The sequence below is a fragment of the Paenibacillus sp. J22P15 genome (assembly GCF_056269345.1).
Genome location: NZ_JBWDNT010000010.1, coordinates 1 through 57,671, shown reverse-complemented (window position 1 = coordinate 57,671; position 57,671 = coordinate 1). Strand labels below are relative to the sequence as shown.

Below are 57,671 nucleotides of genomic sequence, written 5' to 3'. Positions count from 1 at the left end.
GGTGGGGACCCTATTTTATTTTTACAAAGCAATAGCTGGTTTCGATTTGTTATTGTAACGAGTGATGTATGGAAGGAATTCGGCTTTAGTACGATTATTTATATCGCAGCACTTACTTCTATCAATATGAGTCTATACGAAGCTGCTGCGATCGATGGAGCAAATCGGTTTCAAAGGCTGCTCAATATTACGATTCCCGGAGTATTAACGACAGTTATACTGCTAGCCACTTTAGGTTTGGGTAATGTACTGAATGCTGGGTTTGAGCAAATTTTAAACCTTTACAATCCAATCGTCTATGAATCTGGTGATATCATAGATACTTATGTCTACCGTGCAGGATTGCTTGAGATCCAATATGGTTTAGCAACGGCAGTCGGCCTGCTTAAATCTATCGTTAGCTTTATTCTTATAGCCATTTCCTACGGATTAGCTGCCCGGTTTGCCAACTATCGTATTTTCTAACAGAGGTGAATTAAATATGGTTCGTGGGAATAATCGCGTTGTGGACTTGTTGATCTATATGGTCCTCACCTTTATCGCCCTTTTAGCTATGGCTCCCATACTGAACACGCTGGCTATTTCTTTTAGTGGCAAAGTAGCGGCGATGTCCGGAGAAGTGTTTTTCTGGCCTGTTGACTTTAATTTGAGTGCTTACAAATCAGTGATTAACGATCGAAGCTTTTTCGTTTCATTCGGTGTTTCCGTACAAAGGGTACTTCTAGGCGGAGCAATCAATTTTGTAATCACTATATTAATGGCGTTTCCATTATCAAAATCCGCGAAATTTTTTCCGGGTCGTAATATCTATATGTGGTTTATTATCTTCTGCATGCTTTTCAGCGGAGGGCTAGTTCCCTGGTATATGACGATTTACACATACGGACTTCTGGATTCGATATGGGCACTGGTTTTGCCTACGGCTGTTCCAATCTTTAACGTCATTCTATTAATGAATTTCTTCAAGGGAATTCCTAAAGAACTTGAAGACTCTGCCAATATAGATGGGGCTGGTTCTTGGAGGACATTGATAATGATCTATATCCCAATCTCACTACCTTCTTTGGCAACGGTCACTTTATTTTCAATTGTGGGACATTGGAATGCCTTCTTTGACGGAATGATCTTGATGAACCATAAGGAAAACTGGCCATTACAAACTTACATTCAACAGTTAATTATTAGCTTAGATTCTATTATGAATACCACCGACCCTGAAGAAGTAAAGAGATTATCCAATATGTCGAGCCAACTACTCAATGCGGCGAAGGTTATGGTATCGATGATTCCGATCATGCTTATCTACCCTTTCTTACAAAAATATTTCGTGAGCGGAATTGTGCTTGGTGCGGTTAAAGAGTAGTGTCCTAAGAAATTGTTCCTGTCCATATAGATTTGTACGGATATAATAAATCTATATGGAAGGAAAGAGGGCTGGAGCTGACAGTGAAATTAGACTTTATCAATGACCTGAAGATGAAACATAAATTGTTCATTTCATATTTATTCGTTATCATGATTCCGCTTACAATTCTAGGTGTTTATTCTTATCAACAATCCAAGCAAGTACAAATTCAACAAGCTAATATCGTCTTGCAGGATAGTTTGAAGAAGATGGAAGATAATCTAAATTACAAGCTGCAACGATTTAATGCGGCTATTGATTTGATAAGCTATAACCCAAACTTTGCGCATATTTTTAACGAGGAATACAATGACTATTATGCAATGTATATTGATTTGCAAGAAATTGTTGATCCTTTGCTCAATACAACTCTCTTTTTGAACAGAGAGATTCAGCGGATCACGATCTACACAGGAAATAATCTTACCGAACGAATGAATTCGATTATGCCGATATCGACTGTAGAAAATGAGGTTTGGTACAAAGAAGTTTTAAATTCGACAGATACGCATTGGTACGCCCAAGAAGGAAAAATATTCGGAGTAAAAAGAATTTTTGGAGATATTAATTACGAAAAGAACAACCTGATTCATATGGAGCTAATCCCTGAGTTGTTCTTCGATTCTCTTTATGAATTAGATATGAAGGAAGCAACGATTGTAATAACAGATTCGCAGATGAATATTGTGTATTCAAGTAATCAATCTTCTATTCAACAGACAGTAGTTAGTCAATTGACTCAGCAGTCCAAACAAGATCCGAATGTGACCAACTCCGAATATGTATGGCACAAGAGGTTGATGAGGGAATCTGGTTGGACCATCTCCCTTATCGCATCTCCAGATGCCTTAACGATAAAACCTTGGAATATTATACGCGCCACAATCATTATCGAAGGAGTAAGTTTAGTTATTCTATTATTCATTATTTGGATGTTCTCTCAAGTGTTCGTGAGAAGGATTCAGCGATTGAATAATAAGATGAGATTGGTTGAGGAAGGAACATTTACGATTAATATGAAAGTGCATTCCAGGGACGAAATTGGTGAGCTGGAGCTTAGATTCGGAAAGATGTTGGCGAGCATCAATCAGTTGATCGAGGAGGGCTACAAAAGCAAAATCGTTCAGAGGGAAGCTGAGTTAAGAGCTCTTCAATCGCAAATTAATCCTCATTTTTTATATAACTCTCTGTCCATTATTAACTGGAAAGCGATAGAAGTCGGTGCCGAGGATATTAGCAATGTTGCAGGAATATTGTCCACTTTCTATCGAACGACGCTAAATATGGGCAACGACATTCTGTTTGTTAGAGACGAACTATTGAATATGAAGTCGTATCTTGAGATGCAATTGATTATGCATGACTACAATTTTGATGTGAACTATGACTTTGATGACGAGATATTGGATTGTCAAATGATCAAGCTGCTTCTACAGCCGATCGTAGAGAATGCGATTGAACACGGAATTGATCTGAAACGAACAGGCAGGGGTATATTGGAGGTTAGCGGAAAGTTAGATGCTGATGCCATTCTGTTTACCATACAAGACAATGGCCCCGGGATGGATATGAAATTGATAGATGAGGTACTTGTTAAACAGTCTAAGGGCTATGGACTTAACAATGTGAATGAGCGAATTAGAGTTAAATATGGTAGCGGATATGGGATTACAATCGAAAGTGAGCTTGGTGTTGGGACACGAGTTAGATTAAGAGTATCCAAGTAGGGCGGTAAAGAATTGTAATATAGTTGGCGAATTGTGGTTTTGCAATGGGGATAAAATTGCCGGTACTCACAATTTTCTATAGGGCCCATTCAACCTTTCGATACAACGGATGAGGGCTGCATGAAGCTTTGCAGAATATAAGGACGCTTGAGCTGCTTGAAAATTTCGATTACATGCACCATATTCACGCCATTTCATGGCTCTTAGATAGGGTGTTTTTTTATGGCAGAAGAAGAGGATTTGGCTAAGCTTTAGTGAATATTAAAAAATGAAATCATACATAATCACATGCTTAATAGGCAGCTGCATTTCGGAATTCCCGCTAAAAAGGATCAATTGATGAAAAAACGGACTCAGGACTTATTACGGGAAGAGGGGGTTAAAAATCAGTTTGGCATGCTCGGCATAGAAAATAAGGAAAATCAACATATAAGCTGCTCGCAATGTCATTGAAGAATTGGTTTTGAATAAGGGCTATGTATTCGAATTGAGTTCGTAGGTTATTTTCTAGTGCAAATAAAAATACTCCATTCCTAAAGAAGAGGTGCTTATGATGACAGCAAATTCTAATATTAAACCAACCCCGAAACAGCTTGAGTATCAATCCTGGGAGTACGGATTATTTGTGCATTTTGGTCTAAGAACGTTTTATGAAGGGTACGTAGACTTTGATCCAAGAGAGATGTCCCCTGCTTTGTTTAATCCGCAGCAATTGGATTGTGAGCAATGGATACGTACGGCGAAGGAAGCTGGAATGAATTATGCTGTACTTACAGCTAAGCATCATGATGGGTTTTCTAATTGGCCGTCGCAGTATAGCTCGTTCTCTACCAAACAATCCCCTTGGAAGGATGGGGAGGGGGACGTTGTCCGAGAGTTTGTTGATGCTTGTCGAAAATATGATGTGAAGCCTGGTTTATATTATTCTCCTTTTGACGGATCTGCGGATTTCTATAACCAGGATGCAAAGGCCTACGATGATTATTTCGTCAATCAAATTACAGAGCTGCTTGGTCAATACGGAGAGATTGATATTTTGTGGTTTGACGGCTGTGGCTCGGAAGATCATGAATATGATTGGAAACGGATCATTGGGGAGATTCGCCGCCTTCAACCGAATATCTTAATTTTTAATATGGGAGACCCTAATTTCCGTTGGGTGGGGAATGAGGATGGCATTGCGCCGATTCCTTGCTGGAATGTTGTGGATTCGCTTGAGTTTTCGATCATGACCGAGGAGAAGGAATCATTGCCGGATAAGCTATGGCTGCCTGCGGAATGTGATGTGCAGATGCGAGCAAATTGGTTTTATAGCGATAGCGATGAGCATACGGTCAAAAGTGTGGATCAGCTTATGGGCTTGTATTATTATTCCGTAGGGCGCGGTGCGAATTTGCTGCTGAATATCGGTCCCGACAGGCAAGGCTTGCTGCCTTCGATAGACGTAAGCCGCTTGAATGCAATGGGCGCAGAAATACGAAGAAGATTTGACAACCCGATCGCGACCTTGGAGCAATGTATTCAGAAAGAGAATGAATGGATTTATGAGCCAGCTCATCCACATCTGCTTGATCATATTGTTATTCAAGAGGATTTATCGCAGGGAGAACATATTCTGAATTTTCAAATCAATATCATGACAGAAAAATCGCATCGAATCCTAACGGTTTACGAGGGACAGAACATCGGCCATAAGGCCATTGTACGTATTCCGCCGGTTAAAGTTCGTGGTGTTTCTCTAATAGTGACAAATGCGCAAGGTGAGCCTTCTATTAGGGAGCTGTCATTTTATTATGTAGGGGAGAAAGAAAATGGATAGCTGTTCATAAGGCGGGGAGATAGAAAAGGTATGAAAACAGGCAATCCTACTCGGTGAATTGTCTGTTTTCATTAGGGATTCTCCCATTTCAATTTTATAATGTGTCCATCTAAGTGGACGATATTTTTTGTTGGTATCCTAATGAATAATGTAGTATTATTTGGATGTATTTGCCTTATTGATTTTTATAGCGAAACGGACTTTTACGCTTTATCTTCTGGGTAATTTTTAGCTGAGTTATTATGAACTTGCTTTAGTTTTGTCTTCGTTATCATTAATAGGTTGTCACTGCATTATATGAATACGCTTTCATATCATGCATGCGAAGTTCGATCAAGGGAGAAGGGATTTCTTGACGGCTGCGGAACGGAAAACAAAGGAGTGAAGAAGTTGGACCGTTACAGACCGAGGTATCACTTTACACCGCCACGCAATTGGATGAACGACCCCAACGGCCCTTTCCAATCGGGCGGCGAATATCATTTGTTTTACCAACACAATCCTTCTGCACCGGAATGGGGCGATATCCACTGGGGACACGCCAAAAGTCTCGATCTGGTCAACTGGACGCATTTGCCGGTTGCACTCGTCCCTTCGCGCGAGCTCGGAGAACTTCATTGCTTCTCAGGTTGTTCAGTCGTAAACGGCGACGATGTGACTTTGTTTTATACGAGCATCGGTGAAGGAGAACGAAACCCGACGAATGGAGCGCAGCAGTGGGCGGCCAGTGGGAAAGACTTACGAAACTGGCGCAAGCCGGACATCAATCCCATATTGACCGCGGACCTGCATGGAGATCTTCGGATTACGGAATGGAGAGACCCTTATGTATGGCAAGAGCATGACGGATGGCGCATGCTGCTAGGAGGCAAAGAGGACGACAAAGGCTGCAGCATGATTTATCGTTCCGATGATTTGGAAAAGTGGAGCTTCAAGGGGATTTTCCATCAGGGAGACGAGTCGATCTGGGAGTGCCCTCATCTGTTCCGCTTTGGCGATAAGGCCGTTCTGTTCTATTCCCCGAGCGGACCGGTTCGCTACGTTTCTGGAACAATAAGCGAGGATCGGATGACGAACGTGCTGAGACATGGCACCGTCGACTTTAGCGGATGGGAAGGCTATTATGCCTCGACAGGCTTCGTTGACGAGAAGGGTCGCCGTATCCTGCTCGGATGGGTTCCGGAAGGAAGAGGAGAGGATTTCCCGTTGAGCTTGGAATGGTCGGGGGCACTGGCGCTGCCGCGTGTTGTCAATCTCAAGCCGAATGGCGCGCTCGCGATGACGCCGGTTCCTGAACTAGAGATACTGAGGGGCGAGAGCCGAAGCTTTACAGGCGCTAGCATCGGGCAAGATCCGATGAATACGGGCGTACATTCGACGTCATTTGAGTGTTTGGTAGAAATCGATCGACAGACCGCAGGGACGGACAAATTGATCGTTTCCATATTTGCTTCGGCGTGCGGCCTTGAGTATACGGACGTGTGCTTGGATTTGGCGGCGAATGCGATCATTATTGACCGTACAAATTCGAGCTTATTCCCGAACGTACATAAATCGCCGATTAAGGGAGATTTGCCGCCCGCTGATGACGTCGAGCCGCTAAGGCTGCGAATATTTGCGGATCAATCGATCGTCGAAGTGTTTGTCGATGACGAAACGGCCCTTTCGGCGAGAGTCTATCCTTCCTTGGATGGCAGCGATGGCATCAAGCTTCGTTCAAGCGGTGACACGCTTGTCTCCAAGATGGAAGTCTGGGAGATGAAGGCGGCGGAAATCCATACCGAAAGGCTATAGTCGACAGCTGCTTTGATATGCTAAATTCGTCCATCGAAGGCGGGAGGAAGATATGGCAACAAGGAATATAGTTACAATAAAGCAACGTTTTATCCATATTCCCATTCACAACGACGCTCCGCTCAGCTTAATCAGATTGATCCGTGACGGAGTTGAAATAAAGCAATTCAGACTAAAGCTTGCGGATAAAGAAGTTCATTCCTGGTTTACTCTGGATCTGAAAGATTACACAGGGTGCGAATTGGAAACAGAATTGAGTAACGAAGTGCTCCGCGCGGAGCACCTCGTTTTTCAAAACGATCAAGCGGGAGAAGGAGAATTGTACCGGGAGAAATATCGTCCTCAGTTCCATTTTTCAATGAAAAAGGGCACGATTAACGGGCTGATCGACTTCTATCATGAGCATGGACAATGGCATCTATGGTATGAGCATAGCCTCTATGAAAATAGTGATTCTGATAAGTTTTTAGGATATGCGGTCAGCAAGGATTTAATCCACTGGAATGAAGCGGATGCGGATTACGATCTACTACAAACGCAAAACAAGAAGCGTAATAGGAAGTACGCTTCCCGCTTATTGGAGATACCGGTGGACGGCCATAAAGATCAATCGAAATGGCTTTGTGTTCATGAAGATAACACATATTCGATTGGACATTTGTCAGGTCATCGTTTCATCGCCGAGAGTGAACGCGCTTGGTTATGGTATGGACTTCATTCCGAATTATTGACTTATAAGGCTGATAATAACCGCTGTTTACTTATCGGTTTTAGTCAAGGAACGAGTTGTCTGGAAATGCCGTTCAATCAACAAATGCTCATTACAGAGTTGAACTTGCGAAAGACGGAGGATGGGATCAAGCTTCAAGCTGCGCCAGTCAAAGAACTTCAAAATTTACGCGTATGGCAAAGATGCTGGTCAGAAATCACATGTAATGATGGGCAAAGCTTTGAAGAGGACTTACGTTTTAGGATCGCTCCTGATGAATGGCCGGGCATTCGTATTTTGCCAGCCGAAAGAAAACCGGACGATATTTTCTCGGATATGCTGGAAGTACAGCTGGAGCTAGAAATAGAAGCAGATAGTCTTCTTGAAGTTCAACTCTACGGAATAAGTATTGTATTGGATAGGGCCCAGCAATCGATCGAATGTCGAGGCGTAGTCGCTCCGTTAACACAAGATAGTGGAAAGATTAAGCTGCAATTGCTGCTAGATAAAGCATCCATGGAGATTTTCGCCTGCGAGGGCGAAGTGGCGATGTCAATTGCCGTAGAACCCTTATATGAACAACGGAAAATTCGATTGCTGTGTCATAGAGGGAAAGTACGGGCGGATTCCGTGGAGGTATTCGGGCTACGTAGCATTTGGTCGAATTCGGAAGAAAGACTGCTGATAAACGAGGCGGTTAAAGACAATACGATTGTCTATCGATCGGATAGCTACACGATTTTTAAGCATCGAGTAGAAGACTCTATTTATGGAGAACCACCTGCTTACGTGCCCGATCGTGATACGATTATTTCTCCAACCCGTGCAATCGAAGAATTTAGCTGGCGCCGAACCGAGTGGAGTGATATGACGCGCGTCATTGATCGCGACAATGTGTGGCAACCTCAGCATGGAATTGCGAAGTTGCCGGATATTCGTACGGGTCATGCGACGATCGATGCAGCGTACCGTCTGGCTTCCGACATTTTTTACCGATGCGGTTCGAAAGAGTTTGCCCGGCCAGGCGAGGAAGGCATGTGGACCGCGGGGCAATTCCAGGGCCCGGGCGATGGCTTCGGCGTGTGGGTAAGGGATACCGCGCATGTTGCCATTCGAACTGGGAATATCTTGGACCCAGTAGGGGCCAGAAAATCGTTGCTCTTTACGACAAAGGGCGGCTTTGATAATGGCGTTGATGGCACAGCGATGCCCATTGTCGGGATATGGGATTATTATTTGGCGACGGGCGATTTGACGTTAATCAAAGAAACCTGGCACAGCCTCAAAGTAAGGATTGCCAAGCTTGAAGAAAGCTTTGACCCGGATCAAGGATTAATTCCTGCCGATCAATCGACCTCTAACGATGCCTTTCCAGAGCCGGAGTGCGGCGGATTCAGCCTAGCGACCGAAATTTACTTCTTGGAAGCTTTCCGTGCGATGTCGCGCATGGGAGCATATATGGGGGAACCCGAGAGTCAAATTAAAGATTGGGCCGATAGAGGTGAGTTAATTCTTGGCCAGATTCAAAGCCAATATTGGAAGGCAGAGGCAGGCTATTTTACAAGCGGTCCGATCGGCAGCGAGAGCCATCAACTTAGCTATTGGGAATCAGCCGGACAAGAGATCGCTATGTGGCCGCGTTACGGAGTGGCCACTCGGGAGCAGAGGCAGAGCATTCTGAATCGGCTTCCCGAGGTTGCGATGAACGAATTCGGGGTCAACGTATTTCCTTATCGTCAAGAAACTAACCACTTCTGCAATTCGGCGTGGGTGGTTTGGACAAGCGGGATGGCAGCCGCCGCAGGGCGAGAAGGGAGATTGGATCTTCTCATGACATTTATTGCGCAGCAGACGCGCAATAGCGTTATGAATAAGACGTTTTATGAAGCAATAGATTATCAGACAGGAAAGGCTTGGCGCTGGCCGGGTCAGCTCTGGCATGCCGCCGGTTTTATTTCCTATTTTCACTTGGGTGTCTTGGGTATGGAATATGACGAAACAGGCCTTACTTTTGCACCAGCAGTGCCCGAGACTATACGTGATCTGAGAGTAGAGAATCTTCGTTATCGGATGGCGAATTTCGATATCTTTGTCCATGGTTGGGGTACAAAATTTGTGATGAAATGCGACGGCAATCAAGTGGATAAGCTTCCTGCCGAAATTAAAGGCAAGCATTTAATAGAGTTCTGGGCTGTACAATGAAACATTATGTTCATAAATAAAGGATTAAATGGTTTAATTAACCGCCTTACATAGGGCGGTTTTTTTTATTACAGTGTATTTAGTTTGATCTATGTGTTGGTTATTGTATTATGATAGTGGAATGACTGCCTCAATAGGTATTTATTATATAGAACATTGGAGGATGACATGTCCTGGAGTAAATTGAAGCAACAACTGGAGAGTTTTCTCTGTCCTGCGTTATATGGAAGGGTCGAATACCGTGCAACCAGCTACCGTTATTTACCTGATAAAGCAGGACATTGTTATATTGCGGTAGATAAAAAGAACGTACTCAATATGAGTGATACAACTACCTTAATCAGATGGTATCAGACGGAACTGGAAATTAAGAATGATTCAGATATCCAAATTCCTATCACCAATGAAGAAATTGAAGCGGTTAGAAAAGTTACCAAGGGGACAGTTCCGGAGGATCGTCTAAAAGTAATTGCAAGAGGTAGAAGAATATCAGATTATGCAAAGGAGCTTATGTCAGCACAGTCCTCATTAAGTAAATCAAATTTTATCGTTGTAGCTAATAAGTTTTTATCCATTTCTATAGAGGAAAGCATAGAGAGCAATGATATCTTATTGAATATTTTAGCTTTGGTGGACAGACGAGTTGGGAAAAAACGAATTTTGAACATGAGTGAGAAGATGAAATTAAAGCATCCAAGTGTGCAGTTTTTTTATGAACTACGGCTTAGTACCTTATGAAAATAAATAACTCATACTGAGATTCAAATAAATGAATTAACGGGTATAGTGCCGCCGCTTACTTCCAATAATAAAAGTGAGCGGCGACACTATACCCGTTTTAATTATGTATAAAAATCGATTACAAAATTTGATAGGTTTTTATAAAGTGATAAATAATTAGATGAAATTGTGCATTTAACAATTTTTAAGGGTTATAATAAAGGTTGGTCTACCGATCATATTACATAGGAGGGAGATAAAATTGTATGGATCATATGATTTTCGAAGTTGGAACCGCATTGTTACTTATAGCGATATTTTCGCTGATAGCAGGTAAGTTCAAGTTTTCAATCATACCATTCTTAATAATTTTAGGGATGTTAGTTGGCCCACATGCTCCGACTGTTGGTTTGATTGATTTAACCTTCATTGAAAGCAATGAAGTGATCACATTTTTAGGACGTATGGGAGTTCTCTTTTTATTATTCTATATTGGACTCGAGTTTTCGGTATCCAAATTAATTAAATCAGGCCGCAATATTGTGTTTGGTGGAACGGTATACGTTCTCTTGAATTTTGTAATTGGTTTAGCCTATGGTTTCTTAGTTAGTTTCCCACTATATGAAACGTTAATTATTGCTGGGATGCTGTCCGTTTCCTCTACGGCTATTGTGGCGAAAGTATTGGTTGATTTTAGACGGACGGGTAACTCCGAAACAGAGCTCATCTTGGGCATGATCTTGTTTGATGATTTATTTCTTGCCGTTTTCCTTTCTGTGATGTCAGGTCTGCTGCTTGGAGGAGCAACGTCAATTGGTGGAATTCTGCTCTCCGTAGCTATCTCCATGGGTTATATGCTGCTGTTCTTCGTCATCGCAAGGAAAGGAACACCTTTATTAAACAAGCTGTTAAATATCACATCCAATGAGATATTTATTATCGTTGTATTCGCATTGTTGTTCTTTATCTCAGGTTTTTCTGAGACTTTGCACGTGGCAGAAGCCATCGGAGCTTTATTATTTGGACTTGCGTTATCGGAAACAACACATAGTAAGAGGATCGAACAGCTTGTAATTCCGTTCCGGGATTTCTTCGGTGCCATATTCTTCTTTAGCTTTGGTCTAAGCATTGATCCATTAACACTTGGTGATGCTGCATGGATTGCCATCGGGGCAATTGTACTAACAATTTTGGGGAATATCATAGCGGGAATGATTGCAGGTCGAAAAGCTGGGCTATCCCATAAAGCTTCAACTAATATTGGACTTACGGTTATGGCTCGTGGAGAGTTCACGATCATTGTAGCTAATTTAGGCATATCCGCAGGGCTATTACCGATTCTTAAACCATTTTCGGCGCTATATGTGTTAATATTAGCTATTCTAGGCCCGTTACTGGCGAAAGAGTCGAAACATGTCTATAATGGCTTAAACAAACTATTTAAATGGAGCAAGCCAAAAGAAAAATCTGAACAAGCAAATTGATATATATTGATTGGAGGATGTATAAGTAGATGGGAACAATAAGAGAATCTGATCTACCTGGAATAGGTAAAAAGTATCAAATGGAAACGAACTCGGGCGGCAAGATTGTAGTTGTCATTCATGATGATGGAAGAAGAGAGCTCTATCATTTTTTAGATGAGGATCCAGATGAATGCATTTCACAAGTAAGCTTGGATGATGATGAATCTAGACAGATCGCATCAATTATCGGAGGTATGCATTACAAGCCTAAAGCGTTGGATACCATTCAAGTGACGCTCGATGAGCTTATAATTGAATGGTGCAAAATAGAACCACACTTTAAAAGTATTAATAAATCAATTGAGGAATTACAAGTTAGAGCAAGAACGGGAGCAACGATCCTTGCATTTGTTGAGAAGGGCAAGCAGAAGATTAATCCTGGACCAGAAGATAAATTGATGGCGGGTATGACTCTTGTTATCGCTGGAGAGAGAAAACAAATTAAGCTGCTGAATGATTTGCTGCTAGGTGGATAACACAAGTTTGTAGTACTGATACGTAATATTATAAGGGCTTAGAATCTGTAAGATGATTCTAGGTCCTTTTTTTGCTTCAGCAGCTGTCTTATGTCGCCTACTTAAATCCAAAATGAATTTATTAACTTGGTTTATACATTTTATACACATTATTTATAGGGAAGTAACTGATACTTAAAGCCAAAACGGATAAAAGATGTTATACTGAACTTATCAGATAAGGGACGGTGGTCTCCATGGTTAGTTTAGTAAAGTCATTATGGATAAGATGGCTGCAATTATTTTGGACATTCTTCTGCATTGGACCTTCTACCTTTGGCGGTGGATATGCGATGATACCTATAATCGAGAAAGAGGTTGTCGGTAAGCGTGGATGGCTCGAGAGCGCAGAATTAAACGATATTCTCTCTATTGCAGGATCAGCTCCTGGGGGAGTGGGCGTTAATGCAGCGACTTTCATTGGTTATCGATTAGGCGGGGTTATGGGAGCCATTGCAGCTGTAATTGGAATTACCCTTCCGACTTTCGGAATCGTCTTTGTACTTAGCTTTGCATATAGTTGGATGGATATGAATCCTAAGGTAATAGCAGCTTTAAAAGGCATTCATGCTGCAATTATCGGGTTAATTATTGTTGCTGCATTAAAAGTAGCCAAAACCTCATTGATCGATAAATCGACTACAGGTATAGCCGTAGCAACCTTAACGTTACTGCTGTTTGTCGATATTAATCCTTCATTAATTATTATTACAGGTTTGTTTGTTGGAATTGTTCTCATGCAAGTGAAGAACTGGCTCGGACTAAGAGTGCATACTGAAAGGGTGAGGAACAACAGCTTCCAGAGTGAAATAACCTATCCGGAATATTACATTTAGGGAGGTGAAAGGATGTTAGCATTGGAGCTATTTGTTACCTTTCTAAAAATCGGGCTTGTATCGTTCGGGGGAGGCTATGCGGTCATACCATTAATTCAATTCTCCGTAGAAGAAAAGCAGTGGATGACCGTTAGTCAATTTCAGGAAACCGTTGCTTTGGCAGGGATGGCTCCCGGTCCCATTGCCACGAATACAGCTACATTGATCGGTTACCAGACATCTGGGATATGGGGAGCCATTGCTAGTACACTAGGTATCATTATTCCTTCTTTGCTGATCATTATTATATTAGCTGGAGTATTTAGCCGAATGAATCAGAATAAGTGGTTCAAGTCATCTTTTTATGGATTACGTCCTACTATCGTAGGCTTAATTGCATATGCTGCTATCCATTTTGGTTTCTCTGGTATTTCCATCCAGTCTTTTGACTGGACGCTGGCAGCGACTATGCTGCTATGCGCCGCTGTGGTCATCGGGATTATAAAGTATAAGCTGCACCCTCTGATGGTCATTGCACTCTCAGCAGGAGCTGGAATTATTATTTTTTAGATGCTCATCTGTTTCCACACCATTAATGCAGCACCAGCAGCAACGGCATCCTCTTTCAGCTCGCCTTTGGTGAAAACCGGCACGTATTCAGGAGAATAATAGGTATGTTTCTGTGCGACTTCGATGGCTGTCTGGAAAAAACGCTCCGTGGAATTAATTAATGCGCCGCCAAGAATAATCATCTCGGGGTGAAAAACATTAATGAGATTGGCAAGTCCAATTCCAAAGTGTCTGGCAGCTCGAAGAAAAAGCTCATGTACGTGAGGATTACCCATGCTTAATTCGGTCAAGAGCAGATCAAATTTTATGTTATCCACACCGAAAGGATATCTGGTAACAAACTCTTCTCTGCCCAGCTTGACCTCAGAGCGGGCTTGCTTCTCCAATGCATGAACGGAGACGAAGGCTTCCAAAGCGCCATAATTTCCTTGATCATTCAATCTTGGCCCATCCGTATGAATGATCATTTGACCGATGGAGCCTTCCCTGTCTACGGTACCGTGAACGATTTGACCATAGGACATCATAGCTGAACGAAGGCTTACTCCGGCATGCACATAGATCATATGCTGGATATTTAAATGTCTAATATACCAATGTTCTCCTAGCAATGCGGTATTTGCCCCATTATCTAAATAGGTGGGAATGCCGGTTTCCTTCTGAATGAGGTTACATATCGGTACGTTGATCCATCCTTTTGCTGGAAAATAGAGTGGTTTAAGGATAATTCCGTTGTCTCGATCAAGCGGGCCTACAGCGCCGATACCGATACCAAGTAGTTGGCGCTTATCAAGTTGGTGATCTTTGAGTAACGATTTCATTTGTTTGGCCACATACTTGACGAAGACTTCGGGGGTCATATCTTCATCCATTCTCCATCTAATAAAAGACTTGGGGTTCATTTGCGTATCAAAAAGACCTAACGAAGAATAGAAGCGAGAGATTTCCAAACCGAAAAAATAACCATAGGATGCATTAATTTGAAATAAAATAGGCTTTCGACCTCCATTGGAAGGACCGAAACCTGATTCTTCTATGAGATTATCCGCAAGAAGCTCATCAAGCAAGCGGTTCATTGTACTTGTAGGTGTATTAAAGTATGTAGAGAGTTCCGCTTTTGAGATGATGCCTTTCTCGGCAATATAGTAATATAGCATATTTCTTGATGTTTGTTTATGTAATGATTTGTCCATCATAATCTGACTAATTCTCCATTTCATAAGCAAGAGTTTATTAACGTATTAAATATCATAACCCAAATGGCTGATGCAAGCTACAATAGGGAAAAAACATTAAATTTTTCGGAATTGTAAAAAAAAGCATTTATAATAATGATATTGCATTCTAAAATCCATATATGATCTGAGGTAATGAAATGGAAAATAAACTTCCTTGTTGTTCAGCATCAAGAGAACAAACGAAAATAGACAATGTGCTATTGCCGGCGAAGGAAAAGCAAATGAAAACTGTGAACAAACCTTTGTGGGACACAATGGTACAGATACCCAAGGGGAAATTTAAGATGGGCACCGATTCACAGGATGGATTTCCTTCAGATGGAGAAGGACCGATTAGAGAGGTAGAAATTGACGCGTTCCAGATGTCGCCTTATGCGGTAACTAACGCAGATTATAAGCTTTTTGTTGAGGCTACTGGATATGTAACGGAAGCGGAACGTTTTGGCTGGTCTTTCGTTTTTCACTTGCTGGCTTCCGATGAGATGAAGAAGCATGTTGTTGACGTTCCTCAAGGCGTGCCTTGGTGGTTAGTTGTAAATGGAGCGTGTTGGTCTGCGCCTGAAGGGCCTGACTCCAACATTGACGATCGAATGGACCATCCAGTTGTTCATGTTTCATGGAATGACGCCGATCAGTATTGCCGCTGGGCTGGGGTAAGCTTGCCTACGGAAGCAGAATGGGAGTTCGCAGCTCGAGGAGGACTAGAAAGTAAAACGTATCCATGGGGTGATTTACTGAAGCCTGATGGTGAGCATCGCTGTAATATATGGCAAGGGAAGTTTCCGATTAAAAACAATGCAAGTGATGGATTTGTCGGCACGGCTCCTGTTAATACATTTCAGCCGAACGGATATGGACTTTACAATATGTCAGGAAACGTATGGGAGTGGTGCCAGGATTGGTTTAGCCCGGCGTATCATCGTCAAACGACGAGCAAGAATCCGCTGTTCAACCAGCCAACAGAAAAACGCTCGATGCGCGGTGGATCGTATCTTTGCCATCGATCCTATTGCAATCGATACCGGGTAGCGGCTCGAAGCTCAAATACCCCGGACAGCTCTACGGGAAACAGTGGTTTTCGTGTCATTCGACGAATGACTTAATGAATAGACGGACATATCGGTTTTGTAATACTGCATGCCGATAATGAGCGGCATGCAGTACACAAACATTGTGTATCGAATGGAACGGGGCGGAATATATTCGGATCACATAACGATAGTTACCAAATGAACAGATCATTACCTTTTAACTTGAAAATAGCTTCCATGAAATAATAGTCACCATATATGATCGATGAATGTTTATCATCATTATGATAGGCGGACGAACCATTGATCAACAGGCAATCGCAATCTGTTGTCCAGTCACAGCGGGACTCATCTAACGTTTTCAAAAGCTTCAACGCAGCGTTAATATAAATATCCTTTTCGAGCTCACCGACGACTTTAGCGATTTCGATGAGTCCACATGCCGCAATAGCCGCTGCGGTGGAGTCTTCGTAGGCGGGTTCTTTCGGTTGTCTGAAATCGATTGGAATGACGCCATTGTCCGGAATATTCGCCATAAAATAATGCGCGACGCGTTTGGCCGCATGCAAATATTGTTCTTTCTCTGTATGAATATAACTCATCACGAAGCCGTACATAGCCCACGTTTGTCCTCGAGTCCAGGAGGAGCCTTCTTCGTAGCCCTGACCGCCGTAAGTTTTGACCACGCCGCCATTAAAGGGATCAAACTCTACGATATGATGAACAGAGCCGTCCGGCCTGATAAAAGTCTCAAGAGCGGTGTCCGCATGCTTCATAGCGATTTGTTTGAAGCGTGGATCGCCGGTTTCTTCTGTCGCAAAGTACAAGAGAGGGAGATTTATCATACAATCCACGATCGCCCAGCCCCTCGTTTTCGATCCCTCATCATCGTTCCATGCGCGAATAAACCCGCCGGCCAAATTAAAGCGCCCGGCAAGCAAGTTGCTCGCGTGCATCGCTCTCTTGCGGGATTCCGGATTTCCGGTTACTTTATAGTTCGCAACGCTTGTAGGGAGCCACATAAATCCGACATCGTGATGAAGACCGTAATATTGACGGAAACATTCATCCAACTCATTTTCTGAGAAATTGGCAATCTCCTTATACTTTTCATTGCCTGTTTCGTGATACATGAGCCACATCATACCGCCCCAGAACCCGTTCGTCCACCAGTTAATACCATCGGTGACCACGCCTCGCGGATTATCGACGATTCGGTTGTCATGCGTACCGTTAATTGTAGTGTATGGAATTTTATTTTTCGATTTTTCGCTGACCCAGTCCATCTTCTTCGTGAGTTTGCTTATTACATTGTCTAACCAAATTTGATCCGGTGCTTGTAATGTTGTCATTGTTACACTCCTGTCATCATTCATAAATTTGCGAAGGTTGTCTCAGCCTTATAGTTTATAAAAAAAAAGAATATCTATCGATGAATGTTGAATATGCGTCTTCTGGCAATTTCAACAAATCGCCAGTGGATTGCATATGTTCATTTAAATGTTCAAGCAGTGAAATGATTAAATCTTGGTGATCGTCTTCGAACGCGATATTGACAAGCTCCTTAGGGTCGACAGCTGTGTCATACAGCTCAAGGAATAGCTCGTCTTTGAAAATGTCCACGATCAGCTTATGGTTTCCTTCGATGACGCAGCGTTGGAAGTTGCCTCTCGCGCCGTTGCCGTCAAACTGAATGAAGAGACGTTCACGGTCCATCTGCTCGCCCCGCACGAGCGGCATTAACGAAGATCCCGCAACACTCTCGGGAACCGGAATATTTAAATAATCGCATAACGTAGGTACGATATCGATTGCGCTGACTAGAGCATCTGTTTCACCAGCCGCACTTTGGGAAGCGCTCGGAAATTTGAAGAACAAAGGTGTTTTCACTGATTCCTCGTACATGCACATTTTTTGCCATAGGCAGTGGGAACCGAGCATTTCTCCATGGTCACTCGTGAAGATCAGAACCGTATCGTCATAGATGCCCTGTGCTTTCAATTCCTCAATAATTCGGCCTACGCAGTCATCCAGCAGCTTGACAAGCCCAGCATATACCGCCCATATCCGGTGCCACTCTTCTCTAGAGTAGCGGGCGCCGATCGCGCCAGTCAGGTTGTACAGCTGTAGAGGAGACTGGTTCTTCGACCATCTTCCCACATTCTCAGGAAGCTTTATTTCTGCCTGAGAATACATCGAATACCATGGCTCCGGGATTTCCAGCGGAGGATGGGGGGCCAGAAACATGGCGCTTAAAAATAGCGGTTTATTCTGATCCCGCTGCTGCAGGGCATGAAGCGTATCATTCAGAATGAATCCATCAAAGAAAGCGTCAAATCCTTCTTCATAACAACCGGTCGTAGGAATGGAGTACGCTTTGGCGCGGGTTGTGGTTCCGCCTGCCATCTCCGGAACAATACCTTGAAAAGAAGCTCCCCCAGGTTTGCGTTTTCCTTGCTCTTTGAGCTGCTGCTCATACCTTCCTTCGAGCGGTAACCAATGGGTAAGCGAGTGTTCGGAAAGGTCGAATCGTTCTTCGGTCAAAAGATGCTGCTTCCCCGTATGCCAGCCATCCCAATCTGTTTCTAGCAATTGATATAGATTCGGGATGTTGTTTTTTACATAACCGTGAGCTGCATCCTGTTTCTCCCACGGATTGATGAGACATCCGGTCTGATTCGGATACCGACCGGTAAAAAAAGATCCGCGGGCGGGAACGCATAACGGAGAGGCGCAATAAGCTTTGTTGAATCGGAAGCTTTCTTGCGACAGGTTGTATATATTAGGTGCGTATTCGGGAGATATCATGTCGGCACGCAATTGATCGGCCATAATCACCACCACATGCGGTTTCGTTTGAGTGTTTAGCACTCGAATCAACTCCTAAAAAGATAAAGTATGACCGCTCGATAATCAGGAGGATGCAGCTATATAAATATAGTTGTCGCGAACGGTAAATTCAGTCATGTTTTCCCCGTTCAATCGTATAATTGCTGCTGCCTGAGCATAGATCGCAATAGCTGAAGCTGCGTAAATATCGTCGGCAATCACGAGATTGGAGCCGGTGATTTCAATGGTAGACTCATTCCACTCTATGGAAATATCATTTATGGTCAGGCTGGAGGAGATTAACTTTAGCGAGCGGTGTACTAGTGTTTGGCCGGACTTAATCATAGCCAATCGGATATCGTCATTGCTTCTTGTCTCGACATAAGCCATTTTTCCGTCAAAAGCAAATGTATCGAATTGGCGTAACTGCTGCGGTTCCTCTTCATGCGATAAATAGTAATATCCCGTGTAACTTTCTTCGCCAATATTATCAATTTTTAGCGCACTGGCAGTTGTAGTTGGTACTGCAGGTGCGAGATCAAGCCGATGGACTTCAATGTTGCATATTTCCCCGCCTGCGGCCGGATAAAGGACGGTGTCGTACGTAATATCGCCTTGCACATTTTCCTTCGTATAGGCCGCATACTTGGCGTTTGACACGGTATAGAACGCACGGGAGTAGTATCCATCTTTCAATTTCGCTTCTGTCAATTGTTCCGGATCGGCAGGGATGACATGAATATCTCCTAGATGATCATGAAAGGCCGTTCGCACCTGTCTAGTGATTGGATCGAGCACTGGACTCGCGGTAGGCAGGAAGTGCCAATTTTGCCGATACTGATGTTTGCCTTCCGGCGCGCATATATAGTCCGAAACGATTGTAAAGGCTGATTTTAAGAAAAGGACGTCACGATAAAAGGTAAAACCAGGCACATTATAGATAACGCCTTCTAAAAAACTGAATTTCTCATTATCAACCCAGTGCCTAAACTCACCTTCAGTTAAGTTCTGCGATTGCTGGTTGATTTCAACCGTGTTATGCGCCTCGGTAGAATAGCGCAGCCAATTGGAGATAGGCTCATCACTATAAGAATAGGTGCCGGGATCGACGAGCAGCTGCCTGCCATTCGCATAATAGATAATACTGTTGTCATCGGAATGTCTGTGTGAATACTGTTGCTTTACATTGATAAACAAATAGCGAGCATCATCGGTCCAGCCGCTGCGCATTGTAGCGGATTTGCTAACAGGATAAATCGATGAGGTATGTGTTGGGGGAGTGCCTTTCTCTCCTGCCGTACCTACATAAAGCAATATATCGTCTTGATAAAGCTCGCCCAGTTTTTTAATTGCAATTCTGCCATCAAGGCTGCTGCCATCCCCGAAGAGAGGAAGAAACCCGTTCGGAAAAGTCAGATCGGCGATATAATAGCCCATCTTTCTCAGGGAGGTGTCGAAGGTCTCGCTAAAGCTCTGCCGGTTCATTCGGCCTAACTCTTTAATGGACATACATGCCTCTGCCGCGCCAATCGAATAGCTGGAGCTAGACTCGGAATAGGAACCATCACTAAAGTTTAATGAAGTAATTAAGAGGTCTAGGCGTTGATTTACTAAATCAATCCAGTTATCTGAATCTGTAAACTCAGGGAAATAAACGGCAATGCTATAAAAGCCATTTGTTTCATAGAGGCCATGATTATTGCGAGGATCAAAGCCAGCTACCGTCGATAACGCCGCCGCTTTTTTCCAAAGTGCTTTGATTATCATCGTGTGATCGTCGGCATTCATAGATGAGCTGTTTTTGAGAATGTGATAGGCTTTGACCCAATTTGCCGCCCGCATCGAAGCTTGAAAGCATTTCGGGAATGTGGCTGATCCCATGCTGATCGCGCCCGGTGTTACGTATTGCTCTGAAACTCGAATGAAGTCGATCATATAAGCGATATATTTGGTCGCATAAGCTTCGTTATTCGATGCGGCATATTCGGCAATCAGCGGATTAAGCCAAGTAAAGTTCGTAATCTGCATCGGATATTGATTATCGGATATCGTTGCCGGCGGTCCGATCCAATCCGTACCTTCGGGCAGCCCCTGCCATGAGAAGGTCTTGCCGTTGTGATTACAATAAGTAATGGTGTTTTCATCCCAGGCATTATCACCAGTATGGAAAATCATGACGCCCACGGGTTCCTCGGCATGAGTGTAACCGGATAACCGGAGAGTTGCCGATATAACGGCGCCGTTAATCTGAGATAAATCGAATTTCAGATATGCTTTACGTGTATGTTCATCATAAGGAGAGCCTGATTCCAACACTACCAATAGCGGTTCATGGCTATGATTGGCGTCATCATTTCCCTGAATGTACGTATCCATGCTCGGAACGAGCTGAACGGATTTCGTCCCGAGCTGATCCGTATATTTAATACTTAGTAATGGCTGGCACTGTTCAAGCGGCAAAGGGGAGGAGTCATAATCGCTGCTGTAAATGTAAGCAGGCTCAGTCCCTTTATGACGCCCCATGAGCATTAAGCTAATAACTTTGTCAGAGCTTACCGCTGCCTTGACATTGGCGAGCAGATCCAATGAAAAGGCAGACGGTGTTTTTGAGACATTAAAGGTATCCAAATAGGTTTCTTTTAGTACAGGAATGATCTGATCTGCAAGTAGAGGCGCTAGTTTCTCGTTTGCCGCGTCCTGATCATAAGGCTGAGCGATTCTCGTGATCCGCTGTTTAAAATAGTGAAGCAGCGCGATTTGAGAGTTCTCGTAATCCCCTAACTTGGCAAAGTGTTCAATGGGGCTCAATTCAGGGAAATCGGCATATCGTAATTTTCCCTTAATAGACCACCCACCGGCTGCCTCGTCCCAGACACCAAAGAAATCAGCATGACTTATAGGCATTCTCATCATTTCCTTTGCTATTATTCTTTTATTGCGCCTACCAATACACCTTTAGCAAAATATTTTTGTAGAAACGGGTATACGAGCAAAATAGGTACTGTAGCGATAATAATAGTTGCGTATTTAATGCTTTCGCCAATGGAAAAATTATCATCGGATCCGCCGGCAGAGTTAGTCATTGAATCAACACTATTTTGAATTAGTATTTCTCGCAATATAAGCTGAAGAGGATACAACTCTCGGTCGCGTAAGTAAATCATCGCTGAGAACCAGGAGTTCCAGTGGGCTACGCCATAATACAAAATCATGACCGCAATAACCGGCATGCTAAGGGGCAGTACGATTCTAAACAAGATCGTAAATTCCCCTGCACCATCGATTCTGCCTGATTCGATCAAGCTATCGGGAACGGCTGCAAACGATGTACGCATCACGATCAGATTCCATGTAGAGATAGCGGTCGGCAGTATAAGCGCCCACAAAGAGTTACCTAAATTCAGTGTATTGTACACGAGCAAATAAACAGGAATCATGCCTCCGGAGAAAAACATCGTAAATACGATTCCCATTGTTAGCGGACGGACAAGCATAAGTCCTTTGCGTGACAGACCGTAAGCGCCAAGCGCCGTAATAAACAAGTTGAGCAGGGTACCGCCGACTACGATAATTAATGTGTTTCCGTATCCTGATAAAATATTTGGGTTCGAAAATACCATTTTGTAAGCTTCGAACTGTAAACCGATTGGCTGGAACAATAAACCAGTGTGACTGACAAGTAAATCAGAATCACTAAGTGAAGCAAAAATAACGTAAACAAAAGGGTATGCTGCAATGATAATGAGTAAGCACATGAAGATGACGTTAAACATATCGAACAGCAAGGAGCCTAATGACTTTTTATGCACGAAGATTCCTCCCGCCTAATTTTCTGTAAACTACCATAAGCTTGTCTCATTTAGCTTGCGGCTAATATAATTAGCACTAATGAGCAGGGTAAAGTTGATGACGGATTGGAATAAGCCGACCGCAGTCGTAAAGCTATACTCGAAGCTGCCTCCTAAACCTCTGCGATAGACGAATGAGTTTATAACATCTGCTGTTTCATATGTGTTCGGATTATAGAGCAAAATGACTTTTTCAAAGCCGACATCCATCATATGACCGATCTGTAAAATAAATAAGATGACGATAACCGGCATGATTCCTGGTAATGTAATATTCCATAGTTTTCTTAATCTGCCCGCGCCATCGACCGTAGCCGCTTCGTATTGTTCGGGGTTGATACCGGACAACGCTGCAAGATAAATGATGGATCCCCAGCCTATTTGTTGCCATATGCCGGAGGCAACAAAGATGGTACGGAAATTTTCAGAATGTGCCAGCAGCGCGGTTCGTTCACCGCCAAACCAAACGATGATATCCGTAATAAATCCCTCGCGCGATAAAAATTGCGTAATCATACCGCCAACAACGACTAGAGAAATAAAGTGAGGCATATAAGAAATCGTTTGAACGAGCTGCTTGAACCATTTTTTTGAAATTTCGTTGAGCAACAGCGCAAGCAGGATAGGCGCCGGGAAACCAAATAGCAATTGATAAACACTGATGAGGACCGTATTGCGAATAACGCGCCAGAAATAGAAGCCTTCAAAAAAATCTTTGAAATGTTGAAAGCCTACCCATGGACTATTCCAAATTCCTAAGGCAATGTCGAATTTTTTGAAAGCGATAATAGCTCCATACATCGGCATGTAGTGAAATAGCACATAGTATGCAATGACGGGAATTAACATTATATAAACAGCTTTATTACGGATAAGATCTCTAATTAGTTTGTGGCAGAAGTTCAGAGAAGGGGGGCCTTCTGTTTGTTGAACCTCTGCCGCAGTTGTCTGGTTGGATGTTAACTGCGGCATGTTGGTCACCTCTCTCGCTGTTATCTCTTAATGAAGCGATCTACGGCAGCTTGCTGCAATTGGATTGCTTCTTCAATTTTCATTTTTTTCAATTGAGCAACATATTTATCGAAGTTGTCGAGAGATTCTTCGCCTAGAATAAATCGGATATACATTTCATCAGCGAACGTACTTACTTCAGACATATACTTTGCTAATTGCTCGGACTCTTCTGGTGTGGCGCTGACTAGCGGCATTTTTACACCTATAGCATTATTCTCGTATTTGCCCCAAAGTTTAATGGACTCTTTTTGCTGCGGAAGCTCATAATATTGCTCCAGGTAACGATCATCGTTAACAAAGCCCGGTGAAGGATAGCTGGATCTTAAATATTTCGACATCGCTTGAGAGATAGAAAGTTTATCCGGATTTTTCATAATTAAGTCCGTATATTTCGGATAGCCGTTTTCCATGTTATAAGTTAAGCCTTCAACACCAAAGTTTTTCAGCAAATTGCCTTCTTCGGAAAAGTAATAGTCCAGCCATTTGATAGCGCCTACCGGATCTGAGTTCGCTGTAGTGATTGCTACGCTTCCCGCTGTGCGATAACGGTCAGCCACAAAAACTAATTTTGGCTCATCACCTTTTTTAAGTACCGGATATTGTGCAGCGGCTATATCATATTTCGGGTCTTTTTCCTCATTGGCCTTCATATAAACGCCGATACTGCTGCCCGCATAACCATAAACGGCACCGGATTTACCAGAGGCCATCTTCGCATCAAGTGTCTTTTTGTCATTGGCGCCAATATCTGGATCAAGCAATCCTTCCTTGTACCAATCGTGCATTAAGCTCAAATAGTCCTTGAAAGCGGGCTCCATCGGACCATATTTCACTTTTCCGTCTTCTAGGAAGAAATCCCGATTAACACCAAAGGCTCCAGAAATAATGTCATATTCTTTGACGTTGAGCAGCATCGTGAAAGGAGCGGTTGCTCCTTTTTTCTCTTTAAAGGCACGCAGCATGGTCGTCCATTCTTCGATTGTTTCGGGAGCTTGCAGTCCAAGATCGTTAAGCCAATCTTTGCGAACAAGCGGGCCGCTGAACGTGTTGACAGTTCCTGTACCGATGGACGGCACTACGTAAAGCACGCCGCTATCCGTTTTCACTTGTTTGGCGATATCAGGATTCTCATCTAAATACTTCTTAATATTAGGAGCATGTTCGTCGATTAAATCATTAAGTTTAATAATGACGTTATCTTTGATAGCTTTCTCCGGACCGCCAGGATACTCAATCCATCCGTATTCCACCATATCCGGAAGATCCCGTGAGGCGATAAGTAAGTTGAATTGCTCGCCCTCGCTGCCTACCGGCGGGTGTGTGAAATTAATTTTTATTCCAGTCTTTTTTTCTAATGCTTTGTAAAATTCCACTTCGCCAAGCTGAGTAACGACAGCTGAAGCATTCCTATCCAGTTTCGACCAGTAGGTGAAGCTGGTCTTTGTAGTTGCGCTTCCATTTGTGCTCGCACCTTCATTAGTAGTAGGTGCTGGAGCTTCCTTAGAGCAGCCGGCGATGAGGCTTCCTACTAAGACGAGCGAGAGAATTGCGCGACCTGCTTTGCTTGCTGCGGTTGATACTTTTTTCTGTTTACCTGTTAGCATTACGATGTTGTCCTCCCATTTGTTTGTGGATGTTTTGTGAAGGCGATTACATTTCTAAGCATATAAAGCTTGCAGATATTGCGAAATCCTCAATATAATATAGCTATCATCCAAACGCGACTTTGATCATAATCCGAATCCGATATCGATATCCCATTTGCTACTTTATCGCTTAGCAGATTGACAATGACGTAAATTCGCCCCTAAATTAGAGATATTTCGAATCTAGCAGGGGGTATTAAATGATGAATATTGTTACTTTATATTCCGAGCCCATATCAACGAAAGTGTTATTAGCTAATTTGCGATCTCGATTAGAGGGGATGGCGGTCAAAGGTGATTACATTTCTCAAAACATGCCCGAGCTTGTAGAAGAAACGATAAAGAATGCAGAGGCAGCTTATAACGGAATGTTAACGCTCCCAGGTACAGGCGGTTTACGCGAGTACATAGGAAATCCGCCATGCTGGTTGGAACGCAGATATAACGATAATGAATTTTTATGGCAGATAAATAGGATGACGCATTGGCAAGATTTGCTTGAAGCGTATTCTATAACGAAGGATGAAAAGTACGGACGCAAAGTAATAAGCGAAATTGCGAATCTAGCGATTTATACGTATCCACAGGAAGAAGTAACGCTTCTGCCAGGGAGGTTGTCCGATGTCAATGATATCGCAAGAGCTTCCACGAGAGTTCGATTCCAAGGCACGAAGAGCGGTACTGCGGCATATTTGACGGTGCTCGTGCCTTATAAGGGGAAGCAAAAGGCGTTCGCAGATATTCGCTTAACTGGAGATAATTACTATCAATTCAAATGTGGCGACAGCTACACAGTAGTGATTAATGAGAAGGATGTGAAGATCAGTAAAACATCTAAGGGGGAGCGAGGAAGGAGTTAGGATGCAAAAACGGAATACATTAACTTCAAAAAGAATTATGGGATGTCTGCTCCTTATGTTTATGTTGGCTGGAGTGTTGGCTGCCGGTTGCTCCCAGCATAATTCGCTCAAAGAAACTGTCCCTTCCGTTAATAATAGCTCGGAGGGGATCAGCTATAAGTACTGGTCGCCGCTTAATCCGAATGCTGCAACCGTTGTCCGAGATTTGGACGAGGTGGGAATATATCAGCAGATGGAGAAGAATACGGGTATTCATGTCGAGTTTACCCACCCGCCGCAGGGGAATGAGAAAGAACAGTTCCACCTACTGATCGCGTCAAGAGACTTGCCCGACCTGATCGAGTATGACTGGTTATCGTATCCGGGGGGGCCAGAGAAGGCCATCAATGACGGTGTCATCATCAGATTAAATGAACTTATCGACCTTTATGCACCGAATCTAAAAAAATATTTGAACGACAATCCGGAGCTGGCCAAGCTAGTGAAGACGGATAACGGAACGCAGTATGTCATTCCTGCTCTATCAATTGGGAGAGTAAGTACGTTTAGCGGTCCCCTTATTCGCAAAGATTGGCTTGATGATCTAGGGCTGGAGGTTCCTGAAACGCTTGAGGAATGGACGAATGTACTGCGGGAATTCAAGGAGAAGAAGGGAGTCGGGGCGCCTTACACGACTTATATTGATATATTGGATCCCTATAAGCTCAATGATTTTATCGTAGGCGCTTTCGGCGTAGGAAGGGATTTTTACTTGAACAACGGCCAAGTGAAATATGGTCCAATGGAGCCTGGATTTAAGCAATATTTGAGTTTCTTGCGCGGCTGGTACAAAGAGGGATTGATCGATCTTGATTTTGGCGTCAATGACAAGAAATTGATTGGCGCCAAGATGACTTCGGGCAAATCCGGAGCAGCTTACGGCTATGCTGGCAGCGGTATTGGCGTCTATATGAAGGTCGGCACGGTGAATAACCCTGATTATAACTTAGTTGCTGCACAATATCCGGTCCTTAAGAAAGGGGACGAGCCTCAATTTATCAACAGGATGGACAAGTATCAGACATCCGGTAGCGTAGCAATTACGACGGCGAACAATAATCCGGAAGAGGCCGTGAAATGGCTCGATTACCTGTTCAGTGAAGAGGGGCATCTGCTGAAAAACTTCGGCATTGAAGGGGTGAGCTATGAGCTAAATAACGGCTATCCGGAATATACCGATTTGATCATAAACAATCCAGATAAGCTGGCTATCTCCATAGCCTTGACTAAGTATACGCGTGCCAACTACCCATCTCCCGGCTTCGTGAACGATGACCGTTATCTCGAACAATTCTATGAGCTTAAGCAGCAAAAGGATGCCATCCGAATATGGGGAAAATTCGAGAAAAACGCGGAAAATGTAAAGATGCCTCTCGTTAGCGCTACACAGGGAGAATCTGAACAGCTAGCCAAGATCATGGAGGAAGTCAGAACGTTCAGCGATAAAATGTATACGAGATTTATTTTGGGTGAAGAGCCGATGGAGAACTTTGACCTCTTCGTTAGTCAGTTGAAGAAGATGAATATCGAGAAAGCGATCCAGCTGCAGCAAGCTGCGTTGGAGAGATTCAACAAGAGAAGCTGAGAGAAGGAGCGGCGGTGATCGCATTGAAAAGAATATTTAATTTACAACGTTGGAGCATTTTGTGGTCATGGTTTCTCTCCTATTCCCTCATTCTGCTTATTCCAATTATGATAGGGTTATTTGTGTACTTGCAAGTTCGCGATCTAGTAGGGACGGAGATCAACCGCGCTAATGCTGCTCTTCTCCAGCAGGTCAAAGAGGTATTGGACGGGCAAATCGATAGCGTCAACCGAATGAGCGTGCAGACTGCTTTTCTTCCCCAAGTGCGGGGTCTTCTTTATGTGAACCAGCCGCTGATCGAGCAGGACCGGTATTCCATCACTCTTGCGCTTAAAGAATTCAAAGGTTTGAAGATGGCGAATGAAATGGTTACCGACTCTTACGTGTATTATAATAGAGGCGATTTTCTCTTGTCGCAGAGTGCTTTCTATGATCCTGATGATTATTTCCAAGCACACCATGAGACGGGCGATATTACGAAACAAGAATGGTATTCGTTGCTTGACCGCAATTATAAGGGAGACTGGATTGTATATCCATATAAGACCAGTACCGGAATAACGAAACAAGCGATTCTTTATATGCGATCTCTTCCGGTCGAAAACCGGGAATCGCCGTTAGCGACGAGCGTCATTGTGCTCGAACTGGAACGGTTCCAAGCACCGATTCAAAAAGTTAATTGGATCAATCAAGGATCCGTCCTTATTTTGAACGAAAGCAATGAAGTTCTAGTATCTACCAAAGATATGAGCCTTCCTGAATCCATTTCGTATGATCGCTTATCCGGAGATAGCGGTATCGTGTATGAAACTTGGGATGGAAAAAAGATGGCAGTATCTTATATATCCTCGGAAAGCGCTAATTTGAAATATATATCGGTACTTCCTGTAAAAGTGTTTATGGAAAAATCGTCCTATATTCGCAATTTGATGATCGCCGCGTTGTTAATTGCATTATTATTAGGCGCCGCTGTCGCATATTTGCTTGCCAGACGCAGTTATCACCCGGTTCATAATTTGGTGCGATCGTTGTCAAGCCAAGCTCAGTTTTCGCTCGCTGAAATCAAGAACGAATATTCTCTTATCTTTCATGCACTTGATCAGCAAAATAAAGTGCTGCGCAACTATTTGTTTGAACGGCTAATGAAGGGAAGGCTGGAGGCGAATTTTCCTCTGAGCGAAGCCTTGAATACACACGGCATCACGTTTGTTGGTGAACGTTATGTTGTGATTCTGCTATATATTGAGGAATATGCGGAACTGTTCAAGCAACAGAATGAGGATGTAGAGCGTCAGCGAAAGTTTGCACAAATGATCGTAGGCAATATCGTAGAAGAGATGTGCAAGCAGCATCACCTCGCCTATATTGGGGAGTTGGACGATATGCTGGCGTGCTTGGTCAATGTGCAAACCGAGTCTGATGAAGAGGTGCAGGGGGAGCTGTTTCGATTAATTGGAGAAGCAAGACAATTAATTCAAAGCAAGTTCAACATCCATTTTACGACATCGATTAGCCGTGTTCATACATCAATCGGCGGTATTCCGTCCGCTTATCAAGAAGCTTTGAAAGCGATGGAGTATAAGATGCTGCTAGGCAGTACTGAGATTATTCAGTATGAGCAGTTGCAAAGCAATGAATCCGAATATTGGTTCACATGGGAGAAAGAACAACGCTTAATCACGGCAATCAAAGCGGGCGAGACAGATCTGGCTCTTGCCATTTTCGAAGAGGTATTCGAAGCGATGCGATCTCAGGATCGACTGCCGATCGAGATGGTTAGATGTTTTCTCTTCGATATGGCTGGAACGGTCATGAAGGCTCTATATGAGGCGGATTATAGCCGCGCTTCCATGACGGTGCATCAGAAAACGCTGTGGAGGTTGCTGGAAAGCGAGAACGTAAACGATATCCGACAAGGGCTGTCCGGCATAGTCAAAGAAATCACTAGCGAGCTTGCACAAAAGAAAAGCCGTCCTTCCGGCTTGGCTGACGATTTGGCGATGTACATTGAGGCTCATTACCTTGATGCTAATTTGGGCGTTGCCGCAATCGCAGAACATTTCGGAATGAATCCAGTCTACTTGAGCCGAGTGTACAAAGAGCATGCCGGAGTCACCTTGCTCGATGCGATCAACATGGCAAGACTGGAGGCAGCGAGAAAGCTGCTCTCCCAAAATGAGCTCACGATCAAGGATATCGCTGAACAAGTCGGTTTCTACAGCAGCAATACGTTTATTCGGACGTTCAAAAAAATAGAAGGCATCACGCCCGGCATGTATCGGGATATGCTAAAAGGAATTGCAAAGACGGAACATTGAAAGACTTAGTAGTAAAACGGAAAAAAGCTGGTTATGGAACCCTTTGCCTCGATCCTCTTAGGTTCCCCCAAATACAAAAACACGCCATTTGTTGGCGTGTTTTTAGATTGTAGAGAAACCCGACGTTTCGGACTTAATAAGCATAGTTCAACCCCCAATTTCTTCAGAGATATTAATTGTCCAATCAGATCTAATAATCTATGAATATTCTAGATTATCTTTAAATGAGGAGATGATTTGTATGGGGAACTGCAACTGTAATAAAAAAGAGAAAGAAAAGGATGTTAAAGTTATTTTTGTTAAACCTGGTCAAAAAGTTCTTATTATCGGCAAAAAGCACAAAAAGCACAATAAACACAATAAACATCATCGCACATGTAAACATTTTTGGTAATAAGTTTTGGGGTGCTTGATCAATCAAGCGCTCTTACATACTATGTCCTTTCCAAAGCGCAAAACTGACTTCGGAAATTACTAATTTGGTTTTCGGTTACTTTAAGTATAAAGAATGATAGAATCATAACATGCCGGATAATCCAAGTTATGATAAATGAAGAATTAATTTCAAAAAATGAAAAAGATAACATTGTTCTTCTCGTAATGGAAATATTCAGTTCACTATCTTTATTTTTAGATTCTGCTGAAAGTAATGTAGATTTAAGTAATGCAGACAATAAGGATGGGATTATATTATGAGCAGACCCGTATTATTTCTTGTCTTATTAGGTATATCTGCATTAATATTTTTCGCATTAGCATCATTGTTCAAAACAGATGAACCTGTAACAGACATGCTTCTATCAATGATAGTTGTAACTCTCTTTTATAAAGTCTTTTTTAAAGATAACTAAGAGAACAAGCAATCAATGTTAAATTACGTTAACGGGTACGAAAGTTAAATTAGAGCCGCCTATGACTAGGCGGTTTTTAGTTGGTTGAAACGATAACATACTTTACAAAATGATCAATAGGTAAGTTCATTAAATGATTATGAGGTGATTAAACGTGCAAGATGATCCGCAAAAGCGAGAAATAGTAAATAGGCGTCATTTTTCATTTCGATTGAACTTATTTTTCTTTGTTACATTCACTTTGTTTAGTGTATTGATCGTTCGGCTAGCTATTTTACAGTTCGTGGAGGGACCGACACTTAGCGCTGAGGGCATCGAAAAAGCAACACGCAGCGTAAAGATTCCGCCGATAAGGGGCAATATTTACGATTCTACAGGCTATCCGATCGCGAGTTCCACATCCACCCAATCGTTATATTTCAGCATACAGCCGGAGCTTAAGCTGGAGGATGCGAAAGAGAATGCGAAGGAAATGGCGAGAAAATTGTATGAAGTATTCATGGAGCACGGAGATCCGGCGAAAGCGATGACCGTAGATGATATTATCCGCCAGATGGATCTTGAGTTCAGCCGGAATAATATATCGACACCAAGGCGCATCAAATCAGGCTTGACCAATAAAGAAATCGCTTATTTCATGGAAAACCGCACGGCTTTCAAAGGCGTCGACATCATGGAGGAAAGCGTACGGAACTACGACACCAATTCCATTTCCGTTCAACTGGTGGGCTATTTGAAAAAGTATAAGGGAGTTAGAGAAACCGTAGATTTTTATAAGGAAAAAAGTATTGAAGATGAGCCGACCCTTCAGTATTTGGAAGAAGAGGACGTCGGTATGGATGGCCTGGAGTATATGTATCAGGACATTCTACGGGGAACAAACGGCCTGAAGACGTATCCTGTTAACAACGCGGAGCGAATTATCGGACCGATGCAAATTACGAATCCCGATAAGGGCTCGGACATATATCTGACCATTAATAAAAACGTGCAGTTGAAAACAGAAGAAGCCATTATGAATCACTTGAAAAAAATAACAACTTCATCCAATCGATACGAGCGGGCGGAATATGCGAGAACCGGCTTTGCCGTTGCAATGGAGGTCGATACCGGTAAAATAGTGGCAATGGCAAGCATGCCTGATTACGATCCGAACATTTGGGCAGGCGGCCGCATTAGCGCAATTGACTATGAGAACTTCTCCAATGTATTGGAGAACGGAACGATTCGCAGCGTTTACGGTAAATATGAGACGGAGGAGGAAAGGAAAAAACATCCATCGTCCATTGTGCCGCCGGGATCAACGTTGAAGCCATTGTCCGTTCTAATCGGATTGAATGAGAAATTGTTTTACACGACGGATTACTACAAGGATACCGGCAGATTCAGTTACGGTAAAAAAGGTTACGAGACTTATGTTACAAATTCCCAGGGGCATGTGTATGGGAGCATAGACGGAGCGAGAGCTATTCAGAATTCATCGAACCCATTCATGGCCGCTATGGTCGGCAACAAGCTTAATAGGAGAGGCGAGCAGAACGGCAAGAGTAGTGTAGAGATTTGGGATGAATATATGAAGCAATTTGGACTTGGCGTGCTAACCGAAAGCGGTTTGTACGGAGAATCGAAAGGTATTATCGATTACTTTGACTCCGCAAAGAGATTTAGTTCGCAATCTGCACTTATTATGGCTTCCTATGGTCAGCAAGGACGTTATACGACATTGCAGCTTGCGCAATATACAGCAATGCTGGCTAATCACGGCAAACGCATGAAGCCCCAATTCGTGAATGAAATTAAAGATTCAGACGGGAAAATTATTCAGGGCTATACGCCTAAGATTTTGAACACCGTTGATTTTCCAATTGAATATTGGGAAGAGATTGAGACGGGCATGTCCTTGGTAAAATCGGAAGGCTTTGAAGGTGTTGATTATACCTACAGACGGAAGACGGGTACATCGGAGCAAGACGTGGCGAAGCGTACAGCGGAAAATGCCGTCTTCATTGCTTATGCGCCTGCAGAGAATCCCAAGCTCGCAGTAGCGGTCATTGTACCAGATGGCGGTTTTGGGGGTTATGGTGCATCACCTATCGCTAGGCAAATTTTTGATGCATACAATGAGGAAGTAGGTTTGACAGGTGTGCCTAAGAAGAAGCTGGCCGCGACGATGGATGCTGCTGACGCTGTGAAAGGTACGAATGAATAAGTTCGATTAATAACAAAAGGCAGGTTCGGTAGAACGGCGCTTGCGCTGCATGTGAAATATATACGTATTCATATTATTGTCATACAAGAAAAATATCATTGTATGGTAAAATTAGATTGAACATTACATTTAAGGGAGTGGTTTTTTGGCACTGGAGGCTAGATGTATGTCATGTGCAAAAAAGTTTGTGTTGGAACCGAGTAACCCACAATATGCAAAAATTAAAGAAGGCAAAACCAAATTTTATATTTGCAATAAATGTAATAATACATTTAAAGAAGAAGCAATAAAATCAACTGGAATTAACCCTGACCTGTTAGACCCCGATGGATATGATAAGCTTGTGCCTTAAATAGTATATAAATATATTTGATAGAGTTCTTCAACGATCCAGGAAGCAGACTGCTGCGGCAGCTGCTTCGTTATGAATGTGTAAAATAGGGGAGGGAGGAGTATATATGCATTTCTCCAAAAAATCAGTAACCGTCTATCTTATTTCTGGTCCACTTGGTGTAGGCAAATCAACCGTTTCCAAGACTCTGGCTAGTGCGATGAGCCAAAGTGTCTTGATTGAAGGTGATCTCCTTCTCCATGTCTACCGAGGTGAGTCCGAACCGGCTTGGGAGGAACGACTCCGATTGGCATGGCTTAATATCGCTGCGGTGACACGGAATTTTCTCATGAACGGGCTAAACGTGGTTATCGATTTCGTTGTCGAAGAAGAACTTCAATGGTTCATTGACGAACTATCGGATCTCGAGGCGAGGCTCCACTATGTTGTGCTGCACGCGGAACCGGACACCCTTGCCGCTCGACTCCATCAGCGAGGAGATGCGAAATATATCCACCGCTCGCTTTTCCTTCGGAACAAGTTGATGGCGTCACCGACTAATGAGCCATTCCTACTGGACACCGACAGTAAGAAGCCAGATGAACTTGCTGAAGAAATCATAAAAAATTCTAGGTTTCGGATACAAGGTTAGAATTACTGATACGCTTAATGCACTAGTAAAGGTGGAATCAGGGTTCACTCAATCCGTCAAAGGGTAAAGCGGTTAAACCCCTTAATTGTGGATATTGCGCCTCTTCTTCGATTTAGATTAAAGTGTTTCTTTAAAATGCTCCGATTTGCTCGAAAATGTACATATTGAATCGAGCCGAGCTAGACTTTCACTTGCTTCGGTTGTACAGTCCCATTTTTGACCGCCTCCATATATTCGTACGCAGAGAAGTCATAGATGCTGCCGGTCCTGTGGATCATTTTGGCCTCTTGCTGCAATCTACTCACATAGGAATAATACGTCGATCGCTCTACGTCCACTATCCGAAGAACAAAACAGATTATTCACACTATTTCTATGCAATCTCTATTATATCCGCAAGTGCGGGTTCGTTTTTTTAGTAGTTCTTTGAGAGTATCCCTCTCTAGGGTTTGCTATGCAAAGAGCTTCTTCAGTTTTTCATTTTCTTTTTCCAGCTGTGCATAATCTTCAGCAGTAGGAACAAACTTCGCTTGCTTGACGCTGTTCCCATCAGTTGATCCAGATCGTTACGGTTCAGTTCTCTGGGCCATCTAAGAACCATCTTAGGATCAAGCTTATGCTGACGCGCTACGGCTGTCATGTTGCCAATCTCTTTCCCTTTAGCCGCAACCAATTTCTTGAAATTTTAGTCGTACTGTTTCTTCTTCATCGCTCTTCCCCTCTGATTGATTTTTTTGATCTCTAAGTAAGGGGTGTACTGTCCAAGTTCTTGAAGAAGCATTCGATGTATACGGTATTCCTGGAAAGAAAAAAGTACGGGCAGATTTTGCATCTTGGGACTGGGAAATGAAGCTCAACTAGCTGGTGTAACGCTTAGAGTTGTAATGGTATCTTAGATATAATTAATAGGAGAGATGGAAGTGCAAAACTCACAAATTAGATTTCAGCTGTTTAGTGTTGAAAATTTTCAAGACCAAAAACTGGCGAATGAGTTTATCAGATTAATAATGAAGCATAGTGTATTTGTACCAGAAATATTTGATAAAACTACGCCAGCAAAGGCTTTTAAATTTGAGCCATCAGATCCTTCAACTATAGAAAAAGTATGGCTGAACGAAATAGAAAACGAAGAGTTTGCGCGTTCATCTCAACCTGTTGCCAATGGTCGTTTATTTATGAAAAAGAAGAAGAAAAATGAAGTTGATTTTTCTGTATTTTGGGAAAAAAGCAATAGCAGTATTTTTAACTCTGTTATATTTTCAGTGAATAAAAATATAGTCTTAGATCTAGACACTGTAAAGTTATATTTAGATCTGTGTATTGATTTTATTAGACTATTTAAGCCAGTAAAAGCTAGGATTTATAACTCCGATTAACCAGAATGGATGGATTCAATTAATTATAATGTTATTCATCCCGAATTAAATTGGATAGAATACTTTGGACCGCCATATATTAAACTCTTTACTAAAGAAAAGTTAATGACAACACCTTGTCATAAAACTATAGAGATAGATAACCATGGTGTGTTAATACAGCTCACAGATAATGTTTTATTGTCTATTCCAGATCAAATTAGAGCAGCCATTAGGGAGCACTTGGGTGTTCAATATTTCTGTGAAAAAGGTAAGGATCCTAGTGACTATATTATGAATAATGAAAATTATGGTCCTAAGATTGATTATTCTAAAAGATTTTTTATCCAGAGATTTCATTAGAAAATAAAATTCTAAAAAAAGGTACCAAAAATAATAAATAGATAGGCAGTATTCTGTCTCTCTTCAAAAAAGGTGATTGATGACTAATAAAACAAAGCTAAATAATTTTACATTTTATTTTGAATTACCTGCAAATTTTAACGAGATGAATGAAGAAGACAAGAAAATTAAACACCGCAAGGGGTAAATGTTTTAGACTTCTGACTATATAAGAGAAGCTACAAAATTAAAAATTACTCTTATTGTTAGACCGTAGAATAATAATTAGGAGAGATTAACGTGCAAAATACACAGGTAGTTTTACAGCTTTTTAGTACAGAGGATTTTCAAAATCAGAATCTTGCCGAAGAGTTTTTTAATACGATAATGAGATATGAGCCCTTTTTACCTCAGGTATTGAATAATTTAACTCGAACATTGACAAATAATTTTGACAAAAATGACCCTTCTGTACTTATTGAAATGTGGCTGAATAAAACTGAAAATGAAGATCTTGCACGTTCATCTTTACCTATCACGGCAGGGTACCTTCGACTAGAAAAAAAGAAAAAAAAGGATCTTAGTTACGTTGTTTCTTGGGAAAAGAGAAATCGAAACATTTTTAATATGGTAACACTTTCTGTTAATTCTAAACTTATATTTGAACAAAAAAATGAAAAATTATTTTTAAATTTATTTACCGATTTAATTCAAACATTTAAAGCAGTTAAAGCGAGGGTGTATAATGAAGCATTTCCTGAGTGGCAAGAGCCTCTTAAATTAGACATTATACATCCTGAATTGAATTGGATCGAGTACTTTGGTGAAGAGTATACGAATTTATTTGGTAAGGAAAAATTGTTGACTACTCCATGTTATAAAGTAAAAGAGGTCGAAGATATCGGGGTTTTGATTCAACTCACAGAAAGTTTGTTTACTCCTATTGAAGAAGAAGTAAGAACAGCAGTAAAGAAGCATTTAGGCCATGAATTTTTTGTGGAACTCGGAAAAAATTATAATGACTATGATATGAAAATGGGACCAATTTTTGATTACAGAAAGAAGTTCTTTAATCCAGATGAGCCTCTAGAGAGCGTTGCCAAGATATTAAAACTTACTACGCCACAAATTGTTGATAATAAACTATCATTTGAATTACCTGCAAATTTTAACGAAGGTTAATCGTTTTAGACCCAGACTATATAAGAGAAGCGAATAAATTAAAAATTACTCTTATTGTTAGACAAGTACCGTAGAATAATAATTAGGAGAGATTAACGTGAAAAATTCACAGGTGGTTTTAGAACTTTTCAGTACAGAGGATTTTCAAAGTCGGAAGCTTGCTGAAGATTTTTTTAATACCATAACGAGATATGAGTCTTTTTTACCTCAGTTATTAAATAATTTATATCAAACATGGACAACTAACTTTGACAAAAATGATCCTTCTGTTCTTACTGAAATGTGGCTGAATAAGATTGGAAATGAAGAGTTTGCACGTTCATCTTTACCTATCGCAGAAGGATACTTTAGGTTAGAAAAAAAGAAAAAAAAGGAACTAAAGTATGTTGTAAGTTGGGAAAAGAGAAATCGAAATATTTTTAATAGGGTGACACTTTCTGTTAATTCTAAACTTATATTTGAACAAAAAAATGAAAAATTATTTTTGAATTTATTTATCGATTTAATTCAAACATTTAAAGCAGTTAAAGCGAGGGTGTATAATGAAGCTTTTCCAGAGTGGGACGAGCCTCTTAGCTTAGACATCATACATCCTGAATTACATTGGGTAGAGTATTTTGGCAAAGAGTATATCGATTTATTTGGTAAGGAAAAATTGATGTCTACTCCATGTTATAAAGTTACAGAGGTCGATGATAACGGAGTTATGATTCAACTCACAGAGAATATTTTTACCCCCATTGAAGAACGAACCAGAGTTAGAGTAAAGGAGCACTTGGGTTATAACTATTTTGTAGAGTTAGGAAAAAATTGTAATGACTATGATGTAAGATCGGGACCGAATTTTGATTTTAAGAAGAAGTTCTATAATCCAGATGAGCCTCTAGAGAGCGTTGCTAAAATATTGAAACATAATAAATAGAGGGGGGATGTGTAGGATTTCTTGTTTACTTGTTTATATTTATGATGAGTAAAAATAGAATAGATTTGGTGGTTGAGACGTAAAGTTAGCGTTAAGTTTTAAAGGGATGAACTAATAAAAAATCCTGATTATTTATCGATGATAGAAAGACCGACGGAAAATAATCCATTAAATAAACGATAATAATTAAATCAAGGAGGTAATAGTCATGAGCGATATGAAATTTGAATTCAATACTGACTATAAGGTGCGAGATACTATATTAAAAATTGATGTGGATTGGGAAGATAGAACTAATAGGGTTGTTCGTTTTAAACCTTTAGGGGTTGATGCGTTGCAACAACTCCTTACTTACAAGTATATAGATCCAGATGATAGTCAGAACAATGCACCTACAGTAAATCAAATTTATAATTTTTTATTAAAATACCCAGTAGTTTTTTTTTATGGATATGCGGTAACTTATAAGCGAAGTGATTACTGTGTATCAATTGAAGGACTGGTTGTAAACACAGAGGATATTGATATAGATGTGAAAAATGCATTTTATGAGTTTTGCAAGAATGCAGACGAGATAAATACTGATAATGGCTTAAGAAGTTGGTGGGATTAATGATCTACGTATAAGATCGGTTCAAGACCCGTCTATTCTCTTGTTTCCACGATGTTAGAACAATCCTGCAGTCGATTAACAGCTGAAGATATGCTCCTGATTCATTGCACAAATATCGATTATTACAATCACAAGCGAATTAAAGCGAAACTAAAAGGCATGAGCCGCCCATTTCATTGCCTTCTTTACAATTTCGGTGCAAAAAGCTTCTTTTCCATCTTGATATACATGAACATTATCCGGTGATTGTTCAGCTAAGTGTAATTTCAATTCTCCGTATTTTTTCGCTTCATCAGGGTGATTTATTAGGTATTCTTTGAAGTTCAGATGATACTCGATGTTTATATTTCCGACCTCGTAAATATGTACGTGATAAGTTCTATGGTCTCCGCCCTTTGGAAAATAACGTCGTCCAGCAATTCCTTGTTCCCCTCGTGATTTATAGCCTTTAAGAATCATTTGTTCGTTATACTCGTCTACCTTGATAATATCCTTGACGACTATTAGAATATCAATAATTGGCTTTGCAAACCCAATCTGAGGAACGGAAGTGCATCAGACTTGTCTATTTTGCGCAACCCACACATGTGGAGTGCGTAATATTAATGGTACGAGAAGATGTGACAATACCGCTCAAGGAAGTTGAAAGACAGGCAGACGAGTCAAGTAGAGACAGTCGCACTGTATACTCGACCTAGCATTAGTCTAGAATAATAATCAGACCATAATAATCCAGCACTCCTGTGGCAACATCAAAAATATTTAAAAATGAATCAGGAGCTGTGCTAAGATAGAAAGTCGGGGAAACAAGAGAATGAAGTTTTTAGGATCGGGAATTTTAATTTTGTACTGCATCGTTATAGGCGGGTTCATAGGGCTTCTGACATGGATTTTTTTCGCTGTTCTTTCTTTAACGACTCACTTTTTATGGGTTTATTTACCAAGTGTGATTGAGGTCAGAAATTGGACCATAATCGTGTGTGTAGTTGGAGGCATTTTGATAGGTTTATGCCAAAAATACATTGGTAATTACCCGCGTTTAACAGATGAGGTATTAGCAGAATTCAATAAAACCAAAAGAATTGATTACAAATCAGTGCATAAGAGCGCAATACTAGCCATTATTGTTCTTTCTTTTGGAGCCAGTCTTGGTCCCGAGGCCGCTTTAGTTGGCGTTATAGGTGGCCTTTCAACATGGGCAGGAGATGTAATTAAATCTATAGTTAAGAAAAAATCTGTATTAAATGAGCATGGAGATATCATCATAGAGTATAGTATTGAGACTGCAATTGGCATAGTTTTTAGGGCACCGCTATTTGGAGCAAATACATTCGTTGAAGAAAGAAAAGATCCAAAACATATAAAGTGGATAAAGACAATTGTATATTCAATAACTACTGCTGCAGGTTTTGGTGTATTTATACTTTTATCCAAAATAGATAACAGGAATTTTGCTTTAGCCGATTTTGGTTCAGCGACGATAGGCGTTCATGAAATAATAGCCATGATCCCGCTAATAATTATAGGAATATTGCTTGCTAAACTATATGGTTTTTTTGGGGATTCCTTGCACAAGGTGTTCAAACCGCTCGAAAATTATAAAATAATTAGACCTGTTATTGGTGGATTAGTACTAGGGTTAATCGGTACTGTTCTTCCTATTACTTTATTTTCCGGGGAACATGAGTTAACAGAATTAGCTGCAGAGTGGACTGATATGTCTATTTATTTATTATTGGCAGCAGGTATTGTGAAGTTATTCTTAACAGAATTTTGTTTAGCATCTGGTTGGCGTGGAGGACATATTTTTCCTATTATTTTTGCAGGTGTAAGTATAGGATATGGACTTGCAATGTTGTTTCCAATAGATCCTGTAACATCCGTTGCTATTGTCACTACTTCACTCGTAAGTGCAGTACTCCGAAAACCATTAGCAGTTTTTTTGCTTCTGATTCTGATATTCCAAGTAAATCTAATTATACCCATGTTAATTGCAGCATATTTACCAATGTTTTTATTAAAAATGAAGCGGAGAATAGCTTAAGGCTGCGCATTCCAAACCTCATCATCAACCGGGTTGTTACTAAAGTGAAAGGGTGCGAGTAGTAATCGCTCCCTTTTTTTTAATATTGATAGGCTTACTTTAACTCTCATTTTTTCAAGAAGCGAATCGGTCGCTTGTTGTAATCATGATATTTCCTATTGTCATGTTGTATTCATCTTGTCAAAATAAGACCCCAAATGTAAAAAGAGAGGTATTTCACAAATATAACGATTTGTATACGATGGAATGGAAGCGCTTTATCGTAAAAGGTAATATGATCATCAAAAAACATTATAAAAAGAAAAGGAGTATGCACAATGAATAAATTAAAAAAAGTAACGAATAAATTTATTCACATTGTTTTGGCAAGCATTATGGTACTAACGACAGTATTGACCGCTAATCCAGTAGTAGGATATGCCGAATCCACATCTAGTATTGTCGTGGATGATACCGTAACCTCAGGTGATCATTATTTTACTTACACGACAGCTACGGATGTAAATGGATTAACTGGATGGGCAGCGGATAGGAAGTCAACTATTATAGGAATTGAAGAAGCCAAGACGCAACATTGGGTTTGGAATATGAAATATGAAGAGGCCCGTAAGCACACCTATTCGTTCACATTTAAGGGAACAGGGGTAGAATTGTACGGTGTCAAAAATGACCCGCAAAATACGTTCCAATTGGATGATAATGCTCCTGAAACATTACTTATTGCAGGTGCTGCTAATACAGAAACCCTATTGTATAGTAAAAAAGGATTAACGAATGGAATTCATACAGTTAATGTCACTTTACCCGATGGAGGTACAGGCTTACAAGTCAGTTACGCCCGTGTGTACAATGATGATTTAGCAGTAGAAGTAGAAGAGGAGACAACAGTGATCCCACATACGAAAACTACGGGAACTAATAATTACTTCACGTTTTCCACCAACAATTGGTCACCAGGTGATGCTGCACATACTTGGTCCAATCCATTAGGGGCTAATCCAAGAGATACCTTTTACGAAGTGAATTTTTTTGGTAACAAAATTGATATTTATGCAGGCAAAAATAAGCCTATGGGGAAGGTACGATACCTGATAGATGGAGTAGAAATTGGTGTATTTAGTTTATACAATCCTTCCAATATCAATTCTACCTTGATTACCACGGTGAGTGGATTGACGGAAGGACCTCATGTTTTGCGGGCAGAGGCAACAGGCGAGAAAGAGCCAAATGCTACAGGAACACTCATCGATAGTGCGAAAGTCGTTGTCTATCATTTGCCATACCAAGTGAGTGATATTGTACTATCACAAGACAATGTTACTCTCATTGAAGGTTCACAATATCAAATGAATTATACGGTGGTACCAGATTATGCGAATATTAGCGATCGTAAGTATAGTTCAAGTGATACGAACATTGCCAAAGTAAGTGCCGATGGAGTGGTGCAAGCACTTTCTGCTGGAACTGCAACTATAACAATAAGCTCATTAAAATACAACTTGTCTAAAGCGCTTACAGTGACTGTAACCGAGGGAAATCCGCAGCTTCATGGAAGTATAGTTGACACAAATACGCAATACACACAGGATCGTTATACGGAAGTTAAGAACTTAGGTGTAGTAAATAAATCAATTTATGCATGGAAAAATGATAAAGCAGTATCGGAAATTGCGTTGATTTCATTAGAATCTGGCTTAAGTAATGTAAGTGTACAGGCAACGGATTTTGTAAGCGGAACCGACACGTTATCGGCTAATAATATCACTACAACATTTATTAAATCTACAAAAGCTTATACTGGTATGCCAGGGTATGGTAGCAAAACAAGGCCTGTACCAGAGGGAAATCGCGCAGAAAGTAATGATATTCTATATCAAACGACACCAATTCAGATTCCATTTAATGCGGTACAGCCAGTTTGGGTTGAATTTGATGTACCTAAGGATACACAGTCTGGAACCTATGTTGGTAAAATTATCGTAACAGCAGACGGAGTAGATACACCGATAGAATTTACATTTAATCTAGAAGTATTAGATGCAACGATGCCTGATGCAGAAGAGTTTAAAGATGGTTTTGATATTGAATTATGGCAGGCGCCGTATAGTGTAGCAGAATACTATGGTGTGGAGCCTTTTTCACAAAAACATCTAGAAATTTTACTTCCGCATATGGAGAAATATAAACAATTGGGTGGGCATGCAATTACGACGACAATTGTTGATGATGCATGGGATGGTCAGACTTATAGTGCAAACGAAATTCACTACCCATCAATGATAAAATGGACAAAAAAGACGGATGGTATGTTTACCTTTGATTATTCTGATTTTGATGCATGGGTAAATTTTAATAAAACATTTGGACTTGGAGATAAAATTGTTGCTTATGGTATTGCTCCTTGGCATAACTCCTTTACCTACTATGACGAAGCTACAAGTCGTAATGTAACTGCTTCGTTTTCTAGTGTGGGTACGAGTGAATACTCGCGCATTTGGAAATTATTTTTAAATAGTTTTGTTGTACATCTAGAAGAAAAGGGATGGTTTGATCATACCTATCTGGGGATTGACGAGAGAGGATTCAGCGGGGCAATTTTTGATCTGATTGACAGCGTTAAAGGGATTCACGGAGATAGCTTGAAAACAGCAGGGGCTATGGATGCTTTTGTAGCAAAGAAAGATTTAGGAATGCGTGTGGATGATCTGAGTGTTGGAACGATAGCAGTAAAAGCTCATCCAACAGAATTTGCTCAATTTATTAATCAACGTAAAGCACTTGGCCTTAGGACCACAATTTATTCCTGTACAGGTCATATACCAGGAAATTTCTCACTTAGTACACCAGCAGAAAGTTATTGGACTATGATGTATTCATATGCTGTGGGAGGAGCTGGATATTTACGCTGGGCCTATGATTCTTGGGTAGAGAATCCATTAGAGGATACGACACATAACGCATTCGAGGCGGGAGATACGTTTCTAATATTCCCAGATGAACGTACGGCTTCAAATCCGTCTTCCAAATCAAGTGTACGACTTGAGAAAATGGCAGAAGGTGTACGCGATGTGAATAAATTGATTCAAATCAAAAAAGAAGTTCCTGCTATGAATGCTGATGTGGATAGATTGCTAGCAAAAATAAAACCACAATATAGTTCATCAGGTTACTATTTATCAACGGCTGGCAAGACTCAAATTGCGGCAGACATGGATCAAATTCGTGAAGAACTAAAAGCTCTAACATCAAAATATATTCAAATTAAAAATAACCCGGTAGCGATAGAATCTATAGCAATCCAAGAAGGTGCAGAAATATCTGTTGGTATTGGTACAACAAAACAACTACATGCAATACTGACACCAGACAATATTAGTAACCCATCCGTAACATGGACATCAGCAAATGAAGTTATCGCAAGTGTAGATTCGAATGGACTAATTACTGGTGAAGGCATAGGAACTGTGACAATCACAGTCACTTCCCAAGCTGATCCAACTAAAACGACTTCTATTCAGGTTATCGTAGACCGGCTAAAAGTTGATCCAGAGGCTCAGGTGTCTTATTATTCTTTTGATAATGTTACAGATAATACGATAACTGATAGTTGGGGATCGGCAAACGGAATGTTAACAGGTGGAACAATTGTTGAAGGTATGTCTGGCAACGCGATTCAATTTGCAAAAGAAGACAAGGTCGAAATTACTTCGCCAGTTACATTGACAAAAAATTGGACAGTATCCTTTTGGGTAAAAGATGCCGGAAGTAATGAGACCGCATCCGCACTATGGGATGGCAAATCGTTTACTGGTAATCAGCTAAGTTCCACTTCCATCGATGTGCGCCGTGATAGTGCAGAAAGTAAGATGTCTATCCATGTACCAGAAGGTTACTTAACTTTTAATTACCTCTTAGAGAAAAATAGTTGGAAACATGTTACGTTAACTAGCAACGCATCCAATCTTAATCTCTATATTGATGGCCTATTAAAAGCAACGATTGTTTGGAATCAAAATGTGAAGACACCGCTTTTGGCTCCAACAAAAATAATTGGCGGACGTGGATTTAGTGGGATGTTGGATGAAGTAAAAGTATTTAATCGTACATTGACTCCAGATGAAGTGAAAACGATAAGCTACGTGAATGGATTGAATATTTCTGAAATGAGTAAAAAGCTTTATATCGGAGATTCCTATCAAATTCAAGCTGAACTCATATCTGATCATCCAGATAAATCGTTAACCTATACTTCTAGTAATCCACAAGTTGTAACGGTAAGTGAAAGTGGTAAAGTGAATGCTATAAGTAAAGGTGATGCTACAATTACAGTTGAAAACGTGGTTGGCGGTTATAAGAAAACGATAGGGATTAAGGTAGCAAAACATTTGAATATTCAATATTCAATCCCGAAATATAATTTAGACGAGAAATTTATTACAACGATTGAGAACGGCAAAGGTACAGAGCGACAATATTTGGGGCAGCCAGATATGGTTATGCTGAACGATAATAAAACATTGATTACAGCGTATCCAATTGGTCATGGTAAAGGTCCTCTTGTACTACAAATGAGCTATGATGCGGGGGAAACCTGGGTTGAAAAGGAGACTCCGGCCTCATGGGCAAGATCTCAAGAAACACCTACTATCTATAAATTAAATATGAGTAACGGCAAAGAGAGGCTTATCTTGATTACCGGTTGTCCAGGGTGGGGAGATGGTTCGACAGGTTGGAACACATCGTATTCTGATGACGGTGGAGAGACTTGGACAGAGTATCAGCATTGGTATACGAATATTGATAATAAGCCGAATAACGCTATAGTAGCTATGGCAAGTTTAACCCAGTTGAAAGATGAGAATGGGAATTTAATTGATAAATGGATGGGAGTTTATCACGATTATGGTTTCACCAATTACAAAACTTATTTAACTTATGATGAACATGGCAATGAACAATGGAGTAAGCCGGTATCATATTTAAGCGAATACAGATCGATTGAAAGCAGCTACCAAATATGCGAGGTGGAAATGTTCCGATCACCGGATGGTAAGAGAATTGTAGCTTTGGCTAGAAGCCAGTCCCATCAACATAAATCAGTTATGTTCTATTCTGACGACGAAGGTGAGACGTGGAGTGAACCAGAAGATGTCCAAGGAGCATTGCAAGGGGAAAGACATAAGGCAGTCTACGATCCAATTACCGGCCGTCTTGTCGTAACTTTCCGAGAAATTATTCTTGATTATAATCAGAACGGTAAAATTGAACCTGGCGATTGGAGAGCGGGCGAATGGGTAGCTTGGGTAGGAACATATGAAGATTTGATGCAGCAAAACGAAGGTCAATATCGCATTATGTTAAAAGAAGATTTTGCACAAAACCTATATTCAGGGGATACAGGATACGCTGGTATTGTCGTACAACCAGATGGTACCCTTATCATGAATTCTTACGGACATTGGGACGAGGAATTCTCTAAAGCATGGAAAGGCGGAGTGACAACTGATCTAAGTTATATTATTCAAGCCAAATTTAAACTAAGTGTTATCGACAATGCACTGGGGATGACGGAGACTCAGTCTACTTTGACAGGTTTAAATGAGGTAATTCCTGGTCAAACATTCGATATAACGATGGGGTTAAGCAATGTTACGCAAAGTGAACACCAGGTAATGTACGCTCAAGATTTGACGCTTCATTATGATCCTGTGAAATTGCAGTTCGAATCGGTTACATCGCTGAAGGACGGATTCCAAGTGATCGATAATAATGAGTCTGTGCTGGGACAAATCCGGATTGTAGCTGCAAGCGTGAAAGCGAATCAAGAAATGCTTGGCGTGCCTGCACAAGGAGATCTGCTCTCATTCAAATTTAAGGCTAAATCTGGAGCTCAGGCGTCCAATACGGCAGTTTCTATAGACAATGTTGTTATTGCCAACGGACAGGGGATTGAACTGCCGATTAACGGGTCTTCTCACGAGATTAATATCAGTATAGCGGTAGATAAATCGCAATTAAATGCGTTGATCGCAAGCGCTCAGGCTAAGCATAATGCAGCAGTGGAAGGAAATGAGGATGGCTTGTATGCAGTTGGATCTAAAGCACAATTGCAATCGGCAATAGATGCGGCTAGTGCGATAACGAACGATACGAATGTCACTCAACAGCAGGTAGACGATACTAAAGCTGCGTTGGATGCGGCAATTCAAGTGTTCGAATCCATGAGAATTAACGTAGATATTAATGGACAAGGCGGTATCACAATCGGAGACTTGGCGATCGTTGCAGCAGTGTACGGCAAGCAAGCTGGTCAACCAGGCTGGAATGCGAAAGCCGATGTCAATCATGATGGAAAAGTAGATATTGAAGACCTTGCGATCGTAGCCAAGACGATTTTGCAATAATCAGATTAAAGAAGCCATTGATTCCATTTTAAATGGGGTCAATGGCTTTTTAGTACAGGAAAATCGCAAAAATAACAATCTTAAAGAAAAGTGTTTATTTTGAAGAAGGGTGGGTCGAACCACCAAAAAAGCTTCGTGTTACTGTCCAATCGCAGTATTATCCAGTATGGGATGGCGCCTTAAACACTAAACCCTACTTTCAAGTACGGGTTGCGGGCGAAAGACCATGGAGGTTTTGTGTTGCAACAAAAACAAACATGCAAACCCGCGGGTTTGCATGTTTGTTTAAGCTAATTATGAAACTTCAAGGCCAATCATAGTTCTGATAACTTTGGCAACTTCCGCTCTTGTCGCTGTTCCCTTTGGATCGAATTTATTGCCTGTTTTCCCTCCGAAAATACCGGAAGCTTGCATCGCTTTTATGGCTTGCCTTGACCAAGTGGAAAACGTGTTTTCATCTGCAAATTTTTGCTCATCGCTTGGGTTCGCTAGCGTGAGGTTTACGTGCTTCGCATAGTTCGCGATCATAAGCGCCAGCTCTTCTCGCGTCACTGGCTTCTCCGGAGCGAATTTGCCCCCGCCGGTTCCGGTTGCGATGCCGATTTCGGTCGCCCATGCCACATAAGGCGCATAATATTTGTCGGCTGATACGTCATCGAATTTCGCCGGTTTTCCGGATACATCGGCGCTGTCTAGCCTGCCGAGAACGGTTACCAGCATTCCTCTGGTCATTGTTCCGTTTGGTGTAAAAATATCGTTCGAAACGCCTGTGAAAAGTTCTCTCGCCGTTACGAAGTTGATATGTTTATCTGCCCAATGATTGACCGTATCTTTGAATGTTTTAGCATGATAGCCTACTGCGTAAGTCGAAGGCTCTTGAGTAACGAACACAATTTTGCCATCGACAGCTTGCGCTTTGGGGAGAATCGACTTTTGATTGCCGTTCAACCGGAAGATGACGATATTTTCATCGGTTTCCTTCGGAGCTTTCACATAAGGAATCGAGACCTTCACGACGCCGTCGAAATGAGTGACCGGCACTCCGCCCATCCAGATCGAAACGGTTCGGGCAGGCTTCTGCTCCGCTTCTGCCGCGTTTTCAATTTTGATGATGAGTTCTTTGCCTTTAGCTTGTGCTAGTGTGGCTTTCTCCAGTTCAATGTCGCCGATAGGCGTTTGAATGACCAGTTTTTTTCCGCTCTCCGCGATGTTGCCGGCAGCTGTACCGCTAAGCCCCACTTCGACGCCTGTTGCAGCCTGTGGAGCATCAACTTTGACATGGATCGTTTTCAACTTGTCGTTGCTAAGGATGTCCATAATTTCTTTATCGTTCGCTTGGGCGCTCGCATACCCATTGGAGTTCACGGTTGGCTGAAGGGAGATGTACTCCTTGTCCGTTGGTTTTGTCGGTGTCGTTGGTGTCGTCGGATCGATAGGGTCGCTGATGGATACAATTTCGAACGTACCCATTTTGGTTGTCATTTCAGCTTGCTGGTCGATACTCATAAATGCCTTTAATCCGGTAATGCTGTACATTTTGGCGCCTGCAGCGCCTATTGCTTTGAATGTCAGCCGCATAATGACGGCTGATTTGTTTGATTGGATACCATCAGAGTTAACGGCCGCTACCCGGACGATTCCTTTGGCGGAATTGACTTTGTATTCATAAAGCCAATTTGCCACGTCTGCTCCTTTGATGTTTGTTTCATTCAACAGCTCGAGAGCTGTACGATCGTAGTTGAGCTGGAACTCGAATGTTTTCAGCCCTTTTGGCTGGTTGATTACGATATCTACGATCGCGGTTGCGCCGACTTGAGCTTGCACCGATTTCACTTCCAATTCGGGTTTGGCCGATGCCGATTCTGCGAATATAACGCTTTGAAATAGTAACGATACAATCAACATGCTGCTAATCACTTTCCATAATCGCAAGTTTTTCATAGTAACCATCCTCTCTTGGGTTATCTCTATTGAAAGCCGAACATGATTGCTTCTATACGTGCGTCCCCTCCTCTTCCCGCCATTCACCGCTGTGCTGCCTAAACTTCGTATGAGAGTCCAGAGCGAATAGTCCGCTTCTTCACTAGAGTATATTAAAATAATGCATTTTAAAGCAATGTATATTGTTTTATTTTACAGTAACTTAACAATGGTATTGGGCTATAAGGAAAATGTGGGTGCTGCTTATTGGCCAATCGCTCCAAACGTGAATGAATGGCGCTGCTTCGCACTTTAAAGGCTAACCTATATGGTTAGTGATGCGTAGGATCTGTTCGTTAACATAAATAGAGAATAACTACGGGTATGTTTTCGCAGTGTAAAACGGCATAAAAAAGCATTATAATTGTAAAATGTATGTAAATAATCGCAAAATCTATTGCACGTTTTTGAACTAATCTCTATAATGAGAATTGTTCAACGACGACGATGATAACGAAATGAGGAGACATAAATGGAGAACGACGGACGGATAAAAGCGGTCATATTTGATTGGGCGGGAACAGTGATTGATTTCGGTTGTTTTGCGCCAATGCATGCATTTTTACAGGCATTCGAAAAAGCGGGGATCCCTATTACGAATCGGGAAGCGAGAGAACCGATGGGGATGCTGAAGTGGGATCATATACAAGCAATATTGCAAATGGAGAGAGTAAAGACGGAGTGGGTAGCTCAATACGGCTCGGAGCCTGTCAAAGAAGATGTCGATCGGCTTTATGTCACCTTTGAATCGACTTTGATGGAATCTCTGAAGAGCTACACCGATCCGATTCCAGGAGCGTTGGAGACGGTAGAGATGCTGCGTGAGTCAGGGCTGATCATCGGCTCGACGACAGGTTATACAAAAGCAATGATGGACGTCATTGTACCGGAAGCGAAGCGCAAGGGTTACTCACCTGACTATATGGTCGCTTCCGACGAAGTGAAGGGCGGAAGGCCGTACCCTTATATGATATTCCAAAACATGACCGAACTTGGCGTATATCCGCCTCAAGCGGTCGTGAAAGTAGGCGACACTGTATCCGACATTAATGAAGGAAGAAATGCCGGCGTATGGACGGTTGCGGTCATACTTGGCAGCAGCGAGCTTGGATTGACGCAAGAGGAAGCGGAGTCGATGGAGGGCGGCGAGTTTATGGAACGAATGAGTCAAACGAGACAAACGTTCGAGAAGGCGGGAGCGGATTACATCATTAACTCGATCTCGCAGCTTCCTGATGTCATCGAGGAGCTCGAACGCAGCGGGTTGGCGAGGGAGCTCGTATGAATCAATTCTACAATCCGGTTGCCGTTTACTTCGGTGAAGCGTCCGTCGGCGCATTCACTCAAGCTTTAGAAGAATGCTGCAAAAACGTTCATCGTATTCTGATTCTGACCCGCGGAGGCGGCGTCGAGAACCACGATAGCTTAGTGCCAGTCATGAGCTTGTTGTCCGCGAAAGACACCCTATTGGTGGAAGTTACCTTAAACAACCCCGATGTTACGGATATTCATCATCTGATTCGCATGATCGAACCGTTCGATTACGAGCTGATCATCGCGATCGGAGGCGGCAGCGTGATGGATGCGGCCAAGGCGTTGACGGCATTGCAGCATGTGAAGCTGGATGGCCCGGCTGAAGTAAGAGACGTTATCTCCTCCGAATCCTACAGCGGGAAAACGAATTTTTCGCCATGGATCGGAATTCCGACAACGGCCGGCACAGGCTCTGAGGTAACCAGCTGGGCGACGGTATGGGATGAAGAGTGTGGCTGCAAATATTCGGTATCAAATCAACGATTGTTCGCGAAGGCGGCGTTGATTCTTCCGGAGTTGACGGTGACGATGCCGCTTAGGCTGAGCGTCGCTACCGCGCTGGATGCGCTGTGCCATGCAACTGAAGCGTATTGGTCTGTTCATACGAACGCGATATCGCGGGTATATGCACTCGAAGCGATCGAACGCATTCGGAAGGCGCTCCCTCTATTGAAGGATCGTCCTGATCATCTGGCGATCAGAGAACAATTGGCTTTGGCCAGCGTGCTTGCCGGTCTTGCTTTCAGTAATACCAAGACGACCGCTTGCCACTCGATCTCTTATCCGCTTACGCTGCTGCACGGCATCGATCATGGCATAGCCGCAAGCCTATCGTTAGCTGCGGTGCTTAAGCACAATTATTCAGCATTGATCGAACCGGAGAAGCTGCTTGCCGCATTCGGCACGGAAGACACGGATGGCGTGGAACGTTTTCTACAATCGATCTACGAGAAGTACGAATTGTCGGGCCGCTTGAACCATTACGGCGTCGGTCCGGAACAAGTTCCTACTATCGTGTCGCATGCGTACACCAAAGGGAGAATGGACAATAACCCTGCGGTCATATCGCCTGAAGAGTTGGAGCAGATGCTTGTTTCCTTGTTGTAACAACAAATCATATATTGGAGGATTGTTATTATGAAAAAGGCGTTATCGATCATTATTACTTGTGTGCTTATTGCTGTTCTGGCGGCGTGTGGAAACAAAGAAGCGGGTCAGAACGGGAATGTTCCGGCTTCCGGGGGCTCCAAAGACACCATTACGATGGTGTGGAACCCGAACGAATCCGGCGCAGAGTTGAAAGTCGCCCGCGAAGAATTCTCCAAAATTATCGAAGAAGCAACAGGCAAAAAAGTGGAGCATCAAACAACGACCGATTACATTATCGCGATTGAAGCTCTTGCGAACGGCAATGCAGACATCGGCTATATGGGCGCTCAAGGATATGTCGAGGCGAAGAACAAAAACGACAAAATCGAACCTCTATTCGTTCAAAGTGGAGAATCCGGCACGCTGGACGACGCGGTCTATTACAGCTGGATGAGCGTCAAGAAAGGCGAAGAAGCAAATTACATGAACGGTGACCAATATGTAATCGACAATATTGAAGGCAAGAAGTTTTCGTTCGTAACAAACTCCTCCACATCCGGCTTTAAAGTGCCTTCGGCCGGCATCGTGAGCCACTTCAGCTCGATGGATCAGTATAAGGAGCTTACTGCCGAAGATCTGCTGCAAGGCGGAGACGGCCAATTGTTCAGCGAGGTTCTATTTGGCGGCTCGCATCAAGGTTCTGCAGTTAACCTACTCGCGGGCAAAGTGGATGTTGCAGCATTCTGCGATTCGTGTGTAGAGAACTATGTGGAGCTGGTATCCGGTGACGCTAACAAACCGGGTGCGGTGTACAAAGTGAAGGAAGGCGCGGAAGAGCCATTCAACACGATGGTCGGCCAAGAATTCGTATTGATTTCCGTGACGCCAGTGCTGAACCAACCATTCGCTATTAATACGAAATCGCTCAGCGAAGAAGACCAGAAGAAGATATTGGACGCATTTACATCCGACGCTGTAACGAACAATGAAAAGATCTTCTTGCCCAAGGACGGCGAAGGCACAAGCATCTTCAAGAAAAAATCGGGCAATGAGAAGTTTGTACCGGTTGACGATGCGTTCTTTAACCCGGTCAGAGAGCTGGCAGCTAATTAAGCACATAAGGATATCAACTAACTATGCGTACGATCAAAAAGGAGTTAGCCATGCCAACGTTATTGGAATTCAAGCATATATCGAAACAATACGGCTCGGATGCAAAAGCGTTATCGGATGTTAACTTCGCTGTGAAAGAAGGAGAGTTTGTATCGATCATCGGACCTTCGGGGGCGGGGAAATCGACTCTCCTTCGCTGCATTAACCGCATGATCGATGCCAGCAGCGGAGAAATCGTCTTCGATAAAGCGAATGTTTTGGAGTTAAAGAAAAAAGAATTGAAAAAGCTGAGAACCCGTATCGGCATGATCTTCCAGCACTACAATTTGGTCAACCGCTTGAGCGTGATCGAGAATGTGCTGCATGGAAGGCTTGGATACAAGTCAACTTTGGCTGGTGTACTCGGCATATACACGGAAGAAGAGAAGAAGCAAGCCTACAGCATGCTGAAGGTTCTCGGCTTGGAAGAGCATATCTATAAGCGCTGCGATCAACTGAGCGGCGGTCAGAAGCAGCGCGTAGGCATCGCACGCGCGCTGGTGCAGAATCCGAAGATGCTGCTCTGCGACGAGCCGATCGCTTCACTCGATCCGAATGCATCTAAGATCATTATGGAGCATCTGCGCAATATTTGTTCGACGATGGGCATTACTGTCGTAGTCAATTTGCATCAAGTGGATGTGGCTATGAATTATTCGGACCGGATCATCGGAGTGAATAAGGGAACCGTCGTGTACGACGGTCCACCGGCCGGATTGACGAAGGAGAAGCTTCGGACCATCTACGGTGCGGCACTGGATGAATTGATGGAAGAAAGCGGAGGCCGAAATGCTGGGTAACTTTTTTCTCCGAAAACGATTGAGCACACTACTCTTCTGCGCGTTGATGCTTGTGCTTACGATGGCGGCGATCACAATTACGCAATACGATGTCGTGAAAGGTTTGACTTCCATCCCGAAAGCGGTCGAATGGGCGGTTAGCAATTTCTACCCTGACGAGAAGGCGTGGAAGAAGATGCCCAATATCATAGAAAAACTCGTCGAAACCTTATTGGTATCGATTGCGGCGACGAGCGTGGCGGCCATATTCGCGCTGGCGTTCGCCGTGCTCGGTTCCCGGACGACGGGGGTAAACGGAGTGTTTAAAGTCGTTTGCCGCTGGATCGCTACCGTGTTCCGGAATATCGATGTTGCAGCCTGGTCCATGATCTTGCTGTTTTCCTTCGGCCAGAATGTGCTCACGGGATATTTGGCGCTGTTCTTCGGTTCCTTTGGGTTTCTGACCCGTGCTTTCATGGAGTCGATCGATGAAATCAGCGACAGCGCCGTCGAAGCGTTGAGAGCGACAGGTGCGAGTTATTTCACGATAATCGCGCAATCCGTTATTCCGGCAAGCATCCCGCAGCTACTGAGCTGGATCTTGTTCATGATCGAGACGAACATCAGGCAGGCGACGTTGATCGGCATCCTAACGGGCACGGGAATCGGCTTCTTATTCAATCTGTATTACAAGAGCTTGAACTACAGCGCCTCCTCGTTGGTGGTTATTGCGATCGTGATCGCCATCATGCTCATCGAGTCGGTGTCGAACTATGTGAGGAGAGTGGTGATGTAAGATGAACCGGATCGCGGTCAAACCTTTTAATAAGGCTTCCTTCGTCAGCCGGCTGACAATATTGGCGCTCGCTGCACTTACCTTATTCGGTTTTTTCACATTCGACTACAAGGATCTGGACGTCGCGAAAGCGGTGATGTCGACGGGCGATACGATCGGCACCATGTTTACAGAGGCGCATGCCCGCCATTTCACCTTCGGCGAGGCGTTGAAGCAAGTGATCATCACGGCAGGGCTTGCTTTCCTGACGACATTGTTCGGCGGCGTTATCGCGCTGCTGCTGGGGCTGCTATCTGCTCGTAATTTGTCGAACCCTAAGATCTCGCTTGTGATCAGAAGCGCCGTCGCCTTTATCCGTGCGGTGCCTACCGTGTTATGGGTATTGATCTTTGCGGTGGCGGCAGGGCTCGGAAGCGTGGCGGCGGTTATCGGCATGACGTTCCACTCGGTAAGTTACCTGGTTAAGGCATATTCGGAATCGTTCGAGGAGCTGGAGGACGGCGTCATCGAAGCGCTTAGAGCCAGCGGGGCCAATTGGTGGCAGATCGTGTTCCAAGCGGTCATCCCTTCGTCGATTTCGTACCTCATATCCTGGACGTTCATGCGCTTCGAGATCAACTTCGCGGTGGCGGTGGCGATGGGAGCCGCCGCAGGAGCGGGCGGCATCGGCTACGATATGTTTATGGCGAGCAATTATTATTTCGATATCAGGGAAATTGGGTTCATTACGTATCTGATCCTGGCATTTGCCATACTGCTAGAAGTCGTTGCCAATCTGATCAAGAGGAAGCTGAGAACGAACGGTTGAGCATAAAGAGGAAGATACACTCTCTCTAACGAATGAGAGTTTGTATCTTTTTCTGCGGAACAATATGATAAAGCAAAAAGCGATAGATTACGATCGCGGGAGATGATGGGGAAATGCTGCAAGAAGAACGGTACAAGAAAATACTGGAGTTTCTCAAACAACACAATTCCGTCAAGGTGACCGAGCTTGTCGGCGTCCTGAACGTATCGATCGATACCGTGAGACGCGACATGGAAAACATGGAAGTGAAGAAGATGCTCAAGCGCGTGCATGGCGGCGCCATTCTTGCTGAAGATCCTGGTGATCAGAATGTGTTCTCCTACAGGGAAAACAAAAACAAGGAAAAGAAAATCGAGCTGGCGCAATTCGCATGCGAGTATGTGGCGGAAGGCCAAGCGATCGCATTAAACGCGGGCACGACGAACCTGGAGATCGCCAAGAAGCTGGCGGAACGTTTCGATCGCCTTACAATCATCTCGAACGGATTGCGCATTATCGAGCAATTCTCGAGCAATTCTCGAGCAAGGCGGGTTTTACGGTCATTGTGCCGGGCGGTATTCTGGATCAGCAGGAATGCGCATTGTATGGGAGAAAATGCGAGGAGGACATCGCCGGGTATAATATCGATCAGGCGTTTATCTCCATTAACGCGATATCGGTGACTAAAGGTTTGACCGACTTCCGCATCCATGAAATCGAAATTATTAAAGCGATGATGAGAAACGCGCGTCACATCAATATAGCTGCGGATACCAGCAAATTCGAGAAGGTTTCGTATTTGAACGTTTGCCCGCTGGATCAGGTCGATATGATTATTACGGATTCCAGCATTAATGAAGATATTGTAAAAAAATATAAGAGTTCCGGGATGAAAGTAGTCTACAAACAGGATTAGTGGAGCAAACGAGGGACGATGGAGTGTGAAAACCCAAATCCGGCGCCGCAAGTACAGCGGAGCTGGATTTGGGTTTTATTTTTTTGGAAAATGTACAATAGTTTTCGAGTTTCTTCATTATTCGTCAACAAATAACGGAAATAATACTTGATAAATATTAAGATAATGCAAATTGTAGCATTTTATATTGCTATATTTTGCATTTTTTTTTATGCTTTAGTAGGATCGCAAATATTATACTTGGAATCCATTGAGAGGGTGAGCATGTATAAGCGCTAAATTGGGACAGAAGTGAATGGTCGTACGATACAGGTCATATTAAAAATTATGCCAACAGGTAGAATGGATGATAATGGTGAAAAAAGGAAAATCGTTTTTTATCATGACGTTAGCCATCATGATGTTTGTACAAGGATTCATCACGACTCCGACGCAGGCGGAGGAGTCGGCTTCGGTTACGACAGCGGCGGCTGCTCTATTTCAAGGAACGGGTATCGACTTCACAGATGGCCAAGTGGAGATCGCGACGAAGGAGAAGCTTTCCGCTGCCCCTCGCACGGTGGAAGCATGGATGAAAGTGCCGGCGAACACGCCAACCAGCAAACGCGTCGGGGTGATCATCGGCAACTACGAAGGTTCCACTTACAGTGACGTATCCCGATTTAATTTCGAAATTTTCAGCAACGGCCAACCAAGGATATACTGGCGGGCTTACAAAAACAGCGAACTGGGCTACATTGCGGAAAAAGTGAATGTGAACACGGGCGAGTGGGTCCACATCGCGATGGTATTGGACGATACGGCGAATAAGGCGTCGACGTACGTGAATGGCGAGAAGGTCGACGAGGAAGCGTTGACGGTGCCGATACCAACCGACCACACGGCTCGCGAGATGAAGATCGGATCCGACTTTAGAGGTTATTCGACGGATGGCAAACCCCAAATGACCTTCAACGGTCAAATCGCCGATGTTCGCGTATGGTCTACAGTTCGGACGGCCGAAGAGATTAAAGAGAATTATAATGTATCCTTGCAAGGCAACGAATCTGGGCTGCTGGGAAATTGGAAACTGGATCAAGCCGGCGAAGCTTACCCTGATCTCTCCTCGAACAAAAACGACGGATACTCCTACGATGATGAAACATACAACTGGCTGGATCCGAATTTTGCGGAAGGCGATTACACGATTGCCGTCGTTCCGGATACGCAATATTTGGCATCGTCACATCCGAACGAGCTCAAGCAATATATGACGTGGATGAAGGAGAATGCCGACGATTTGAATATTAAGCTGGCGGTCGGCGTTGGCGACATCGTGGATAATCCGTCGAGCACCGCGCAATGGGATGCTGTCTCCGAAGCGTATTCCTATCTGGACGGCGTCGTGCCTTATGTGCTTCCGCCCGGCAATCATGACGTCATTTTAAATAAAACGGATTTGACTCGCAATTATACGAATTACAACAAATATTTCCCGCACAGCAAATATTCCAAGCTATCCACCTTCGGCGGGGCTTACCAAGAAGGAAAAATGGAGAATACGTATCATTACTTCGATATTAACGGTGTGGAGTATATGGTGATCGCTCTGGAGTTTGGGCCAAACGACGGCGTGCTGGCATGGGCGAACCGAATAGCGTCGGAAAATCCGGACAAAAAAATTATTATGACGACGCATTCGTACATGTATCACACTGGAGAGCAAATTAATCCGAAGCATATCGATTACCCTAGCGCTTATAT

At 42.7% G+C, this 57,671-nt stretch carries 43 protein-coding genes and 2 pseudogenes (1 of these 45 running past the window's edge); 35 read left to right on the top strand and 10 right to left on the bottom strand.

All coding sequences use genetic code 11. The features are described 5' to 3' along the window. From AC0YN6_RS19785 to AC0YN6_RS19735, 11 genes are all read left to right on the top strand, one after another. Positions 1–465: the 3' portion of an ABC transporter permease gene (locus AC0YN6_RS19785; protein WP_475748914.1), read on the top strand. The gene continues 426 nt to the left of window position 1, outside the view; 465 of the gene's 891 nt are visible here — the last part of the coding sequence; the start codon falls outside the window, past its left edge; its stop codon occupies positions 463–465. Positions 466–481: 16 nt separating this feature from the next. Beyond that, positions 482–1,363 carry a carbohydrate ABC transporter permease gene (locus tag AC0YN6_RS19780; RefSeq protein WP_475748912.1) on the top strand — a complete coding sequence of 294 codons (882 nt, stop codon included), beginning with the start codon at positions 482–484 and terminating at the stop codon, positions 1,361–1,363. 83 nt (positions 1,364–1,446) lie between these two features. Then, the gene (locus AC0YN6_RS19775; RefSeq protein WP_475748911.1) at positions 1,447–3,132 is read left to right on the top strand and encodes a sensor histidine kinase; all 1,686 of its coding nucleotides are present in this window, start codon (positions 1,447–1,449) and stop codon (positions 3,130–3,132) included. Positions 3,133–3,682: 550 nt separating this feature from the next. Further along, on the top strand, positions 3,683–4,951 hold the full coding sequence (locus AC0YN6_RS19770; RefSeq protein WP_475748910.1) for an alpha-L-fucosidase: 1,269 nt from the start codon (positions 3,683–3,685) through the stop codon (positions 4,949–4,951). Positions 4,952–5,341: 390 nt separating this feature from the next. Then, entirely contained in the window at positions 5,342–6,745 is a 1,404-nt protein-coding gene (locus AC0YN6_RS19765; RefSeq protein WP_475748909.1) for a glycoside hydrolase family 32 protein, read from the top strand. 52 nt (positions 6,746–6,797) lie between these two features. Continuing rightward, positions 6,798–9,656 carry a GH32 C-terminal domain-containing protein gene (locus AC0YN6_RS19760; protein WP_475748908.1) on the top strand — a complete coding sequence of 953 codons (2,859 nt, stop codon included), beginning with the start codon at positions 6,798–6,800 and terminating at the stop codon, positions 9,654–9,656. A 168-nt stretch (positions 9,657–9,824) separates the two neighbouring features. Continuing rightward, positions 9,825–10,394, top strand: a complete 570-nt coding sequence (locus AC0YN6_RS19755; RefSeq protein ID WP_475748907.1) for an SF0329 family protein — start codon at positions 9,825–9,827, stop codon at positions 10,392–10,394. A 248-nt stretch (positions 10,395–10,642) separates the two neighbouring features. After that, positions 10,643–11,860 (top strand): cation:proton antiporter, encoded by a 1,218-nt coding sequence (locus AC0YN6_RS19750; RefSeq protein ID WP_475748906.1) that lies wholly within the window; start codon positions 10,643–10,645, stop codon positions 11,858–11,860. A gap of 29 nt (positions 11,861–11,889) precedes the next feature. Beyond that, positions 11,890–12,378, top strand: coding sequence for a cation:proton antiporter regulatory subunit (locus AC0YN6_RS19745; RefSeq protein WP_475748905.1), 489 nt, complete (start codon positions 11,890–11,892; stop codon positions 12,376–12,378). Between the two features lie 236 nt (positions 12,379–12,614). Continuing rightward, the gene (locus tag AC0YN6_RS19740) at positions 12,615–13,253 is read left to right on the top strand and encodes a chromate transporter (protein WP_475748904.1); all 639 of its coding nucleotides are present in this window, start codon (positions 12,615–12,617) and stop codon (positions 13,251–13,253) included. 12 nt (positions 13,254–13,265) lie between these two features. Continuing rightward, positions 13,266–13,802, top strand: coding sequence for a chromate transporter (locus AC0YN6_RS19735; protein ID WP_475748902.1), 537 nt, complete (start codon positions 13,266–13,268; stop codon positions 13,800–13,802). Here AC0YN6_RS19735 and AC0YN6_RS19730 read toward each other — a convergent pair. Continuing rightward, on the bottom strand, positions 13,799–14,998 hold the full coding sequence (locus tag AC0YN6_RS19730; RefSeq protein WP_475748900.1) for an ROK family protein: 1,200 nt from the start codon (positions 14,996–14,998) through the stop codon (positions 13,799–13,801). The two genes, AC0YN6_RS19735 and AC0YN6_RS19730, sit on opposite strands and share 4 nt — an antisense overlap. Before the next feature lie 263 nt (positions 14,999–15,261). Between AC0YN6_RS19730 and AC0YN6_RS19725 the strand changes: the two genes are divergently transcribed. Beyond that, a complete protein-coding gene (locus tag AC0YN6_RS19725) occupies positions 15,262–16,143 on the top strand; it encodes a formylglycine-generating enzyme family protein (protein WP_475749026.1) in 882 nt (293 codons plus the stop codon). Between the two features lie 119 nt (positions 16,144–16,262). Here the strand turns inward: AC0YN6_RS19725 and AC0YN6_RS19720 are convergent, their stop codons facing one another. From AC0YN6_RS19720 to AC0YN6_RS19695, 6 genes are all read right to left on the bottom strand, one after another. Beyond that, on the bottom strand, positions 16,263–17,423 hold the full coding sequence (locus AC0YN6_RS19720; protein WP_475748898.1) for a glycoside hydrolase family 88 protein: 1,161 nt from the start codon (positions 17,421–17,423) through the stop codon (positions 16,263–16,265). Positions 17,424–17,478: 55 nt separating this feature from the next. After that, on the bottom strand, positions 17,479–18,942 hold the full coding sequence (locus AC0YN6_RS19715) for a sulfatase family protein (protein WP_475748897.1): 1,464 nt from the start codon (positions 18,940–18,942) through the stop codon (positions 17,479–17,481). Between the two features lie 42 nt (positions 18,943–18,984). After that, positions 18,985–21,804 (bottom strand): heparinase II/III family protein, encoded by a 2,820-nt coding sequence (locus AC0YN6_RS19710; RefSeq protein WP_475748895.1) that lies wholly within the window; start codon positions 21,802–21,804, stop codon positions 18,985–18,987. 20 nt (positions 21,805–21,824) lie between these two features. Next, complete coding sequence (locus tag AC0YN6_RS19705) at positions 21,825–22,673, bottom strand: carbohydrate ABC transporter permease (protein ID WP_475749025.1); 849 nt, start codon at positions 22,671–22,673, stop codon at positions 21,825–21,827. 66 nt (positions 22,674–22,739) lie between these two features. Beyond that, the gene (locus AC0YN6_RS19700; RefSeq protein ID WP_475749024.1) at positions 22,740–23,597 is read right to left on the bottom strand and encodes an ABC transporter permease; all 858 of its coding nucleotides are present in this window, start codon (positions 23,595–23,597) and stop codon (positions 22,740–22,742) included. A gap of 143 nt (positions 23,598–23,740) precedes the next feature. After that, on the bottom strand, positions 23,741–25,366 hold the full coding sequence (locus AC0YN6_RS19695) for an extracellular solute-binding protein (protein ID WP_475748893.1): 1,626 nt from the start codon (positions 25,364–25,366) through the stop codon (positions 23,741–23,743). A gap of 242 nt (positions 25,367–25,608) precedes the next feature. Between AC0YN6_RS19695 and AC0YN6_RS19690 the strand changes: the two genes are divergently transcribed. The 6 genes from AC0YN6_RS19690 (at position 25,609) to AC0YN6_RS19665 (ending at position 34,253) form a co-directional block, all read left to right on the top strand. Continuing rightward, on the top strand, positions 25,609–26,268 hold the full coding sequence (locus AC0YN6_RS19690) for a heparinase II/III family protein (RefSeq protein WP_475748892.1): 660 nt from the start codon (positions 25,609–25,611) through the stop codon (positions 26,266–26,268). A gap of 1 nt (position 26,269) precedes the next feature. Continuing rightward, positions 26,270–27,892: an extracellular solute-binding protein gene (locus AC0YN6_RS19685; RefSeq protein WP_475748891.1), complete on the top strand. Its 1,623-nt coding sequence runs from the start codon at positions 26,270–26,272 to the stop codon at positions 27,890–27,892. Between the two features lie 14 nt (positions 27,893–27,906). Continuing rightward, a complete protein-coding gene (locus AC0YN6_RS19680; RefSeq protein ID WP_475748890.1) occupies positions 27,907–30,210 on the top strand; it encodes a helix-turn-helix domain-containing protein in 2,304 nt (767 codons plus the stop codon). A 1,005-nt stretch (positions 30,211–31,215) separates the two neighbouring features. Beyond that, positions 31,216–33,270: a peptidoglycan D,D-transpeptidase FtsI family protein gene (locus tag AC0YN6_RS19675; RefSeq protein ID WP_475748889.1), complete on the top strand. Its 2,055-nt coding sequence runs from the start codon at positions 31,216–31,218 to the stop codon at positions 33,268–33,270. Positions 33,271–33,436: 166 nt separating this feature from the next. Further along, complete coding sequence (locus AC0YN6_RS19670) at positions 33,437–33,622, top strand: hypothetical protein (protein WP_475748887.1); 186 nt, start codon at positions 33,437–33,439, stop codon at positions 33,620–33,622. A gap of 106 nt (positions 33,623–33,728) precedes the next feature. Continuing rightward, positions 33,729–34,253, top strand: coding sequence for a P-loop nucleotide/nucleoside kinase family protein (locus AC0YN6_RS19665; RefSeq protein ID WP_475748885.1), 525 nt, complete (start codon positions 33,729–33,731; stop codon positions 34,251–34,253). 469 nt (positions 34,254–34,722) lie between these two features. Here AC0YN6_RS19665 and AC0YN6_RS19660 read toward each other — a convergent pair whose 3' ends face one another. After that, on the bottom strand, positions 34,723–34,893 hold the full coding sequence (locus AC0YN6_RS19660) for a hypothetical protein (RefSeq protein WP_475748884.1): 171 nt from the start codon (positions 34,891–34,893) through the stop codon (positions 34,723–34,725). Between the two features lie 280 nt (positions 34,894–35,173). On the opposite strand from AC0YN6_RS19660, the gene AC0YN6_RS19655 reads away from it, so the two are divergent. From AC0YN6_RS19655 to AC0YN6_RS19630, 6 genes and pseudogenes are all read left to right on the top strand, one after another. After that, complete coding sequence (locus tag AC0YN6_RS19655; protein WP_475748883.1) at positions 35,174–35,629, top strand: hypothetical protein; 456 nt, start codon at positions 35,174–35,176, stop codon at positions 35,627–35,629. Between the two features lie 9 nt (positions 35,630–35,638). Then, positions 35,639–35,971: a hypothetical protein gene (locus tag AC0YN6_RS19650; RefSeq protein ID WP_475748882.1), complete on the top strand. Its 333-nt coding sequence runs from the start codon at positions 35,639–35,641 to the stop codon at positions 35,969–35,971. Positions 35,972–36,250: 279 nt separating this feature from the next. Next, positions 36,251–37,132 (top strand): hypothetical protein, encoded by an 882-nt coding sequence (locus AC0YN6_RS19645; protein WP_475748881.1) that lies wholly within the window; start codon positions 36,251–36,253, stop codon positions 37,130–37,132. 97 nt (positions 37,133–37,229) lie between these two features. Beyond that, entirely contained in the window at positions 37,230–38,054 is an 825-nt protein-coding gene (locus AC0YN6_RS19640; protein ID WP_475748880.1) for a hypothetical protein, read from the top strand. A gap of 208 nt (positions 38,055–38,262) precedes the next feature. Next, complete coding sequence (locus AC0YN6_RS19635; protein ID WP_475748879.1) at positions 38,263–38,667, top strand: hypothetical protein; 405 nt, start codon at positions 38,263–38,265, stop codon at positions 38,665–38,667. 6 nt (positions 38,668–38,673) lie between these two features. Next, positions 38,674–38,913, top strand: a pseudogene (locus tag AC0YN6_RS19630) (hypothetical protein); the annotation flags it as partial. Here AC0YN6_RS19630 and AC0YN6_RS19625 read toward each other — a convergent pair. Continuing rightward, positions 38,818–39,207: pseudogene (locus AC0YN6_RS19625) on the bottom strand (GrpB family protein); the annotation flags it as partial. The pseudogenes AC0YN6_RS19630 and AC0YN6_RS19625 overlap by 96 nt on opposite strands. A gap of 274 nt (positions 39,208–39,481) precedes the next feature. Between AC0YN6_RS19625 and AC0YN6_RS19620 the strand changes: the two are divergent. Both AC0YN6_RS19620 and AC0YN6_RS19615 read left to right on the top strand, forming a co-directional pair. Continuing rightward, entirely contained in the window at positions 39,482–40,711 is a 1,230-nt protein-coding gene (locus tag AC0YN6_RS19620; RefSeq protein WP_475748878.1) for a chloride channel protein, read from the top strand. Positions 40,712–41,028: 317 nt separating this feature from the next. Then, entirely contained in the window at positions 41,029–47,115 is a 6,087-nt protein-coding gene (locus AC0YN6_RS19615; RefSeq protein WP_475748877.1) for a glycoside hydrolase domain-containing protein, read from the top strand. 294 nt (positions 47,116–47,409) lie between these two features. Here AC0YN6_RS19615 and AC0YN6_RS19610 read toward each other — a convergent pair whose 3' ends face one another. Beyond that, complete coding sequence (locus AC0YN6_RS19610) at positions 47,410–49,056, bottom strand: S-layer homology domain-containing protein (protein ID WP_475748876.1); 1,647 nt, start codon at positions 49,054–49,056, stop codon at positions 47,410–47,412. Between the two features lie 511 nt (positions 49,057–49,567). On the opposite strand from AC0YN6_RS19610, the gene phnX reads away from it, so the two are divergent. The 9 genes from phnX to AC0YN6_RS19565 form a co-directional block, all read left to right on the top strand. Next, the gene (phnX, locus tag AC0YN6_RS19605) at positions 49,568–50,380 is read left to right on the top strand and encodes a phosphonoacetaldehyde hydrolase (RefSeq protein ID WP_475748875.1); all 813 of its coding nucleotides are present in this window, start codon (positions 49,568–49,570) and stop codon (positions 50,378–50,380) included. Then, the gene (locus tag AC0YN6_RS19600) at positions 50,377–51,516 is read left to right on the top strand and encodes a phosphonoacetaldehyde reductase (protein ID WP_475748874.1); all 1,140 of its coding nucleotides are present in this window, start codon (positions 50,377–50,379) and stop codon (positions 51,514–51,516) included. Before phnX ends, AC0YN6_RS19600 begins: the two co-directional genes overlap by 4 nt. 30 nt (positions 51,517–51,546) lie before the next feature. Further along, positions 51,547–52,611, top strand: a complete 1,065-nt coding sequence (phnD, locus tag AC0YN6_RS19595; protein WP_475748873.1) for a phosphate/phosphite/phosphonate ABC transporter substrate-binding protein — start codon at positions 51,547–51,549, stop codon at positions 52,609–52,611. Positions 52,612–52,661: 50 nt separating this feature from the next. Next, positions 52,662–53,450, top strand: coding sequence for a phosphonate ABC transporter ATP-binding protein (gene phnC, locus AC0YN6_RS19590; protein ID WP_475749023.1), 789 nt, complete (start codon positions 52,662–52,664; stop codon positions 53,448–53,450). Continuing rightward, positions 53,440–54,225: a PhnE/PtxC family ABC transporter permease gene (locus AC0YN6_RS19585; protein WP_475748872.1), complete on the top strand. Its 786-nt coding sequence runs from the start codon at positions 53,440–53,442 to the stop codon at positions 54,223–54,225. Before phnC ends, AC0YN6_RS19585 begins: the two co-directional genes overlap by 11 nt. A gap of 1 nt (position 54,226) precedes the next feature. Next, positions 54,227–55,033: a PhnE/PtxC family ABC transporter permease gene (locus AC0YN6_RS19580; RefSeq protein ID WP_475748871.1), complete on the top strand. Its 807-nt coding sequence runs from the start codon at positions 54,227–54,229 to the stop codon at positions 55,031–55,033. A 113-nt stretch (positions 55,034–55,146) separates the two neighbouring features. After that, positions 55,147–55,695 (top strand): DeoR/GlpR family DNA-binding transcription regulator, encoded by a 549-nt coding sequence (locus AC0YN6_RS19575; RefSeq protein ID WP_475748870.1) that lies wholly within the window; start codon positions 55,147–55,149, stop codon positions 55,693–55,695. Next, a complete protein-coding gene (locus AC0YN6_RS19570; RefSeq protein ID WP_475748868.1) occupies positions 55,578–55,928 on the top strand; it encodes a DeoR/GlpR family DNA-binding transcription regulator in 351 nt (116 codons plus the stop codon). Before AC0YN6_RS19575 ends, AC0YN6_RS19570 begins: the two co-directional genes overlap by 118 nt. A gap of 346 nt (positions 55,929–56,274) precedes the next feature. After that, positions 56,275–57,671, top strand: a 1,397-nt coding sequence (locus AC0YN6_RS19565) for a laminin G domain-containing metallophosphoesterase family protein (RefSeq protein WP_475748867.1), incomplete at its 3' end; no start/stop codon positions are given.

Coding starts and splice junctions, on each gene's coding strand:
- AC0YN6_RS19745 (WP_475748905.1), top strand. CDS start 11,890: ATGGGAACAATAAGAGAATCTGATCTACCTGGAATAGGTAAAAAGTAT.
- AC0YN6_RS19620 (WP_475748878.1), top strand. CDS start 39,482: ATGAAGTTTTTAGGATCGGGAATTTTAATTTTGTACTGCATCGTTATA.
- AC0YN6_RS19780 (WP_475748912.1), top strand. CDS start 482: ATGGTTCGTGGGAATAATCGCGTTGTGGACTTGTTGATCTATATGGTC.
- AC0YN6_RS19720 (WP_475748898.1), bottom strand. CDS start 17,423: ATGACAACATTACAAGCACCGGATCAAATTTGGTTAGACAATGTAATA.
- AC0YN6_RS19650 (WP_475748882.1), top strand. CDS start 35,639: ATGGATTCAATTAATTATAATGTTATTCATCCCGAATTAAATTGGATA.
- AC0YN6_RS19665 (WP_475748885.1), top strand. CDS start 33,729: ATGCATTTCTCCAAAAAATCAGTAACCGTCTATCTTATTTCTGGTCCA.
- AC0YN6_RS19710 (WP_475748895.1), bottom strand. CDS start 21,804: ATGCCTATAAGTCATGCTGATTTCTTTGGTGTCTGGGACGAGGCAGCC.
- phnC (WP_475749023.1), top strand. CDS start 52,662: ATGCCAACGTTATTGGAATTCAAGCATATATCGAAACAATACGGCTCG.
- AC0YN6_RS19695 (WP_475748893.1), bottom strand. CDS start 25,366: ATGCTAACAGGTAAACAGAAAAAAGTATCAACCGCAGCAAGCAAAGCA.
- AC0YN6_RS19685 (WP_475748891.1), top strand. CDS start 26,270: ATGCAAAAACGGAATACATTAACTTCAAAAAGAATTATGGGATGTCTG.
- AC0YN6_RS19635 (WP_475748879.1), top strand. CDS start 38,263: ATGAGCGATATGAAATTTGAATTCAATACTGACTATAAGGTGCGAGAT.
- AC0YN6_RS19705 (WP_475749025.1), bottom strand. CDS start 22,673: ATGTTTAACGTCATCTTCATGTGCTTACTCATTATCATTGCAGCATAC.
- AC0YN6_RS19585 (WP_475748872.1), top strand. CDS start 53,440: ATGCTGGGTAACTTTTTTCTCCGAAAACGATTGAGCACACTACTCTTC.
- AC0YN6_RS19725 (WP_475749026.1), top strand. CDS start 15,262: ATGAAAACTGTGAACAAACCTTTGTGGGACACAATGGTACAGATACCC.
- AC0YN6_RS19770 (WP_475748910.1), top strand. CDS start 3,683: ATGATGACAGCAAATTCTAATATTAAACCAACCCCGAAACAGCTTGAG.
- AC0YN6_RS19575 (WP_475748870.1), top strand. CDS start 55,147: ATGCTGCAAGAAGAACGGTACAAGAAAATACTGGAGTTTCTCAAACAA.
- phnX (WP_475748875.1), top strand. CDS start 49,568: ATGGAGAACGACGGACGGATAAAAGCGGTCATATTTGATTGGGCGGGA.
- AC0YN6_RS19740 (WP_475748904.1), top strand. CDS start 12,615: ATGGTTAGTTTAGTAAAGTCATTATGGATAAGATGGCTGCAATTATTT.
- AC0YN6_RS19580 (WP_475748871.1), top strand. CDS start 54,227: ATGAACCGGATCGCGGTCAAACCTTTTAATAAGGCTTCCTTCGTCAGC.
- AC0YN6_RS19690 (WP_475748892.1), top strand. CDS start 25,609: ATGATGAATATTGTTACTTTATATTCCGAGCCCATATCAACGAAAGTG.
- AC0YN6_RS19755 (WP_475748907.1), top strand. CDS start 9,825: ATGTCCTGGAGTAAATTGAAGCAACAACTGGAGAGTTTTCTCTGTCCT.
- AC0YN6_RS19670 (WP_475748887.1), top strand. CDS start 33,437: ATGTCATGTGCAAAAAAGTTTGTGTTGGAACCGAGTAACCCACAATAT.
- AC0YN6_RS19610 (WP_475748876.1), bottom strand. CDS start 49,056: ATGAAAAACTTGCGATTATGGAAAGTGATTAGCAGCATGTTGATTGTA.
- phnD (WP_475748873.1), top strand. CDS start 51,547: ATGAAAAAGGCGTTATCGATCATTATTACTTGTGTGCTTATTGCTGTT.
- AC0YN6_RS19750 (WP_475748906.1), top strand. CDS start 10,643: ATGGATCATATGATTTTCGAAGTTGGAACCGCATTGTTACTTATAGCG.
- AC0YN6_RS19760 (WP_475748908.1), top strand. CDS start 6,798: ATGGCAACAAGGAATATAGTTACAATAAAGCAACGTTTTATCCATATT.
- AC0YN6_RS19730 (WP_475748900.1), bottom strand. CDS start 14,998: ATGATGGACAAATCATTACATAAACAAACATCAAGAAATATGCTATAT.
- AC0YN6_RS19700 (WP_475749024.1), bottom strand. CDS start 23,597: ATGTTAATTCCCGTCATTGCATACTATGTGCTATTTCACTACATGCCG.
- AC0YN6_RS19660 (WP_475748884.1), bottom strand. CDS start 34,893: ATGACAGCCGTAGCGCGTCAGCATAAGCTTGATCCTAAGATGGTTCTT.
- AC0YN6_RS19735 (WP_475748902.1), top strand. CDS start 13,266: ATGTTAGCATTGGAGCTATTTGTTACCTTTCTAAAAATCGGGCTTGTA.
- AC0YN6_RS19615 (WP_475748877.1), top strand. CDS start 41,029: ATGAATAAATTAAAAAAAGTAACGAATAAATTTATTCACATTGTTTTG.
- AC0YN6_RS19600 (WP_475748874.1), top strand. CDS start 50,377: ATGAATCAATTCTACAATCCGGTTGCCGTTTACTTCGGTGAAGCGTCC.